Source organism: Streptomyces sp. NPDC004610 (assembly GCF_040609715.1).
GTDB lineage: Bacteria > Actinomycetota > Actinomycetes > Streptomycetales > Streptomycetaceae > Streptomyces.
In genome coordinates this window covers 173015-220925 of record NZ_JBEXLA010000013.1, presented here as the reverse complement: position 1 = coordinate 220925, position 47911 = coordinate 173015, and the positions used below count along the sequence as shown (strand labels likewise).

Annotated in this window: 39 protein-coding genes and 1 tRNA gene; 20 read left to right on the top strand and 20 right to left on the bottom strand. The window is 67.2% G+C overall.

Going from position 1 to position 47911, the window contains the following annotated elements:
• Positions 1-70 precede the first annotated feature (70 nt).
• Both ABZX40_RS17375 and ABZX40_RS17370 read right to left on the bottom strand, forming a co-directional pair.
• Positions 71-235 carry a hypothetical protein gene (locus ABZX40_RS17375; protein WP_356009025.1) on the bottom strand — a complete coding sequence of 55 codons (165 nt, stop codon included), beginning with the start codon at positions 233-235 and terminating at the stop codon, positions 71-73.
• 178 nt (positions 236-413) lie between these two features.
• Positions 414-671, bottom strand: a complete 258-nt coding sequence (locus ABZX40_RS17370; RefSeq protein WP_355751240.1) for a hypothetical protein — start codon at positions 669-671, stop codon at positions 414-416.
• Positions 672-991: 320 nt separating this feature from the next.
• Here ABZX40_RS17370 and ABZX40_RS17365 point away from each other — a divergent pair, with 320 nt between their 5' ends.
• The gene (locus ABZX40_RS17365; RefSeq protein ID WP_355751237.1) at positions 992-2338 is read left to right on the top strand and encodes a tetratricopeptide repeat protein; all 1347 of its coding nucleotides are present in this window, start codon (positions 992-994) and stop codon (positions 2336-2338) included.
• Between the two features lie 118 nt (positions 2339-2456).
• Here ABZX40_RS17365 and ABZX40_RS17360 read toward each other — a convergent pair whose 3' ends face one another.
• The 9 genes from ABZX40_RS17360 to ABZX40_RS17320 form a co-directional block, all read right to left on the bottom strand.
• Positions 2457-3203, bottom strand: a complete 747-nt coding sequence (locus ABZX40_RS17360) for a TrmH family RNA methyltransferase (protein WP_355751234.1) — start codon at positions 3201-3203, stop codon at positions 2457-2459.
• A complete protein-coding gene (locus tag ABZX40_RS17355; RefSeq protein ID WP_355751232.1) occupies positions 3200-4420 on the bottom strand; it encodes an HTTM domain-containing protein in 1221 nt (406 codons plus the stop codon). The genes ABZX40_RS17360 and ABZX40_RS17355 overlap by 4 nt, the downstream gene beginning before the upstream one ends.
• Positions 4417-5235 (bottom strand): DUF5819 family protein, encoded by an 819-nt coding sequence (locus tag ABZX40_RS17350; protein ID WP_355751229.1) that lies wholly within the window; start codon positions 5233-5235, stop codon positions 4417-4419. The genes ABZX40_RS17355 and ABZX40_RS17350 overlap by 4 nt, the downstream gene beginning before the upstream one ends.
• Positions 5236-5434: 199 nt before the next feature.
• Positions 5435-5764 (bottom strand): rhodanese-like domain-containing protein, encoded by a 330-nt coding sequence (locus tag ABZX40_RS17345; protein WP_355751242.1) that lies wholly within the window; start codon positions 5762-5764, stop codon positions 5435-5437.
• Positions 5765-5860: 96 nt separating this feature from the next.
• The gene (locus tag ABZX40_RS17340; RefSeq protein WP_355751226.1) at positions 5861-6664 is read right to left on the bottom strand and encodes a J domain-containing protein; all 804 of its coding nucleotides are present in this window, start codon (positions 6662-6664) and stop codon (positions 5861-5863) included.
• 80 nt (positions 6665-6744) lie between these two features.
• Positions 6745-8166 (bottom strand): DUF2252 domain-containing protein, encoded by a 1422-nt coding sequence (locus ABZX40_RS17335; RefSeq protein WP_355751223.1) that lies wholly within the window; start codon positions 8164-8166, stop codon positions 6745-6747.
• Between the two features lie 465 nt (positions 8167-8631).
• Positions 8632-11109, bottom strand: coding sequence for an ABC transporter permease (locus tag ABZX40_RS17330; RefSeq protein ID WP_355751220.1), 2478 nt, complete (start codon positions 11107-11109; stop codon positions 8632-8634).
• The gene (locus ABZX40_RS17325) at positions 11103-11840 is read right to left on the bottom strand and encodes an ABC transporter ATP-binding protein (RefSeq protein WP_355751217.1); all 738 of its coding nucleotides are present in this window, start codon (positions 11838-11840) and stop codon (positions 11103-11105) included. Before ABZX40_RS17325 ends, ABZX40_RS17330 begins: the two co-directional genes overlap by 7 nt.
• Complete coding sequence (locus ABZX40_RS17320) at positions 11837-12073, bottom strand: hypothetical protein (protein ID WP_355751214.1); 237 nt, start codon at positions 12071-12073, stop codon at positions 11837-11839. The genes ABZX40_RS17325 and ABZX40_RS17320 overlap by 4 nt, the downstream gene beginning before the upstream one ends.
• A gap of 175 nt (positions 12074-12248) precedes the next feature.
• Between ABZX40_RS17320 and ABZX40_RS17315 the strand changes: the two genes are divergently transcribed.
• Together ABZX40_RS17315 and ABZX40_RS17310 are read left to right on the top strand one after the other, a co-directional pair.
• Positions 12249-13550 carry a sensor histidine kinase gene (locus tag ABZX40_RS17315; protein ID WP_355751211.1) on the top strand — a complete coding sequence of 434 codons (1302 nt, stop codon included), beginning with the start codon at positions 12249-12251 and terminating at the stop codon, positions 13548-13550.
• The gene (locus ABZX40_RS17310; protein WP_355751208.1) at positions 13523-14182 is read left to right on the top strand and encodes a response regulator transcription factor; all 660 of its coding nucleotides are present in this window, start codon (positions 13523-13525) and stop codon (positions 14180-14182) included. Before ABZX40_RS17315 ends, ABZX40_RS17310 begins: the two co-directional genes overlap by 28 nt.
• A 1322-nt stretch (positions 14183-15504) precedes the next feature.
• Here the strand turns inward: ABZX40_RS17310 and ABZX40_RS17305 are convergent.
• On the bottom strand, positions 15505-16983 hold the full coding sequence (locus ABZX40_RS17305; RefSeq protein WP_355739267.1) for an NB-ARC domain-containing protein: 1479 nt from the start codon (positions 16981-16983) through the stop codon (positions 15505-15507).
• A gap of 339 nt (positions 16984-17322) precedes the next feature.
• On the opposite strand from ABZX40_RS17305, the gene ABZX40_RS17300 reads away from it, so the two are divergent.
• The gene (locus ABZX40_RS17300; RefSeq protein ID WP_355739264.1) at positions 17323-18759 is read left to right on the top strand and encodes a DNA phosphorothioation-associated putative methyltransferase; all 1437 of its coding nucleotides are present in this window, start codon (positions 17323-17325) and stop codon (positions 18757-18759) included.
• Between the two features lie 25 nt (positions 18760-18784).
• Here ABZX40_RS17300 and dndA read toward each other — a convergent pair whose 3' ends face one another.
• Entirely contained in the window at positions 18785-19927 is a 1143-nt protein-coding gene (dndA, locus tag ABZX40_RS17295; protein WP_355739262.1) for a cysteine desulfurase DndA, read from the bottom strand.
• A 273-nt stretch (positions 19928-20200) separates the two neighbouring features.
• Here dndA and dndB point away from each other — a divergent pair, with 273 nt between their 5' ends.
• The 6 genes from dndB to ABZX40_RS17265 all read left to right on the top strand — a co-directional run bounded on the left by dndB (position 20201) and on the right by ABZX40_RS17265 (position 28146).
• Positions 20201-21340, top strand: a complete 1140-nt coding sequence (gene dndB / locus ABZX40_RS17290) for a DNA sulfur modification protein DndB (protein ID WP_355739259.1) — start codon at positions 20201-20203, stop codon at positions 21338-21340.
• Positions 21337-22941, top strand: a complete 1605-nt coding sequence (dndC, locus tag ABZX40_RS17285) for a DNA phosphorothioation system sulfurtransferase DndC (protein WP_355739258.1) — start codon at positions 21337-21339, stop codon at positions 22939-22941. The genes dndB and dndC overlap by 4 nt, the downstream gene beginning before the upstream one ends.
• On the top strand, positions 22928-24955 hold the full coding sequence (dndD, locus tag ABZX40_RS17280; protein ID WP_355739255.1) for a DNA sulfur modification protein DndD: 2028 nt from the start codon (positions 22928-22930) through the stop codon (positions 24953-24955). Before dndC ends, dndD begins: the two co-directional genes overlap by 14 nt.
• Entirely contained in the window at positions 24945-25322 is a 378-nt protein-coding gene (dndE, locus tag ABZX40_RS17275; protein ID WP_355739252.1) for a DNA sulfur modification protein DndE, read from the top strand. Before dndD ends, dndE begins: the two co-directional genes overlap by 11 nt.
• Before the next feature lie 132 nt (positions 25323-25454).
• Positions 25455-27167 (top strand): hypothetical protein, encoded by a 1713-nt coding sequence (locus ABZX40_RS17270; protein WP_355739250.1) that lies wholly within the window; start codon positions 25455-25457, stop codon positions 27165-27167.
• A gap of 334 nt (positions 27168-27501) precedes the next feature.
• The gene (locus ABZX40_RS17265) at positions 27502-28146 is read left to right on the top strand and encodes an HNH endonuclease signature motif containing protein (protein ID WP_355739247.1); all 645 of its coding nucleotides are present in this window, start codon (positions 27502-27504) and stop codon (positions 28144-28146) included.
• Between the two features lie 53 nt (positions 28147-28199).
• On the opposite strand, the gene ABZX40_RS17260 is transcribed toward ABZX40_RS17265, so the two are convergent.
• The 5 genes from ABZX40_RS17260 to ABZX40_RS17240 are packed head-to-tail and all read right to left on the bottom strand — an operon-like array spanning position 28200 to position 34985.
• Positions 28200-28673, bottom strand: a complete 474-nt coding sequence (locus tag ABZX40_RS17260; protein ID WP_355739245.1) for a DNA phosphorothioation-associated protein 4 — start codon at positions 28671-28673, stop codon at positions 28200-28202.
• Positions 28673-30733 (bottom strand): AAA family ATPase, encoded by a 2061-nt coding sequence (locus ABZX40_RS17255; protein WP_355739242.1) that lies wholly within the window; start codon positions 30731-30733, stop codon positions 28673-28675. The genes ABZX40_RS17260 and ABZX40_RS17255 overlap by 1 nt, the downstream gene beginning before the upstream one ends.
• A complete protein-coding gene (locus ABZX40_RS17250) occupies positions 30730-30915 on the bottom strand; it encodes a hypothetical protein (protein ID WP_355739240.1) in 186 nt (61 codons plus the stop codon). Before ABZX40_RS17250 ends, ABZX40_RS17255 begins: the two co-directional genes overlap by 4 nt.
• Before the next feature lie 60 nt (positions 30916-30975).
• Complete coding sequence (locus tag ABZX40_RS17245) at positions 30976-33126, bottom strand: DNA phosphorothioation system restriction enzyme (RefSeq protein WP_355739237.1); 2151 nt, start codon at positions 33124-33126, stop codon at positions 30976-30978.
• Complete coding sequence (locus ABZX40_RS17240; RefSeq protein WP_355739234.1) at positions 33126-34985, bottom strand: hypothetical protein; 1860 nt, start codon at positions 34983-34985, stop codon at positions 33126-33128. Before ABZX40_RS17240 ends, ABZX40_RS17245 begins: the two co-directional genes overlap by 1 nt.
• A gap of 450 nt (positions 34986-35435) precedes the next feature.
• On the opposite strand from ABZX40_RS17240, the gene ABZX40_RS17235 reads away from it, so the two are divergent.
• The gene (locus ABZX40_RS17235) at positions 35436-35699 is read left to right on the top strand and encodes an AAA family ATPase (RefSeq protein WP_355739231.1); all 264 of its coding nucleotides are present in this window, start codon (positions 35436-35438) and stop codon (positions 35697-35699) included.
• Positions 35700-37431: 1732 nt separating this feature from the next.
• Positions 37432-37866 (top strand): hypothetical protein, encoded by a 435-nt coding sequence (locus tag ABZX40_RS17230; protein WP_355739228.1) that lies wholly within the window; start codon positions 37432-37434, stop codon positions 37864-37866.
• Between the two features lie 96 nt (positions 37867-37962).
• On the opposite strand, the gene ABZX40_RS17225 is transcribed toward ABZX40_RS17230, so the two are convergent.
• Positions 37963-38274: a helix-turn-helix transcriptional regulator gene (locus ABZX40_RS17225; protein WP_355739226.1), complete on the bottom strand. Its 312-nt coding sequence runs from the start codon at positions 38272-38274 to the stop codon at positions 37963-37965.
• A 646-nt stretch (positions 38275-38920) separates the two neighbouring features.
• Here ABZX40_RS17225 and ABZX40_RS17220 point away from each other — a divergent pair.
• Genes ABZX40_RS17220 through ABZX40_RS17210 form a run of 3 tightly spaced genes read left to right on the top strand, consistent with a single transcriptional unit; the run spans position 38921 to position 40981 of the window.
• Positions 38921-39265 (top strand): hypothetical protein, encoded by a 345-nt coding sequence (locus ABZX40_RS17220; protein ID WP_355739223.1) that lies wholly within the window; start codon positions 38921-38923, stop codon positions 39263-39265.
• A 4-nt stretch (positions 39266-39269) separates the two neighbouring features.
• Positions 39270-39764, top strand: coding sequence for a hypothetical protein (locus ABZX40_RS17215; protein ID WP_355739221.1), 495 nt, complete (start codon positions 39270-39272; stop codon positions 39762-39764).
• Positions 39752-40981, top strand: a complete 1230-nt coding sequence (locus ABZX40_RS17210) for a hypothetical protein (RefSeq protein ID WP_355739219.1) — start codon at positions 39752-39754, stop codon at positions 40979-40981. The genes ABZX40_RS17215 and ABZX40_RS17210 overlap by 13 nt, the downstream gene beginning before the upstream one ends.
• A 201-nt stretch (positions 40982-41182) precedes the next feature.
• Here ABZX40_RS17210 and ABZX40_RS17205 read toward each other — a convergent pair.
• Positions 41183-41269 (bottom strand) — tRNA-Leu (locus ABZX40_RS17205).
• A 506-nt stretch (positions 41270-41775) separates the two neighbouring features.
• Here ABZX40_RS17205 and ABZX40_RS17200 point away from each other — a divergent pair.
• The 5 genes from ABZX40_RS17200 to ABZX40_RS17180 all read left to right on the top strand — a co-directional run bounded on the left by ABZX40_RS17200 (position 41776) and on the right by ABZX40_RS17180 (position 47804).
• A complete protein-coding gene (locus ABZX40_RS17200; protein WP_355739216.1) occupies positions 41776-42651 on the top strand; it encodes a DUF3662 and FHA domain-containing protein in 876 nt (291 codons plus the stop codon).
• A 10-nt stretch (positions 42652-42661) separates the two neighbouring features.
• Entirely contained in the window at positions 42662-43171 is a 510-nt protein-coding gene (locus tag ABZX40_RS17195; protein ID WP_355739213.1) for an FHA domain-containing protein, read from the top strand.
• 140 nt (positions 43172-43311) lie between these two features.
• Positions 43312-44871 (top strand): Stp1/IreP family PP2C-type Ser/Thr phosphatase, encoded by a 1560-nt coding sequence (locus ABZX40_RS17190; protein ID WP_355739296.1) that lies wholly within the window; start codon positions 43312-43314, stop codon positions 44869-44871.
• 27 nt (positions 44872-44898) lie between these two features.
• Positions 44899-46338: an FtsW/RodA/SpoVE family cell cycle protein gene (locus ABZX40_RS17185; protein WP_355739210.1), complete on the top strand. Its 1440-nt coding sequence runs from the start codon at positions 44899-44901 to the stop codon at positions 46336-46338.
• The gene (locus tag ABZX40_RS17180; RefSeq protein WP_355739208.1) at positions 46335-47804 is read left to right on the top strand and encodes a penicillin-binding transpeptidase domain-containing protein; all 1470 of its coding nucleotides are present in this window, start codon (positions 46335-46337) and stop codon (positions 47802-47804) included. Before ABZX40_RS17185 ends, ABZX40_RS17180 begins: the two co-directional genes overlap by 4 nt.
• Positions 47805-47911 lie beyond the last annotated feature (107 nt).

The following is a 47911-nucleotide window of genomic DNA, read 5'->3' as shown; positions in this document are numbered from 1 at the left end:
CTCTCCTTGTCGGTCGGGTGCCTTGCTGGCCCGTCCGGCCACCGCCGTCGTCAAGTGGCCGGACGGGGGTCTACTGGGGGTTGTCGGGCTTGTGCTGCGCCAGCTCGGCCGCTGCCCTCTCGGCGGCCTGCCGCGCGAGCGCCTGCAACTGGGGGTCCAGAGCCGGATCCTTGGCGGCGTTGACCGCCGCTCCGAGATCCCCGATCAGGCCGAACAGGTCGTCGTCGTTGCTCATCTCGTGCACTTTCTGTTTGGGTCATGCCCAGCCGCGAAGGGGCAGTCGGGTGTTCGGGTGCCCGGCACGGGCGTGGTAGGTCATGGAGGCCAGTACGACGCGCACGCCCAGGGCGTTGCCGTCCCGTCCGACGGCGCGGAGCACTTGGTGGAGCAGCCGGCACGTCTTGCGGGGACGCTCACCGCTCGCCCTCGGTGAGCTGCTCGTACAGCGCGACCTGTTCGGCTGCTTCCTGACACAGCTTCGGCCAGGTGGCCGCGCACACCGTGTGAGCGAGCCTCCATGCCGAGTCGCTGGAATTGCGCGCCCCGTACTTCTCGTGCAGCACGGACACGTGCGCGCCGTACGGCGGGGTGGCGTACCAGTGCGCGGGTTCGCCCTGGGGGGAAGGCTGTGACTGGAAGTACGTCCAGCCTTTGGGGAGAGTGGCGCCCATGTGCGTTTCCTTGTCCGGGGGAGAGTGGGTGTGGGTCCCGACGCGCGTGGCAGGGGGTGCGCGCACGAGCCGGGACCCCTTCCCGCCGCTGGTGGCTCAAGCCACGGGCAACGGGGGACTCGCGGAGGTGAGGTGCGCCGTGTCGGTGGCCCGGCAGTGGGGGTGTTGCCGGATCACCTGTCGTGCCTGGTGACTCCCGCACGCCTTACGTATCGCTCTCATGACTCTAGGCAACTGGCTCGTGACGCAGAGCGGTACCGTTGAGCCAGTACCAGGGCTTAAGAAATTAAGATCCACACCAGCGCCGGGGGCGAGAGTCAGTGAAGACTCCCAATCTGAATTTGGACAGGCTGCATCGGGAGGCCGGGTGGACGCAACGGCAATTCGCGCTGTCGGTGAATCGGATCGGCGCAGAAAGAGGTATGCACCTAAAGTACAAAGAGCCGTCCGTAAATCAATGGCTCAAGGGACACTTACCTCGTGAGTCAGTTCGCCTCATTGTCCTTGAGGCGTTGGCCCGCCGACTGAATCGGGCGGTTTCGCATATCGAAGCCGGCTTCCCTGCACCCGCCGCACCCGCAACCTCAGAAATGGGGATAGTTCAGGAACTCGTCGAGCTTGGGAGGCTTGATATGGACGCGGCCCGTCGCAGCGTGCTTGGCGCCGGAATTTTCTCGACCGCAATGATGATTCCCAACTGGCATGATGCCGTAGAGAGAATCACCGCCGCCGAATCGGGCAGGGTGCGACGCATCGGGAACGGCGAGATCGCGATGGTTGTTGCCATGACGCAACAATTCTCCGATCTTGACTACCAATTTGGCGGTCGGGATACCCGCCCGACAGCGGCGGCGTTCATCGTGAACACGATTGCACCGTATCTGACCGCGGAAGGGTCGGACTCCGTGCGCGGCAAAATGCTCTCCGCCGCCTCCGACCTCTGCTATCTGACAGGATATATGGCCGTTGATGAGGGGCAGCAAAATCTGGGGCAGCGCTACTATCTGAAGGCGATGGAACTGGCGAGGGCGTCGGGCGACAGGAACGCATATTCCCTTGCGCTGCATGGCATGAGTTCCCAGGCCCTTCAGTTGGGACATAGCCGAACAGCGCTTCGGCTGACTTCTGCGGCAATGAATGAAGGAAAGTCGATCGAGTCCAACCTGCGGGCCTTTCTGGCCGGGCAGCGTGCATATGCCAGCGCCTTGACAGGCGACCAAAGGTCAGCGTTGGCCTTCCTTCGGGAAGCGGAAACAGAGATCGGCAGGACAAATGCTTCCAGCAGGGTAGTGATGGGACACTACCGGGACGCCGTTCTGGAGTACGACATCGCACAAGTGAAATACGGGCTAGGGGATACGGCCGGTTCTGTGCGGTCACTGAAGCGATATGCCTCTTTGCAGAACAAGCGTCATCGTCGCCGGGCAGTCCTGGATGGGGCAACACTCGCAGAACGGCAGATGAGCATGGGCCATCTGGAAGCTGCTTGCGCGACGTGGAGTCAGGTAATGGACGACTACCCGTTCGTACAGTCCGGCCGCGCTGATCAGAGAATCAACTCAATGAGAAGGTCACTCAAACCGTTCCTCACGAATCCTGCCGCACAGGCCCTTCATGAGCGAGCGCGCGAGATGTTGCAGCGAGGCGTACCGCGCAAGGACGTCTGATGAAGTGCCGTACACGCAGAAATCCCCGAGAAAGCCGATGCCCCGTCAAAGCCCGCTCACAGCAACGCCGCAGCCCTCCGCATCCGGCAAAAGCCCCGTAACCCCGCCCCCGCCCCCCTCAGGCGGGCCGCTTCCCCAAGCTCCAGTGATACAAGGCCATCGCCACGCTGGTCGCCAGGTTGTAGCTGCTGACCTGGGGGGTCATCGGGAGGGACAGGTGGTGGGCGGGGCGGGAGCGGAGTTCCGGGGACAGGCCCGTGCGTTCCGAGCCGAAGGCGAGGACCGCGTCGTCGGGGAGCTTCACGTCCCGGAGGTCCTCGCCCTCCGGGTCCAGGGCGAACAGGGGGCCCGGAGGCAGGTCGGCGACCGCCAGATGCTCGACCGCCGTCGCGAAGTGCAGGCCCGCCGCCGCCCTCACCACCGTCGGGTGCCAGGGGTCCAGCGTGCCCGTGGTGATCACGCCCGTCGCGCCGAAGCCCGCCGCCAGCCGGATCACCGCGCCCGCGTTGCCGAGGTTGCGCGGGTTGTCGAGGACGACCACCGGGGCCGGGCGGGGCAGCCGGGCCAGCCGCTCCCGCTGGGCCGCCCGCGGCGGGCGTACCGCGAGGGCGGCCACGCCGGTCGGGTGCGGGCGCGGCACCAGCGCGCGGTACGCCGGTTCCGGGACCTCGGTGAGCAGCGCGGCCAGGCGGTCGGTGAGGTCCGGTGCCAGGTCGGCCGTCAGCGCCAGGGTCGCCGTACGGTCCGTGGTGACCGCCACCGGGACGGCGGCGCCGAAGCGCAGGGCGTGCTTGAGGGCGTGGAAGCCGTCCAGCAGGACCGAGGAGTCGGCCGCCCGGTGCCAGGCGCTCAGCGGGTCGTTCATGCCGGGAAGCCTACGGGGGTGGTGGGGGGCGTCTCCTCCTTCCCCTCCTTCCCGTCCTTCCCCTCCTCGTCCTTGTGCGTTCGTCTTGCCCGGCCGGGCGTCAGGCGGGACGCGAGGCGGCCCAGGCGCCGCAGGAACGAGGTCGGGAGGAAGACCAGGTCCGCCGCGATCATCGCCAGGGAGAAGAACGGCAGGCCCAGCACCACCGCGATCACCGCGTGCTCGGTGATCATCGCGGCCAGCAGCACGTTCTTCGCCCGCCGGTTGAGCAGGGCGAACGGGAAGGCGATCTGGACGAAGACCGTCCCGTAGGTGATCACCATGACCAGGGTGCCGCTGGCGGTCAACAGGTCGCCGAGGGCGGCCCAGGGGGAGAAGTAGTCCAGGTTGAGCGGGTAGTAGACGGCGGTGCCGTCCTGCCAGCGGGAGCCCTGGATCTTGTACCAGCCGGCCGTGGCGTAGATCAGACACGCCTCCGCCATCATCACCAGCAGTCCGGCGTTGTGCAGGATGTTGGCCAGGATGTCCAGGAGCGTGCGCGGCTGGGCGCCGTCCGGCAGGCGCCCGGCGGCCCACCACAGGGCGGTCCCGGCCAGCACCCCCCACAGCAGCACCGGCACCGTCCACTCGCTGTCCAGCCGACCCGAGACGGTCACGGCCAGGAGGGCGAGGGCGAGGACCGTCCACAGGACCGGGCCCGTGCGGTCGGTGACCCGCTCCCCGCGCGCGCGGGCCGCCGCCGTCCGGCGCGCCCGGCGGGCGTCCAGCGACCAGACCCGGCCGCAGCGCACGAAGACCAGGTACAGGGCCATCAGATGCAGCACGTTGTCGCCGCCGTCGCCGACGAAGACACTGCGGTTCTGGAGCGACAGCACCCCCACCATGAACAGCGCCGACATGGTGCGGGTGCGCCAGCCCAGCAGCAGGAGCAGGGCGGAGAGGGCGGCGAGGGCGTAGACCGTCTCGAACCAGACGGTGCTGCCGGACCAGAGCAGCGCGGTGAACGCGCCGTTCATGCCGACGAGTTGCTCGGCCAGTTCCTGACTCCAGGGGCCGTCCGGGCCGTACAGCTCCGCGCGGTGCGGGTACTCGCGCAGCAGGAACAGCAGCCAGGTCGCCGCGAACCCGATCCGGACCACCGCGCTCTGGTACGGGCCGAGCGGGCGCTCGGTGACCTGGCAGATGGCGCGCGAGACGGCGAGCGAGAAACGGTTCATCCCATGTCCCCCGAGCCACCCGTGCCACCTGTGCCACCTGTGCTCCCCGAGCCTTCGGAGTCCCCCGTGCGCTCCCCGGCGGGCACCTGCCACCAGGGCAGCACCCGGTGCACCGGCTCCAGGGATATCTCCTCCTCGCTCCAGGACGGCGGCGCCACATTGGTCGTGCTGGAGCGCACCTGGACCCGTTCCACGGCCCCGCCCTCCCCCGCCGCGCCCTCGCGCACCAGCCGCAGCACCACCAGCCGCCGTACATAGGTCTCGGCGAGGGTGCCGCGCGGGCCGGTGGCGCGGTTGTCGCCGTCGTGGGTGGCGGCGTAGTAGTCCCAGGCGCGGCGGAGCGCGTTCTGCTGGGTGTGGCTGGGCAGCGGGTTGCCGTCGATGGCGCGGCCGTCGGCGGCGGACAGGTCGTACCAGCCGGTGGTGCGGACGGCGCCGTCCGGGGTGCGGATCTGGGCGCGGACCTGGACGGCGACGTTCTGCTGGAGGGGGTTGGGGGCGAACAGCTTCCAGTTCTGCTCGAACTCCGGGTAGACCCAGTCGTCGATCGTGGCGGCGTGCTGCTTGCTCACCGTGTTCGACGGGGCGACGTGCAGGAACACCATCCCGAGGTGGACACAGACGGCGACGGCGACGGCGGCGAGCGCGAGGGCGACTCCGACGCGGTAGGGGAGGGCGAGGGTCGCTATGCCGGATACGTCAGATATGGCGGGGGTGTCGGGTATGCCGGTGCCGGGGTCGTCCTCGGGGGGCCTGGACGGGGGTGCGTCCAGGGGTGTCCCCGGCTCCTGGGGTGCCGCCTCGTCCGCGTCCATGCCGCCCCGCCCCGTTCCCGTGTCCGTCCGGCCCGCACTCCGCGCCGACGGCGCTCGAACGCGAACGGTACTCAGCCGGGCGCCGCCCCGCACACCCCCGCAGGCCAGCCGGGCCAGGCCGCCTTGGGGGTGCCTGGCGCCTGCTTGGATCCGGCCTGGACCCAACCTGGAGCCTGCCTGGATCCGGCCCGGATCCGGTCTAGAGAACGAAGCCCGGTTCGCCGCCGTCCGTCACGACGGGGCGGCCCTCGGCCTCCCAGATCTGCATCCCGCCGTCCACATTGACGGCGTCGATGCCCTGCTGGGCGAGGTACTGGGTGACCTGGGCGGAGCGGGCGCCGGAGCGGCAGATCACATGCACCCGCGCGTCCTGCGGCGCGGCCTCGGTCAGCTCGCCGTACCGTGCGACGAACTCACCGATCGGGATGTGCAGCGCCCCGGCGGCGTGACCGGCCCGCCATTCGTCGTCCTCCCGTACGTCCACCAGGAAGTCGCCGTCCTTGAGGTCCCCGACCCGCACGGTGGGCACACCAGCTCCGAAAGTCATGGGGCCGACGCTACCGGACCCGGCCCGGGTGGTGCGGGGCGGCCGGCGGGGCGCCGACGGGGTCGGTGGCGAGGGCCTCTACGGAGCCGCCGCCTCCGCCGCGAGGTCGGCCTCGCGGCGGGCCACCTCGGCGATGAGCTGGTCGGCGATCTCGTCCAGCAGTCGGTCCGGGTCGTCCGGGGCGAGCCTGAGCATCGAGCCGATGGCGCTCTCCTCTAGCTCCTTGGCGACCACGGTGAGCAGTTCCTTGCGCCGGGCGAGCCATTCGAGGCGGGCGTACAGCTCCTCGCTGCCGATGGGGGCGAGATCCTTGGGGCGGGGTCCGGCGGCCCACTCCTCGGCCAGTTCGCTCAGCTCGGTCTCGTCGCCGCGCGCGTACGCGGCGTTGACCCGGGTGATGAACTCCTCGCGCCGGGCGCGCTCGTCCTCGTCCTGGGCGAGATCGGGGTGCGCCTTGCGGACCAGTTCGCGGTAGCGGCGGCGGGCCTCGTCGCTGGGGCGGACCCGCTGCGGGGGCCGTACCGGCTGGTCCGTGAGCATCGCGACGGCCTCGGGGAAGAGCCCCTCGCCGTCCATCCAGCCGTGGAACAGCTCCTCGACGTCCGGCATGGGCATGACCCGCGCCCGCAGCTCCTGGGCCGTGGCCAGATCCTCGGCGGCACCGCTGCGGGCGGCACGGGCCTCGGCGATCTGCGCGTCCAGCTCTTCCAGGCGGGCGTACATCGGGCCGAGCTTCTGGTGGTGCAGCCGGGAGAAGTTCTCCACCTCGACCCGGAAGGTCTCCACCGCGATCTCGTACTCGATCAGCGCCTGCTCGGCCGCCCGTACGGCCTTCTCCAGCCGCGCCTCGGGCCGCGTGTCCTCTGCTTCCGGGGTCATCATCCGCCCCAGCGTAGGCCACGGGACCCCGGCCGGGGCGGGGAGGGAGGACAAGGCCCCGGCGTACCCTCGCCGACCTCCGCTCACACCCCCCTCTCCGCGGCCACCCGCCCCGTCCTCACCGCCTTCACCAGGTCCGCGTGGTCCGCTTCGGTGCGGTCGGCGTAGGTGACGGCGAACGCGGCAAGCGCCTCGTCGAGTTCCTCGTTCTTGCCGCAGTAGCCGGAGAGCAGCCGGGGGTCGGCGCTGTGGCTGTGGGCGCGGGCCAGGAGCGCGCCGGTCATCCGGGCGTAGTCGTCGAGCTGGTCGGCGGAGAGGGCGTGCGGGTCCACGCTGCCCTTGCGGTTGCGGAACTGGCGGACCTGGAAGGGCCGTCCGTCCACCGTGGTCCAGCCGAGCAGGATGTCGCTGACGACCTGCATCCGCTTCTGCCCGCTCACCACCCGGCGCCCCTCGTGCGCCACCTCGGGCACCTCGAACCCGGCGGTCAGCAGCTGCGGCACCAGCGCGGACGGCCGCGCCTCCTTCACCTGGAGTATCAGCGCCTCCCCGCGATGGTCGAGCAGCAGCACGACGTACGAGCGCGTCCCCACGCTGCCCGTGCCGACCACCCGGAACGCCACATCGTGCACCGCGTGCCGGGCCAGCAGGGGATGGCGGTCCTCGGGGAGGGAGGCGAGATACCCCGCCAGCGACGCCACCACCGCCGCCGCCTCCGCGTCCGGCACCCGGCTCAGCACCGGCGGCGCCGCCACGAACCGGCGTCCGCCGTCCTCCGTCGGCTCCGTGGACTTCGCCGCGAACCGTCCGCTGGTGTTCGCCCGCGCCTTCTGCGAGACCCGCTCCAGGGTGCCCAGCAGATCGTGGGCGTCGGTGTGCGAGACGAGTTCCTCGTCGGCGATGGCGTGCCACGCGTCCAGCACCGGGAGCCGGGCCAGCAGCCGCATGGTGCGCCGGTACGCGCCGACCGCGTCCCGCGCCGCCGCCCGGCAGACGTCCTCGCCCGCGCCCGCCTCCCGCGCGGCCAGCACCAGCGACGCCGCGAGCCGCTTGAGGTCCCACTCCCAGGGGCCGTGCGCCGTCTCGTCGAAGTCGTTGAGGTCGATGACCAGCCGGCCGCGGGCGTCCCCGTACAGACCGAAGTTCGCGGCGTGCGCGTCGCCGCAGATCTGGGCGCCGATCCGGGTCATGGGGGTGCGGGCGAGGTCGTACGCCATCAGCCCGGCGGAGCCGCGCAGGAACGCGAACGGCGTGGCCGCCATCCGGCCGACCCGCAGCGGGGCCAGCTCCGGGATCCGGCCCCGGCTGGACTCCTCGACCGCCGCCACCGCGCCGGGGCGCCCGGCGTCGATGTCCAGCAGGGCGTGCGAGCGCCGCGGCACCCGCTCGCGCAGCGCCCGGCCCTCCTCCTTGGGTGAGCCCTGCCCCTGAGCGGGCCGCCCGGCAAAACCGGCCACCCACGGAATCCGCGCCTCGGCCTCACCCACGGCCATCGCCTCCCCCATACACGTGCCGCACACGTGCTCACTCGAACATCGACTCGTCGGGGAACCGTACAACCGCCGACCGTTTCTCGTCAGATCCGGCGCCCGTCCCGGTGATCGACGCGGCCCGCCACAGGGGCCAACCGCTGAACCCCGCGGATGCTCCACGAGTACGACACGCTGCCCGCCCCCCCTCGCGACGGCCGCCGACTCGACTCGCTCATGACGACGGAAGAACAACGCACGACCACCGGCACCCGCCCCCGCCCCCGACTCCCCGACCCCCCTGCCCGCCTCCTTCACCACCGGCCCGGCCCGCCGGATGGCCGCCCACCGCGTCCCCGGCGTGACCGTCCGACGCCGCCCGTGCTCCGCCAGGTAGGCGAGGTGCTCCTAGATCCGGACGCCGACATCAACCACTGTCCGACTTCGGGACACTGACGCGCGCCACCTGACCCTGGCCCCCCTCGACCAGGACCACCCCACTCACCCCACCCACTCCCTCACTCCCGCACCCCCGCCAACCCCACCGCCCGCCGCCCGCCGCCGCAGCGACAGCCCCGCCGGGGCCACCGCCGAGACGACCGCGAGGACCGCGCACGCCCCGACCGCCGCGCCGAGCGTCCCCCAGGGGATCTCGATCGGCGTCCACACCGAGAGCAGCCCCAGCGCGCCCCACATCCCGAGCAGATTCAGCCCGGCGACCAGCGCGCCCAGCACCCCGCCGACGGTGACGACCATCAGCGCCTCCGCGCCCACCAGCCGCAGCAGCTGCCACTTGGTGGCCCCGGCCAGCCGCAGCACCGCCAGATCGCGGACCCGGTCGGAGGTGGCCATGACCATGGTGTTGGCCAGCGAGATCCCGGTGTAGAGCAGGGCGATCCCGAGGACCAGGAAAAAGCCCATCGTGGTGGTGCGGTTGGTCTCGCGGTAGGTGGCCGCGACCCAGGCGTCCCGGTCGAGCACCCGGGCCCCGGACGCCCCCGCCGCCGTCCGCAGCGCCTCGCCCACGGCCGCCGCGACGGCCCCGTCCGCCACCCGTACGTCGACCCGGTCGACCGGCGCGGAGGGGGCGTTGCGCGGGGTGACGTAGACGCCGTTGTCGCCGGTGCCGGTGGTCATGACGGCGGCGACGGTCAGCGACTTCCTCGTGCCGTCGCCGAGCCAGATGTCGACCCGGTCGCCGACGGTGTGCCGCTCCCACTCCTCGTTGACGATGATCGAGTCGTCGTCGAGGGCGTCCACCCGCCCGGCGGCCAGCGGCAGCGAGGCGGTCGCGGCGAGCGCGTCCGGCTCCACGGCCCGCGCGTCGGACCGGATCAGCGCCACGCCCTCCTCCAGCACGTACACCGCGCTGGACGCCCCGGCGGCGGTCTCGGCGCCCGGCACCGCCGCGAGCCGCCGGACGGTGGCGGCGTCGAGGCCGGTGTCCGTACCCGGGGTGACGACGTAGTCGGCGGTGGTCCGGTCGCGGACCTCGGTGGCCTTGGCCTCGTCGAGGGTGGCGGTGGCGCCGAGCAGCGAACCGGCCAGCGCGACGGTGACCAGCACGGGCGCGGCGACGGCGGCGGTGCGGCGCACCCCGGCGGCGGCGTTCTCCCGGACCAGCATGCCGCCCGCGCCGGGCAGTTGGGCGGGCAGCCAGGCGACCAGCCGGGTCAGCGGGCGCACCACGACCGGCGCGAGCAGCGCGACCGCGGTGATCAGCAGCATGGGCCGGCTGACGTACGTCTTGCGCTGGAGCAGTTCCCCGGGGTTGGTCGCCAGGGCCAGGACCAGGGTCGCGGCGGCGGCCAGCAGCAGTGCCCCGCCGGTCAGCCGGCGGCCCCGGGTCATCGCGCGGGTGTCCACGGACGCCTCGCGCAGCGCGTCGGTGGGCCCGGTGCGCCCGGCCCGCCAGGACGCGGCGACGACTCCGCACAGGGCGACCAGCAGGCCCGTCCAGAAGGCCAGATGGTACGGCCAGGTGTAGTCGCCGATGGTGAACCAGCGGGGGGCGAGTTCCTCGTCCACGGCCCACGCGGCGAGTTTCGGCGCCCCGTAGGAGCCGAGCACGCAGCCGGCGGCGAAGGCGAGCACCCCGACGAACAGCGCCTCGGCGACGACCATCCGGCGGATCTGGCCCGGGGTGGCCCCGGCGGTCCGCAGCAGCCCGAACTCGCGGCGCCGCTGGGCGACGGCGAAGGCGAAGGTGGAGGCGACGACGAACACCGACACGAACCCGGTGACCCCGCCCGCCGTCCCGAACATGGCGTTCATCGCGGTGAGCGCCTCGCTGTCCCGGTCGGGATCGGCGTCGGCGAACCGCCGGTCGCCCCCGGTGAGCACCCGCGCCCCCGTCCCACCGACCACGTCCCGCACGGCCGCCGCACCGGCGTCCACGACGAGCTGAAGACTGACGGGAGCGATCGCGGCGGCCCGCTCATCCTCGTAGAACAGGGCATCCTCGAACCCGAGCCCCCGCACGGCCCCGACGACGGTCACCGCACCCCGGTCGGTCCGGACCCGCTCCCCGACCCGCGCCCATTCCCCGGCGACGACGACCTCCCCGGCCCCTTCCGGCGCCCGCCCGGAGACGATCTCGTACGGGGCGAAAGCGGCCACCCCCCACGGATGACCGACCAACTCCTCCGGCCCGCCCTCCGCCCGTACGGCGAACGACCGGTCCTCGACCACGGCCCCCAGCTCCCGCAGCCCGGCGACGACCTCCCCGGGCACGGGCCGGGGCGCGGCCAGATCCTGGCTGCGCTCGCCGATCGGGGTGGGCACGGTGAGCGTGTTCTGCCCCTGGACGACGACCGGCGCGGCGGCGAACCGCTCCGGCCCCCGGTCCGGGGCGTCCAGCGAGGAGGCGAGGGCCAGCCCCATCACGGCGATCAGCCCGACGCCGAGCGAGAGGGCGACGAAGCTGCCGACGAAGGTGACCCAGCGGGTGCGCAGGGTGCGCAGGGCGGTGCTCAGCACGGCGTGGCCTCCAGCTTGGTCATCCGGGAGGCGATCTCGTCGGCACCGGCCCCGACCAGTTCGCCGTTGACCCGGCCGTCGACCAGGAAGACCACCCGGTCGGCGAAGGCGGCGGCGACCGGGTCGTGGGTGACCACGATGACGGTCTGCCCCTCCTGGTCGACCATGCCCCGCAGCAGGGTGAGCACCTCACGGCTGGTCTGGGAGTCCAGCGCGCCGGTCGGCTCGTCGCCGAACAGCACCTCGGGCCGGGTGATCAGGGCGCGGGCCAGCGCGACCCGCTGCTGCTGCCCGCCGGACAGCTCGCTCGGCCGGTGCCGGGCCCGGTCGCCCAGCCCGACCTGCGCCAGCACCTCCCGCAGCCGCGCCTTCGGCACCCGCTTCCCGGCCAGCCGCAGCGGCAGCGCCACATTCTGCTCGGCGGTCAGCGAGGGCAGCAGATTGAACGCCTGGAACACGAACCCGATCCGCTCCCGCCGCAGCAGTGTCAGCCTGGTCTCGCTGAGCTTGGTCAGCTCGGTGCCCCCCACACTCACCGACCCGGCCGTGGGCCGGTCCAGCCCCGCCGCGCACTGCAACAGCGTCGACTTCCCCGACCCCGAGGGCCCCATCACCGCGGTGAAGGTCGCCCGGGGAAACCCCAGGGAGACCTGATCCAGCGCGGCGACCGCGCTGTCCCCGGCCCCGTACAGCCTGCTGACGCCCCGCAACCGAACAGCGTCGTCACTCATCCCTCTGTCCCCCACAGGTCTCGGCATCCTCTCGAAAATCCGTCCACCGCCCAGCCGCCCCGCCGTTCGATCAGCGGGAGGGCCCGTTCGATGTGCCCGGCGAAGCGCCCGCCCCGGCGCATCGAGGCCGGCACCAGCCCGTGCCGACGCCGCCCGACGACGTATCCGGCGAGGTTCCCGAGCAGCGCGGCGAGCGGCAGCGCGGCGAGCGGAATCCCCGAACTCCCCCACATCCCGGCGCACTCCACCACCCACCCCCCCTCGTCATCTCCGGCTCCCCCACTCAACCGCGAGCCCCCGCCCGGCACATTGCGGCAGAACAGACACTCCGGGTAGTGCCGGCCCTACCCCCGCCCCACCCCCTGGCCCGATGGTGCGGGCCCGCCGCCTGGCCCTACCGTGACCGGCATGACCGCCGGAACGCACCCCCGTACCGTCTGGCAGGCGATATCCGGCCCCGGGTTCGTGAGGTCGCTGTGGCCGTGGCGGTCGGTGGCCTATCTGCTGACCGGGGCGCTGGCCGGACTGGTCACGCTGGTCGGGATCGTGGTCGCGGTGGCGGTCGGCGGGGTGCTGGCGATCATGCTGGTGGGGCTGCCGCTGCTGGTGCTCACCGCGCTGGTGGGGCTGCCGGTGGCCTGGCTGGAGCGGCGCAGGCTGGGCCTGGTCGATCTGGACCCGGCCCCCGACCCGCACCGCCCGGTGCCCGGCCGCGGGGCCTGGCGCCGGCTGCGCTCCCGGCTGCGCGAGCCGTCCACCTGGCGGGAACTGGGGTACGCACTGCTGTTCGCGGTGCTGCTGTGGCCGGTGGACGCCCTGGTGCTGACCATCGCCCTGCTCTCCCCCCTCTCCCTGGTCACCACCCCGCTCCAGATGGCGTTCATCGGCGGCGGCGAGGAGGCCAAGATCCTCAAGGCGTGGACGGTGACCGGCTGGCCGGCCGCGTGCGGGGTCGCCGTCCTCGGGGTGGTCCTGCTGGCCCTGTGCGCCTATGTCCTGGGGCTCGCCGCCGGGGCCCGCGCCGAGCTGACCCGGCTGCTGATCGCCCCGCGCGACGCCGATCTGGGCGCCCGGGTGGTCGAACTCTCCCGCTCCCGCGTCCGGTTGGTGGACGCCTTCGAGGCCGAGCGCCGCCGCATCGAACGCGATCTGCACGACGGGGCGCAGCAGCGCCTGGTGGCCCTGACCATGACGCTGGGCCTGGCCCGGCTGGACGTCCCGCCCGGCCCGCTCGCCGACCAGCTCGCCACCGCGCACGAGGAGGCCGGCAAGGCCCTGGCCGAGCTGCGCGAGCTGATCCACGGCATCCACCCCAAGGTGCTGGCCGATTACGGCCTGGTGGCCGCGGTCACCGACGCCGCCGACCGCTCGGCGGTCCCCGTGGACGTCGCTCTGGACCTGACCGGCCGGCTCCCCCGGTCCGTGGAGTCCGCGGCGTACTTCGTGGTGTGCGAGGCGCTCGCCAATGTGGCCCGGCACAGCGGCGCCGACCGGGCCGAGATCAGCGGCGGCCACCGGGACGGCCGGCTGCTGCTGCGGGTCCGGGACAACGGCCGCGGCGGCGCCTCGCCCGCCTCCGGCACCGGTCTGACCGGCCTTGCCGACCGGGTGTCGGTCCTCGATGGCAAACTCTCGCTGTCCAGCCCGCCGGGCGGACCGACCCTGCTGTCCGTGGAGATCCCTTGCGAGTGGACCGAGCCCTGCGCGTAGTACTGGCCGAGGACAGCGTGCTGCTGCGCGACGGGCTGATCGCCCTGCTGGAGCGCTGCGGCCACCAGGTCGTGGCGGCGGTCGGCGACGCCGAGGCCCTGATCGCCGCGGTCGGCGAGCACGATCCGGACATCGTCCTCACCGATGTTCGGATGCCCCCCGACTTCCAGGACGAGGGCCTGCACGCGGCGGTCCGGCTGCGCGAGGCCCGCCCCACCCTCCCGGTCCTGGTCCTCAGCCAGTACGTCCAGCGCACCTACGCCTCCGACCTGCTGGACTCCGGCGACGGCACCGGCGTCGGCTATCTCCTGAAGGACCGGGTCGGGCAGGTCGAGGAGTTCACCGAGGCCCTCGGCGAGGTCGCCGCGGGCGGCACGGTCGTCGACCCCGAGGTCGTCCGCCAGTTGCTGCGCCGCCGCCGCGACCCCCTGGAGCGGCTCACGCCCCGCGAGCGCGAGGTGCTGGGCCTGATCGCGCAGGGCAGGTCCAACAGCGCCATCGCCCGTGAACTGGTCGTCTCCGAGGCCGCCGTCGGCAAGCACATCAGCGGCATCCTCACCAAGCTCGACCTCCCCCCGGCCGAGGAGACCCACCGCCGCGTTCTCGCCGTCCTCGCCTACCTCCGCGCATGACACAGATCACACCGGACCCCTGAGAGCTTCCTCACAGCCGGGGAGGTACGGAAACGACGAAGTGGGCGGCATCGCTGCTGCGATGCCGCCCACTTCATGTGGTTGGTGGTGCACCGACGGAACTCGCTGGTCAGGGTCGATATCGGGGCCGTGAAGATCGTTTCCCGCGCTGCACTCCCGATTTTCCCACATCCCTGGCCATCAGGGCGCGGGCAAGGCTCACGACAGGAGCCCGCTGCCCTCACCACGCTCCCCGTGGACCATGCGCTGCCACATCAGTGTGGGAATGTCCACCATCAGCGCGGTGTACAGGGCCTCCACACCACTCCCCAGAACGAGGACTGGCAACGCTGCGCGACGACCAGCAGCCGCGCATGATCAGCGGTGGTCTGGGACCGTACGAGCCTGGTGAGTACTCCGACGACACCCAGATGTAGGTCTGGGTGTCGTCAGCAATGAGGATGCCAGTTCAGGTCCGGCGGGCGGGCGCTGTACGACCCGCGCCCGGGCGACCCTGCCCCGCTGGGACTGGGGCCAGGCACTCCCTGATCAGCCCACCGTGGCCCCACAGTGGAAGTCGCTGGCAATCGCGTCAAGGGCCTCCGGGGTGCGCAGATCTGCACCGTCGGCCGCGACCTTGGCGATGCAGAATTCCATGGCCCGCGCCACAGCAGTCGTGGCAGCCCGAGGGCATTGACGAGTTACCGGGCTATTCGCGAGTGCGCCTGAGGCAGCGCGTAATGAGCGTGGCCACCACATGGAGAGCGAAGGCGGCGGTGGTGCCAAGCGTGGCTGGCCCCTCAGGGACGTATCCAGCGACCATCGCCAATAGCAGGCCGGACGTCACAGGCCCGGTGATCTCCAAAGGCTGAGGCCAGCGCCACTGCCACGAGATCGTTCGCCATCTAGCGTCGCGTCCTTCGATGGGGGTGCCCTGGGTGCTGCTCATTCTTGCCCTCCCGGTCTGAGGTGCCGGCGTTCCGGCACGACGACCACTTTGGAGGAGCCACGAGCGCACGCCAAAGAGCATTTCCGCAGGTCAGGCGGTATGTCGCCTTAACGGCAGGGGATAACACTGCGGCGGGGGTGCCTTTTCCGCCGCTGCAATCCTATCCGGTGGCGTCAAGGTGTCAGACCGCCTGATACCGATTTGGGATGGTAATACGTAGGCGAAATACGTCAGTTGCTGCGGATCGCAGTAGTTGGCTGGCGCGCCGCGGACGTCCTGGCGTGCGGGCGGGGCATTCTCGCAATGCGACGCGCAGACTCGCGCAGTACCAGTCGCCCGGGACGGCCGCCAGCACACGGTGCCGGTCGGTGTATCAGGGGCAACTGGCAGCCGCGCCGCTGGCCTTGCTGTGAACCCGCCCCACCTCGTGGCCCTCGTCCGCGCCGGAGCCCGTTTTAACGCGGGCAACTGGTTGAGCGCGACGAGCGGGCAGCCTGATGGACACACCTAATCCCCTGACCGACGAGCAGCTCTCCGAGATCGAGGAACTTGCCAGTGCTGCGACTCCCGGACCTGGTACGTGCGTCAACTCGACGACGACTTCGCCATGAGCCTTGTCTCCATCGGCCACTGTCCCCCGACACCGGGGGCCGGTGAACGCTGGCCAGACTTCGACCACCGCCAACTCGTGGCCCACACCCTGGTCCAGCAGCCACGATACGTCGACGTCGCGGACGAACGCTGTCGGTACCCGGGTACAACCAAGCCGACGAAAGAACCGCTGCCGCTCCTCCGGAAGATCGCGATACGAGAGATCGAAGGTCGCGGCCACCGCTCGCTCCCCGGCCCGTATTTCCCGAAGCCGATCCCGCGCGACCAGCAGCCGCCCCCGCAGATCCTCGGCACTCCAGGCGGGATGGTGCCGCAACCGCGCGGCGAGCAGAGACACCCCGAGCGGCAGACACCCGCACAGCCGCACCAACTCCTCCAACACGGCCCGGTCGAAACTCTCCGCAGGCCGTCCGCTGAGCTGCGTGAACAACGCGATCGCATGCTCCGGTGGCAACGCCTCAACGGCCATCACGACCTCCTCGTACGCAGCCAGCCGCCGACGACTGGTCACGAGCACGAGGCATCCGTTCCCTCCCGGCAGCAGCGGCTCCAGCTGCCGATAACTGGCGGCGTTGTCGAGGATGAGCAACGCCTTTCGATCGGCCAGCCGACTCCGCCACATGACTGCTCGTGCCTCGGTGACGGCGCCGATGTCGTCCCCAACTGGTGTCTGCTGGGTCGGCACCCCAGTGGCCGCGAGCAACGAAGCGAGCGCCTCCGTCGCCTGCACCGGATTCCGCCCCGGCGTATGCCCGTTCAGGTTCACGAACAACTGCCCGTTGGGAAATCGCTCAGAGAGCACGTGGCCGGCGTGCACCGCGAAGGTCGTCTTTCCGACCCCGGGCATCCCGTCGATCACATGGACCGGCAGCGACTGCCCGTTCTCCTGCGACGCCGCCACAGACCGCCTCAACAGGTCGAGCTCCGCAGCCCGGTCGGTGGAGGCGGCAGTGTCGCGCGGCAGCGAACGCAGCACGAGCGCGCCCCGGCGTCCCGGAACCGTCATAGGCCCGCACGAGTGGTTCCGCGTTGCTGTCGCTCGCCCCGATGTCGGCAACATGGCGAGCAGCGCAGTGAACCCGGCCAGGACCACTCCGAGCATGACGAACGACAACCACGCGTGTTCCTGCATCCACCCGAGCCAGGCCGGCCAGTGCGACGTCTCGGACACGGCGTTCGTGACCAGACCCACGAGCATCGTCGTGGCGACACTACCGCCGGCTACGACGGCGGTCGCCATGCCGCGTCTCAATCTCATACGGGCACCGTGCCGTTGCCATCGGGTCGGACGAGCTCACGCGGAACCAGTCTGGACACCAAGAGAGCCCCGAGATCGACTCCCCGACTGTCCAAGGGCATCAAGCACTCGCCGCCTGGTCAAGGACACCTCACGCCAACATCGGCGCCACCAGTCTCTGCTTCCGATCGGTTGGGCCTTGAAGTGTTTGCCCTGAGCCCTCCGAACGGCCAAGACCGCGTCCGCGCCTTCTCTCACCCCGCCCGAAGTTCCTGAAACTGCGCTGAAGCGCCGACCCACCTGGCTATCCTGCCAAGGTCACGTGAAACACGGTGAGGCGCGATGCAGGAGTCATGGAATAGCGACCGTCGACGCACCGCCATCGGCCGCGCCGCACTCTCCGTGCCCGCGCGCCAAGCGCTCGCCGACCGACAGCTCGCGCCGGACCGCACAGTCCTCGACTACGGCTGCGGACGCGGTGGAGACGTTCGCTCTCTGGAAAGACTTGTCTGCCAGATCGCCGGGTGGGATCCGTACTACCGCCCTGAGACGAGACTCGCGCCCACCGACGTCGTGCTGCTCACGTATGTCCTCAACGTCATCGAGGACCCCTCCGAACGCCGTCAGACCCTCAAGCAAGCCTGGGAGCTTGCCCAGACGGTGCTCATCGTGTCCGCCCGGCTCACGTGGGAAAAGTCCAAGGTTCGAGGCGAAGAGTTCGGCGACGGACTACTCACCAGCAGGCAGACCTTCCAGCACCTCTTCGGTGCAAGCGAACTCCGGAACTACGTCGAACAGGTCACCGGTACCCGGTGCGTATCCGCTGCTCCAGGCATCGTCTACGCCTTCAAGGACGATGCCGCGCGCCTCGGCTACCTCGCGCACCGGATCGTCCCGGATGCCGAGTGGCTTGCCTCTGAAGACACCGCCTCAGCGATCACCGCCCTCATTGACCACGTCGAGCGCCGGGGGCGCCCGCCAAGGGTGGAAGAGATGCCGCGCAACGTGGCAGAGCTCCTGGCGCATCTGAAGCCCGGCGAGCTGAAGCGGCTGGTCCGCGACTCCGCCGATCCCGGGAAGGTCGTCGAGGGAGGCAAGCGCACTACCCTCAACACGCTGCTATTCCTCGCCGTTGAACTCTTCAACGGCCGCGGCCCGTTCAGCAGCCTCCCGTTCAGCGTCCAACTAGACGTCCGGGCCTTCTTCTCCTCGTACAAGGAAGCCTGCCTGCGCTCCGACCGGCTACTCCTCAAGCTCCGGGACGACACGTACGTGCGCGGCGCGATGAATGCTTCAGCCATCGGAAAGCTGACCCCGACCGCCCTCTACGTGCACCGTCGGGCTATCGACCACATGCCGACCATCCTCCGCCTGTACGAGCACTGCGCGTCGATCGCGGCAGGCCGTCCCCAGGAATGGACCATCGCCAAGCTGAAGCACCAGGGACGCGCAGTGAGCTGGCTCGACTACCCAGAGTTCGACACCGACCCCCACCCACGGATCTCGTCCTCGTACCTCGTAGACCTGACGACCTTGGAGACCTCACACATCTCCTACGCCAACTCCGCCAACCGCCCGCTGCTCCACCGGAAGCACGAGTTTCTGACGCCGGACGACCCGTACGCCCCGAAATACGAGCGCCTGACGCAGGCAGAGCTTAGAGCCGGCCTGTACGAACGCCCACACCTCATCGGTACCGAGAACGGGTGGGAAGCCGAGCTGATCCGCTGCGGACGCGAGTTGCGCGGCCACCGTCTGGTGCACCGCGCAGCTGACTGATTCCTTACCTCGGGCCCGGTCCCCCTCAGGAAGCGTCGGGCTGCATCCGTACGACTGTCGCCGCGAACTCCTCCGGGTCGAAGTCCGCGACCTGGCTCGGGAACCAGGAGAAACGAAGCCCGTTAGTGGCCACCTCTTCTGGCAGTCCCATGGCAGTCAGGACGTGGCTCGGCGTGTAGGAGGCGCTGGTGCACGCGGACCCAGTAGCGACCGCGATCTGATCCTTGACCCGGACGATCAGCGCCTCTGCGTTCAAGCCGTCGAAGGTCACATTCAAGATGTGCGGTACAGAGTGATCCGCGTCGCCATTGATATGGAAGCGCGTCTTGCCGAACGCAGCGAGCATGCGCTCCCGCATCGCGAGAGCCTCGCGCTCCCAGCGCACCTGCCCCTCCTCGAAGATCTTGGCCGCCTCGTAGAACCCCATGATCAGTGGCACGGGGAGCGTCCCTGGCCGGAGCTTCCTCTCCTGCCCCCCGCCGAACATGATCGGCTCCAGCGGAGCCCTGTCCCATCCCCGGCGGCGAGTGACAAGCGCACCCACGCCCTTCGGGGCCCCCACCTTGTGGCCGCTGATGCTGATCATGTCGATGGGCGCTTTGAGGTCCTCTGGGACCTTCCCATACCCCTGCGCGGCATCGACATGGAAGTAGGTCGGCGTCTTCCGCAGCTTCTCGGCAAGCTCTGCGACAGGCTGGATAACACCGGTCTCGTTGTTCACATGCATGAGAGAGACCAGCAGGGTGTCCGGACGCAGTTTCTCGAGCACGGCCTCCGCGGTGATCCGTCCTGATGGCCCCGGCTCGAGGAAGTCCACCTCGAAGCCCTTGCTCTGCAGATGCACGAGGGGCTCGATGACCGCCTTGTGCTCGATGGCGGAGGTGATGATGTGCCGCCGCTGGTGCTTCTCGCCGTACGGCGCCATCCCGAGGAGGGCGATGTTGTTGGACTCGGTCGCTCCGCTGGTGAAGATGACCTCTTCCGTCTTGGCTCCGACCGTTCCCGCCAGGAATGTCCGCGCTTCCTGGACCGCCTTCTTGGCGCGGGTCCCGTACTCGTGGGTACGACTGCCGGCGTTCCCGAAATCTTCGGTCATCCAGTGAAGGACCACGCCAGCTACCCGGGGGTCGACCCGCGTCGTCGCCGCCACATCCAGATACGCCACCACAACAGCCACCCATTTCTGAGACGTTTTCCTATCACCACGTACGTCAATCAGTTAACGTACACGCCTAAGGAGTTAACGCGCAGCAGGACGTCTCACGTGCGTCAACACCAGACGTGCCACCCGTCATCCTCACGGATGGCAATAGGTGAAGACGAGCACGCGCGCTTCGTCGGTCACGTGCACTACCTCCACTGTGACCTGCACACATCGGAGGACACCTTGGTACGTCAACCGAGGGACAGCAATGAGCGTCAGTACGTTAAAGTTGCCGAAGTGGAGAACGAAGCTGCGGCACCTGCGACCCGAGTCGTCGCCCCACGTACATCCACAGGGTTCGAGTACACCTTCCCCGCGATCCGCGGGATTCAGGCAGGTCGAGAGTTCTACGTCTCAATGTGCCCCCTGCGCCTGATCCCCAAGATCTTCATCTTCGACGAGGACGAACTTCCCCCTGAGCTGCGGGCGCAGCGCGTCCTCAACAAGGGACGTCTCCCCGCCCTGTCCAAGTACATCCTGGACAATCCGGGCGATTACGTCTTCAGCGCTCTCACCGCCTCCGTCGACGGCGACATGGACTTCGAGAGCCACAGCACCGATGGCGCCGGCTTCCGCACCGGCCAGCTCCACATTCCCATGGACTCCCGATTCTTGATCAACGACGGGCAGCACCGCCGCGCCGCTATCGAGCTCGCGCTCAAGGAGAACCCCGATCTCGGCGAGGAGACGATCGCCGTCGTCTTCTTCCATGACGATGGTCTGGCTCGGTCGCAGCAGATGTTCGCTGACCTCAATCGGCATGCGGTCCGCCCGGCACGCTCCATCGGTGTCCTCTACGACCACCGGGACCTCGCCTCCCAGGTGGTCCGTGTCATGGCCGGACGATCAAGCGTCTTCAAGGGCTACGTCGAGATGGAGAAGAGCAACCTCTCGGCCCGCTCCCGGATGATGTTCACCCTGAGCGCCCTCTACTACGGCACCCAAGCCCTCCTTCAGGGCTTGGATCTCAAGCCGGAGGCTGCTACAGATCTCGCCCAGTCATACTGGGAGGCGATCGATGAAACCATCCCGGAATGGGCCATGGTCCGCAGCAGGGACCTCTCCGCCAAGGAGATGCGCCGCGATTTCATCCACAGCCACGGCATCGCCCTCCACGCCCTCGGACGCATCGGAAACTCCCTGTTCCGGGATTCCACCGCACCTTCCAAGTGGAAGAAGCAGCTCACCCCACTCAAGAAGGTGGATTGGACCCGGTCGAACACCGACTGGGAAGGACGTGCCATCGTCGGTGGCCGCGTATCAAAGAGCCACCAGAACGTGACCCTGACCGTGACCTACCTGCGTAACCACCTTGGCCTCGAGCTCAGCTCTGAGGAACAGCGGGTGGAAGACGCTTACCTGCGAGGCGCAGCATGACCACCCCTCTGCCTCTTGGCATCCCCTCTGTCCGGCGGTTGGCGTTCGACGGCCGCTCGCTCAACGAGGTCGAAACCGAGCTGACTGATGAGATCCGCGAGCTGTACACCGCGGACGATGTCCCCTGGGTCATCGGCTACAGCGGCGGCAAGGACTCCACTGCCGTCCTCCAGCTGGTCTGGACAGCGCTCAAAGACATGCCGGCCGAGAAGCTCACCAAGACGGTTCACGTCATCAGCACAGACACCCTGGTCGAGAACCCTGTGGTGGCCGCCTGGGTCACCACGTCCCTAGAGGCGATGGAGAAGGCAGCTACCGCACAGGGTCTGCCCGTCGAGCCGCACCGTCTGACCCCCGAGGTCAAGGACACCTTCTGGGTCAATCTCATCGGCCGCGGCTACCCGGCCCCCCGCCCGAAGTTCCGCTGGTGCACCGAGCGCCTGAAGATCAAGCCGTCGAACTCGTTCATCCGGAACGTCGTCGCCGCCCACGGCGAGGCCATCATGGTGCTCGGCATCCGTAAGACCGAGAGCCAGGCTCGTGCCCGCGCGATGGAGAAGCACGAGAAGCGGCGTGTACGCGACCGTCTCTCCCCCAACGCGAATCTCCCCAACTCGCTCGTCTACAGCCCAGTCGAAGACTGGACCAACGATGATGTGTGGGAATTCCTGATGCAGAAGCCCAACCCTTGGGGCTACAACAACCACGACCTGCTCAGCATGTACCAGGGTGCCTCCGAGGATGGAGAGTGCCCGCTCGTCGTCGACTCGACCACCCCGTCCTGCGGTTCCAGCCGCTTCGGCTGCTGGACATGCACTCTGGTCGAGCAAGACAAGTCCATGACAGCGATGATCCGGAACGACGAAGAGAAGGAGTGGATGACTCCACTCCTGGAGCTGCGGGACAAGCTCGACTCTCCCTTCGGGTTCGTCGAGGACAAGAAAGACCCTGACTATCAGCCGGGGAAGAAGCTCCCTCACCCTCGGCCCGACAAGCCAGCCCGTGACTTCCGCCGTATGAACGGCCAAGTGAATATCTTTGAGCGTCGCAGCGACGGTGAGGACGTTATCGTCCATGGCCCTTACCTCCAGAGGTACCGGGAGGAATGGCTCACGGAGCTACTGACCGCACAGACCTGGATCCGTGCCAACGCCCCGGAACACGTCAGCAACATCGAGCTGATTACCCTCGATGAGCTTCACGAGATCCGGCGCATCTGGGTCTTCGACAAGCATGAGGTTGAGGACTCCGTACCGAAGATCTACCAGCAGACCACCGGCGAGAACTTCCCTGGCGGCCCGCTCGATGAGCAGCTCGTCATGGGCGCCGACGAGATGGACCTCCTGAAGGAGATCTGCGACGGCGACGAGCTGCACTACGACATGGTCCGCGAGTTGCTCTCCGTAGAGCGCAAGTACCGCACCATGGCCAGGCGTTCCGGCCTCTTCCAGGCACTCGAAGGAGCCGTGCAGAAGGGCTTCTACGAGGATCGCGATGACGCATTCGCCTTCGCCCAGCGCAAGAAGAAGTGGCGCGAGGACGTAGACGTAGCAACCAACCCGACTCTCGACGAAGAGACCGACATCAATGCTTCTGCGTAAGATCACCCTCGAAGAGTTCGGGGCCTATCGGGGTAAGCAGTCGCTTGACCTCACCGTGAAGAATAACAAGCCGATCATCCTGATCGGCGGTCTCAACGGTTGCGGCAAGACGACCCTGCTCGATTCCATCCAGTTGGCTCTGTACGGCCCTCGCGCCAGATGTAGCGGCCGGGGCAACAAGTCGTACGACACTTTTCTCCGCGAGAGCATCAACCGCCAGCACGACCCCACCCGCGGCTCGTCGGTCACCTTGGAATTCACTGTCACAGTGGATGGCAAGGAGCACTACTACAAGGTCATCCGCAGCTGGCACACCAGCGGGAAGTCCCTGAAAGAGTTCCTCAACGTCTTCGTAGACGAGGACTACGAAGACCAGGCCAGCCCCGGCCACCGAGCCGAGCCCGACGCCAAGTTCAACCGGCTGCTCAGCGAGGGCTGGGCAGATCACGTTGAGGACCTCCTCCCCCTCGAGGTTGCCTCGCTGTCTTTCTTCGACGGCGAGAAGATCGAGTCCCTCGCGGACCCGGAGCGTGCCGCCTCGGTCATCGAATCTGCTGTTCACTCCCTGCTCGGTGTGAGTACCGTGCAGCAGCTCCGTACCGACCTCCTTGCACTGCAACGTCGCCAGAAGCTGTCCGACGAGGAACAGCACCTGATGGACAGCATCCAAGCGCAGGAGAAGGAACAGAAGTCCGTCCAGACGCAACTGGACATGGCCTCTCAAGACTTGGCGCAGCGTGAGTCTGAACTGGGCAAGGCTAGGCGCGAACTTGACTCCCTGGAGCAAGAGTTCAAGAACGCAGGAGGTAGCCTCTTCGAGCGTCGCGTAGAGCTTGAGCAGGAGCACAAGCGGGCTACCAAGCGACTGACCGAGCTCCGTTCGACTCTGGTCCAGATCGCCGCCGGGCCACTACCCCTGCTGATGATGGGCTCGCAGCTGAAGGATGTGCGTAAGCAGGCGAAACACGAGATGGCGGCCGCGGAGGCTGGTCAAATCCTCGATGTCCTGGTGGAGCGCGACGAGTGGCTGCTCGCCCTCCTGCCAGAAGACACGAAGGCCGAGGTCGTAGGGAAACTTGAGGAAGACCGGGCGAAACGCTCGAAGTCGACCACCCTGAAGGTGGATCTCAATCTCCCCCACGACGCCTTGGCCCAGCTCTCCGTGTTGGATGAAGTTCTCGTGCGCGACAAGGACCGAGCTACCGAGCTCCTCACCCTGACCGCGTCTGCCGCTGAGGAAGTAGACCAGCTCGACCGGCAGTTGGCGGGTGTCCCAGAGCAGAGCACCCTGAAAGCCCTCCAGGCGGCGCGCGAGGAGCAGCTCCGGGAGTTCTCTCGCGTCCAGGCAGAGGTCACCAGAGACGAGCAGCGGGTCACCGAGCTGAAGCGGCGCCGCGAGTACGTCACCGCTGCTCTCGAGCGGGCCCACAACAACTTCGTACGGACCAAGGTCAAGGCCGAAGAAGTCGAACGCATCATCCGGTACTCGGAGAAAGCCCGCGGCACGCTGGAGCGCTTCGGAGAAGTCCTGCTCCAGCGCCACATCAGCCGCCTCGAGGTCGCCGTGCTGCAGAGCTTCAAGGAGCTCATGCGGAAGCAGGGCCTGGTCCAGGACCTGCATATCGACACCGACAAGTTCACACTCGCCCTGTCCGACTCCAATGGCAAACCGATCGACCCAGGCCGCCTCAGTGCTGGCGAGCGACAGATCCTCGCGGTTTCCCTTCTCTGGGGGTTGATGAAGGTCGCAGGCAACCGCCTGCCCAGCGTCATCGACACCCCTCTCGGCCGCCTTGACAGCCGCCACCGCGAGCACCTTGTCGACCGCTACTTCCCGTACGCCAGCGACCAGGTTCTGCTGCTCTCCACCGACGAGGAGATCGACGAGTACCTGCTTGGCCGCCTCAAGAAGTCTGTGGCCCGCACCTACACCCTGGTTCACGACGACTCGAACTTCACCACCAGTGTCGTCGAGGGCTACTGGTGGAATGCAGGAGCACAGAATGTCGCTTGAGAGCATCCGTCTCGCCATCCCGAGCAAGGACCGCCTGGTGCGCCTCAAGCGCACCACCGGCATCTCCCAGTGGAACGTCCTGTGCCGCTGGGCCCTGGCCCTCTCCCTGGCAGACGCTTCCACCCCCCTGGTCAAGGACGTCGTTACCGACTCCAACGTCGAGATGTCCTGGAAGACCTTCGCCGGCCAGCACGGCGATCTCTACCTGGCCCTCCTCAAGCAGCGCTGCGTCACCGATGGCCTGGAGCCGACGGACGAGAACGTCTCCAAGACGCTCACCATCCACCTGGCGCGGGGGATCGGCTACCTCGGAGCGCACAAGGAGATGACGACGATCGAGGGGTTGATCGGATCCGTCGCAAGCTAGCAAAGTACTTACGAGATAGCTGACTTCACGCCATTTCGGGACTCCCCCGTAGGACTCGGACGCTGACGCGAGTGACGTACCACACGTGTAGGATCGCGCAAGTTGAGCCGACGTACCGCAGGGGGAGCTGGCATGACCGACGAGACTTTCGAGTACCCGGTATATGTCTCAAGGGAGTCAGGCGACAGCAAGCCCCTCTTGCTCTTCTCTGCCAAAGCCACCGAGATCGACCGCTGGGTCGGCGTCCCCCAACGCCGACGCCTCAGTGACAGCGAAACCGTAGGATGGCAACGCGAAGAAAGTCGCACACGCCTCAATGAGCTCGCTCAGTTCTTCAGCGATGAGCGCAACGTGGTTCAGAATCCGCTACTCGGCGCTCTCCAGGACCCTCTCGCGGTTGTTTTCACAGAAGATCCGACTCACCCCAACTTCGGTCATCTGACCATCCGAACTAAGCCCGTTGAGAGCATTACACTTCTCGACGCCTTGATGCACGTCTGCCAGCGGCTAGAGGAACGTGTTCCTACACTTCGGGAGCACCCTCTCGATCCGGAGCGTAGACGCGCCATCTTGGACAAGGCGCGGGAACAAAATGAGGAATGGCACACGCATTTCCCGGATGAGGAAGATGCAGATCAGGAAGAGTCGACATCCGAAAGCTTTTCGTCGGATCCTGAAGTAGACGAACAGTCGGTCGACCTCGCTTCAGCTCTCCTGATTGAAGAGACTCAGATCTTGGACTTCTATCAGGAGTTGAAGGTCCGGGCTTCGATCCTTCAAGAGATGGCCCCCGAGCAGCGCCCAGACACTCTAATCGGATTCGACATCGATGCAATGCTGAGCTATTTGCGCCCCGTCGTCCTAGTGGACGGACAGCATCGCCTACACGGAGCTGTTCGCGCTGCTCAGGATTTTGCACGAACTCAGGAGGGCATGAATCTCGCCGCCGACGAGATCAACCGCGGGGTCGATTCCGACCTTGCCAACAGGAAAGTCCTGGAGTCGAAAGCCCGATCCCTCCCCATTTCACTCCTACTGGACTCCAGCCCTTCGGAACACGTCTTCCAGTTCGTGGTGGTTAACCAGAAGGCAACCCCGATGCAGCCGGCACTCCTCGGCACAATCGTCTCCACTTCCCTCTCCAAGGAAGAAACAGAGCCCGTGGCAGATCGTCTGCGACGCGCGGGAATTCCGTTTGACGATTCTCATGCAGTCGCATACATGACCAGGTCCTCTGATAGCCCCTTCAAGGGTCTGGTGCAGACAGGAATCGGTGGCGATGCAAGTGGACTTCTCAAGTGGACGGTCCTGAAGTCTCTGACCGCTATATTCCGGGAGCTCAAGGGCGGCAAACTCTTCGGCCAGAACGTAGACTTTGCGGATCTTTGGCGCAGGAAGCTTCTTGAAAACTCGTCACTGGTTTCCGCTGGCCAAACGACCGAGGAGAAGCAGAAGATCTGGCAAGCAGCTGACGGTCCCTGGCGAGACGTAGCCATTCGATTCTTCTGGGAGATTCGGACTCGCTTCGGCGACGACGATCCAAACTCTCACAATGCGTGGGGTAACACCGACTCTAACCTATACAATAAAATCCACCTCACCATCTTGAGTGCGGATTATTTCCAATTTCTCACCGACCGCGACATCACCCTGAACTCTATCGAGGACGTGACTGAAACCATGAACTCTTGGCTTCAGGGTGTAAACCTCCAGTATTTCAATCGGAGTTGGAACGTAGGGCTCAAGAAGGATCAGAAGGCAGTTCGGGAAAGGTGGGCCAAAGTGTGGGTTGAGTATCGGAAAGATCCCGAACGCCTTCCGCGCGTAGAAAACTACAAGCCCTGACCGAGGCGCCATCGTGGACACTAGAAGTCTGAATTCTTGGATACAGACGGCCCGAGAAACGTTCAGCTCCCCATGGGATACTGATCCGAGTCACTCGCTTGCCGGAGAAGTAGTTCCACCCTTCATCCACGGCCCGTTGGGCTGGCTACTCAAGTCCGACATCAATTCAACCTGGGCCGCCTGGTATATAAGCGGAATCGTAGACACCGCCTCCTTCGAGAAAGACGCAACACTAAGCTTCGCGCACTTCTATAAAGAAGTCCTAGACGCTCTACGCAGAGACCATGCGACAGCCCCAGTAGACGAGGTAGCCCGACTGGCTAGGACTATCTCCATGACAGCCTGGCGGGAGATCGAGTTCCGTCAAATCATCGCCCGGCAACGCATTTCTCGACGCGTACGGGAGGAAATTTGGTTTAGCGAATCGAGGCCAAGGTGCTACCTTTGCGGATATCCCTTCTCGCGAACAGCCCGGGACAGGTTTCTTAGCATTCCCAATGCTCCCGATATACGGCCTGCACTGGCAGTCGATTTCGTTCGGCCTCGTGGACTGAAAGCAGTAGACCTCCTCCCGCAGGTGGACCATGTTCGACCTGTAGCCATCGGAGGAGAAACTTCACTCGAGAACCTGCGCTTGGCTTGCGGTTGGTGCAATCGCAAGAAGTCGTCACATATCGAGATCTACGCAGCACCTTCGGCTTACGCCGGAACATTCACCCATTCAACTTTGGGAACTGTCAGCGTTCCCCGTCCACTCTGGGTGGTCAGACTCACTAAAATGCGCGGACGGTGTGAAGATCCGTCTGGTTGCACGGCACGGATCGAAAATGCGGAGCTTTTTGTAGCGCCCCGCCGCCTATCCGGAGCAATCAACCCGACAAATTGTGCGGTCTATTGCTCTGAGCACGACCCGTGGAGGAATGAGCGCTTCGTAGGGTCTGCCGCATACCAGCAGAAATTCCAGAAGAGCAACTTGTGATCCGATAGAGCGCTTCCCCATTTGGCAGGAAGGGAAGCGCCCTACTTCTCTGACTACCAGTTTAGATCAGCGCTCGCTAGAATTTCGCCAACGTCGTCTTTCTTTTCCTCCGGCTGGTTCTGAAGGCCCTCAAGGACAAGGTTCGAAATGATGGTATCGAGGTCCTGGCTCGACTGACGACTTATCACCGTCTGTAGATACGCGAGGCCACCGTTTGCGTACTCTTCGAAGATGAGGACTCGGTCGGCCTGGCGCTCATCACTGAGGATCTTCGGGTCGTCCTCGTGCTCGACTGCTGCGAGCATGTCGAGGAGGACGTCGCCGTAGAGCCGCCCCTCCATGAGGGCAAGGCGAATCGGTTCATCAGACTGCTCGAAGGACTTGCGTTCGCCCTTGCGGCGCCCGAGCACCGCGGCGAACATCATCGCCTCAACCAGGGTCGTAAACGGCCCGGTTTTCTTGTCAGTGAGCATGGCCAGCAGCTGCTCGTAGGAGTGAGGGCGGCGGAAGCGGTCCGTAGAGGCCATCAGACGGTCACCTTCTCCAGGACGGTGTGCTCGAAGTCGCCGTAGGAGACGTACGGCACGGCACGGTTGTTGATTTCGATGGTCTCTTCGTCAGCTGACCTGTTCGGTGTGTACGAGCGCAGCACGTACATGCGGTTGGCCGCTTGCTGCAGGTTCACCATGACGTTGCCGCGGGCCTGCGACTGCGAGAGCAGGGTGATGATCTGCGACGTCAGTGCTGGCAGTGCCTTGGAGATCTCTTCCTGGTAGGTGAGGTCGAGGCTGCCGAAGGGGGCATCCATGACAACCGGGTAGATGCCGCTGCCGCTGCTTTCGAGCGCCGTTTCGTCCGTGTGGTTCTTCCGGGCGTTGATGTTCCTGGCGACCTCGGAAACGGCGCCTACGAAGCTGAGCCCGAGAATCTGGTTCTCTCCGGTGGAGCGAATGGCCACACCGCTCGGCGTACGCAGGTCCAGCTCGAAGGAGTCGTTCAGCTCGGGAATGTAGCTCTTGATGAAGATGCGGGAGAAGACCTCCTTGACCTTCTTGTCGAGCTGGTCACGGACCTCTTCCGTCTTGATGGTGAGGATCTCGATCAGTGCGTCGCGCACCTCGTTGACCAAGTTGACTTGGTGCTGGATCCTACGGGACTCCTTGTTCTTCGCGTCCGCGTTCTTGTATTGGCGGGCGACGCTCTCCAGTTCCTGCTTGATCGAAGCGACCCGGTTCTCCGCTTCCTTGTGCGCGACGCGAGCCTCGGTCTCCTTGTTGGTCATCTCCTTGCGGCGCTCGACCAAACGCTGCACGTCCTGGACGTTCACGCCATCCAGTTTGCGGTCGACCTCGGAACGCTCCGCTTCCAGCTGGCTAATGTCATCGTCGGCCTTCTGGATGTCAGAGGCGTTCAAGGTGAGCTGGCCAAGGAGCTCCTGACGGTTGTCACCCATGCTCCGAACCTCACCGCTGACGTGCATCCAGCGGTGCTGAACATCCTCAAGACCGGCGTTGTACTTGCGCCTGTCCAACTCCTCGTACTCAGGTGTCCCCTCCTCGACGCTGCGTCCGCACATGCACAGACGCTCCTCGAGGATTTCCTCGATGAAGGTGCGCTGAATGCCTGCGGGCAGTTGCCGACGCTCACGCATTCGATCGGCGAGTTCGATCACCTTGCCATCGAGTCCAGCAGTGAGTGCCAGGAAGCCGCGCTTCGACAGCAGCTCTCGCTTGCGGCCCTTGTGGTCCGCGAGACGCTCCCGCGCCTGGTCGATGCGACGCGTCAGCCGCTCGCGGTCCTTCTGCAGCGGCTCCGCCTGCTCGTTCTGGCGCAGTGCCAGGCCGATGGCCTTAATCTCCCGCTGGTAGGCGCTGATGTCTTCCGACAGGCGCAGCATCCCTTCCACTTCGACTTTCTGGCGCGCCTCCAGGTCCTCCGTATGGTCCGTGAGCTGCTTCAGCCGGTTGTCACCCTTGGAGTCGATCTCCCGGGCAAGCTTCTTGGCTGCCTTCGGAAGGTCCTCGATGGCGCGCTCAATCGTCTCCAAGTCGAGGAGGGTCTTGATGGCCTTCTTGACTTCTTCGTTGTTGTCGTCGCCGGAGAACATTTTCTCCATGCGCTCGCCGTTGAAGAAGAAGAACTGGCGCAGGCCCTTCGGAAGGATCTTTTCGATCCGGTCCTGGCCGTTCGCAACAGACTTGGCTTCGCCGTCCGGACCGATCTCAGTGACAGTCAGGGCAGGTGCGACTTCCTGCTGCTCTTCCTTCTGCTTATTGACGGTGACGTCGCGAGTCGCGGAGAAGCGGATGCCCTCGTGCTCGAAGTCGAGCCGGACCGACGCCGTGACCGCCTCCCCGAAGGAGGTGTCTGCCCACTTCTTGTCATGGATCACGCGGTGCTGCTGCTCGACGTCGTCGGAGAAGGTTCCGTACAGAACCCACCCAAACGCGTTGAGTAGGGTGGTTTTGCCAGCACCGTTGTTACCGAAGATGAGCACTGCCGGCTTGCCGTCCTCGACAGACAGGTCGAGGGCCTGCTCGCCGTAGAAGGCGCGGAAGTTCTTCAGAGTCAGCTTGAGCAGCTTCACTTGGTCAGCTCCCTCACGGCGTCCACAATGCCCGGGACCACCTTCGTCGTTTCCCGGATGTGGATGTTCTCGTTCTCCAGGTCGATGACCTTCTGTACGAGGATCTTGGCAGCCGGCGACAGCTCGTTCAGCACATCGCGCACTGTCCGTGCGGAGGGCTGATCGACTGCTTCGTCGCTCACGAGTTACTCCTGATTTGAAGTGGAGGATGGGGATGACTGGGGGACTCTTGCTGTGGGGTCTCAGGTGTCGAAGAGGCCGTAGCGCTCGCGCACGGGGCGCAGCACGTCGAGCGTGACCGCTTCGTTTTCGGCGAGGTAGGCGAATTCTTCGACTCGCGCGAGTTCACGACGCAGCAGGCTGCGCTCGGTCTCGTACTGGAGTGCGTCGCCGCCCGCAGGCGGCACGACGACGAAGTCGACGATGTCTGCGCGCTCCTTGCCAGGGGCCTTGCGCAGGACGCGGCCGCGGCGCTGGATGAACTGGCGGGGGTTGGACGAGCTGGCCAGGAGGTAAGCGGTGCGCGCAGCAGGGACGTCCACGCCCTCGTCCAAGCAGCGCATAGACGAGATGACCTGCAACTCGTTGCGCTCGAAGCGGCGCAGGATGTCCTGCCGTGCGGGCCGCTGAGTCTCGGAGGTATAGCGGGCGGCTGTCATGTGGAGTTCGTTGCCGACCATATCCATCACCTGGTCGATCTGGCGCGGTCCGTCGGTGCCTTGCTCGTGCAGGATCGGGTGCTTGCCCTCCGCGCAGTAGATCAGCTGGTGGCTGGTCTCCCGCCGCTTCTCGATCTCCGTGCGCAGGCTCTCCATCTTCCCCCGGGCATGGCCGATGATGTCCGCGCGCTTCTTCAGCAGCCGGCCGAGCGGGCTGTCCCTGTCAGTGGTTTCCCTCAGGTCTGTGCCTGCCGAAATCAGCCGAGCGATCTTGGCGCTGGTCTCCGCGTAGAGTTCTGCCTCTTCGTCGTCCAACTCGACGAGGACGGGCGTGTAGGTGTACCGGCACAGGGCACCGCGGCGGATAGCCTCGCCGATGCCCATCTCGAAGACGATCTCGCCGAAGTAGTCGGTGAGCGCGTCCGTGCCCTCTTCGTCGAACCAGCGCTCTGGGGTCGCAGAGAGGCCGAGTCGATACTGGGCCTTCTCCGGCAGCTGGGTGCGGAGGTGCCGGGCGCCGAGGTTGTGGGCCTCGTCCGCGATGAGGAGAAGTTGTCCCCCGTATGCGTCAAGCAGGCTCTGGAAGGAGTCGCCGCCGAAGGTGGCGTTGGTAGTCACGATGACGCCGCCGCGCGTGCCTCCGAGGGCGAGATTCTGCAGCAGGTTGTGGGCGCGCGGAGACCACTTGCTCGCCGATTCGTACGCGCGGAGCGGCGTCACACCGAACCACTCGATGTCCTTGGCCCACTGGTCGACCAGGTGTTGATACGGAGCCACGACGATGGTCAGTAGAGGGGCGTTGTCGTCGTTCTTGCGCAGGAACGAACCGAGCTGGGCGGCCGCAGAGAGAGCGGTCAGGGTCTTCCCGGTGCCGGTGGCCATACGCAGGATCCCGCGGCCTTGGTTGCGGAACCAGTTCTGCACGGCCTCCTTCTGGTAGTCGCGCACCGCCAGGCTCTGCGGGATCGCGAGTGATCCGGCCGGTGGTTGAGGGGCGGTGGCGATGGGTGCTCCGCCGGTCGGGAGTTCATCCAGGTCGTACCGGCCTGCCGTCGCCAGTGCGCTTCGCTCGATGACCACCTTGGCAGCCTCGGTGAACGGTACGACGCGCAGCTTCGGCGTGCAGTTGTTCCACAGGTCCTCGAAGTCCTTGCTTATCCGCGCGGCACGATCGGTGTCGCGCGGATCCCAGCTGCGGTAGACCTCGATCGCCTCGAAATTGCCGACGAGCCCCGAACGGGTCTCGTTCGCGCTCCCCTTGAAGGCGACAATGTCCCGACCGCCCCGGAAGACGCCAATCTTCTCGTGGTACATGCCGACGCGGCCGCGCTCTTCGACGTATGCCAGTTTGAAATCGACCCGGCCCTCGGCGACCAGACGCCCGAGCTTACCGAGTCCACGTGCAGCACGCTGATCTTCCACAGCCTGCTCGAGATCTCGCAGCGCAGCACGCTGCAGGATTTCGCGCAGCTCGTAGCCGTCTTCCATGTCCTTGATGTCCGCTGGCTCGAGGTAGGGGGACGCGATGATGCGCATGGAGCCGCCGCGCGCGGCGAACTCATCAATGCCCTGTCCGAGTGTGGCGATCACGGACGCGGCGAAGTAGCCCACGGCCCGGTCGTAGTCGGTGGAGACGCCCAGGGCGGGCAGGTAGAAGTCCTCGACCAAGTTGCTGCGGTCGCTGCGGTAGTCGGACTCCACCCCACAGTCGCGCAGAGGAGGTACGTCTGCCATCAGATCAGTCCCATTCTGCCCATGAGGTCGTCCACGTCGGGAGTCTCGTCGTCCGGCTGTCCGGATTGCTCCGGTTCGGAGGTCCTGGCGGCCGGGTTGGCCGTCTCGTGTACAGCGGAGTGCTCCCTGAGGCGACGAACCGTGCCGCCGCGTGCGGTGAAGGGCGGCGAGGACATGGACTGCCTCAGGCTCGACTCCTTGATCTCGAAGTCACGGCAGAGGACACGCACAACCTCGTCGGCAGCAACGGCACCGCCGTGGGCATCGACCATGTCCGAGATCAATTCCTTGATCGGCTTGTACACCGGGATACCCCACTCGGCCAGGGCCCACTGGTACTTCTGGCTCCGGCTGAAGCGCGGGTCCGCCTCGATCTGCTGCTTCAGATAGTGGTAGCCAAGTGTGATCCCCGTTCGCTCCTTCAGCTCTTCGATGCTCAGCGACTGGTCTGCCTCGCGAAGCGCAGACTCGATCTTGTCGAGACGGTCGTACTCGCGCTGCGCGGCACCGCGCGAACCGGACCCGTCGACGGCGGCCTGCGTGTTGGCCATAGCTCCCCCGGCCAGGGGAGTGGCACCAGGAACGTCCCCGGTGATGACAAATAGGGGATGCTCTAGGGTACCGGCGGGCGAAGAAGCCACGTCGAAGTCGCCCTGTAAATACCAGGCACCTTGGTGCGTAATGGCGAACCGGTCGTCGCCGAAGAGCGCCTTATTCACCTGCTCCTGGGAGACTGCCGCCCCAAGGGCATGCTTGATGAGCGAGCTGCTCAAACCCTCGGGCTTGCCCTCGAGTAGCTTCGCAATGCGGTCTGCGGGAGTCGCGTACGCCCCAGACTCACTATGGATTGGTTCCTCTGCCGGAGTGCATGGGTCCACCTCTTCATGCTGATTGGAGACATGGGGGTCCGAAGAGAAGTCAAAACCATCACTCCCTGTTATGGGCTTGGCGGCCTCGCCTTCACCGACATCCACACAGTCAACACTCTCCGTAATGAGCTTCAGGTTCGGATCACCCTCCGCCCCAGCCACCCTCAGCCCACCACAAACAGCAGACCTACCAGGTACGACCCACGTTCCACCACCCACAAACATCGCATCCCGAAGCTGACGAGAGACCTCGCCCAGCTCGCCATCAAATCCATCCGCCGCCCGGATGACATCACCGAGAGTGATATTCACGATTGGATTTTCGTTTACTTGGAGGAGCACAGTAAGTCGCTGAATGAGCCGAGGGAGGTCGTCAGGAACCTCAAGAGCAGGAGCAGCTGGCTCTTCGGATTCAGGTGCGGACAGCGAGACTTGGTGGCCATCAGACTCGAAACCGCAGTGGACAAGCCATGCACGCAGGCTGTCGGGCTCCTCGGGTACCGGGACTTCGTGCACGTTGAGAAGGCAGAGGACGGCTGACAGGCTGATGACCTCGGCGAAGCCAAGATCGAGTGCTCGCACTGTGGCATCCACGCATTCGAGCAGGTCAGCTCCGTAGATCCACTGACCAGTCGGGTCTGTAGTGGTGTCCTGCCAGCGCATGCCGGTAAACAGGCGCAGGACGCTAAGTCCATCCCCCACACTCTCGCCAAGCCAGGGGTGGCGGTGCAGAAGTGAGCTGATGACGCAGGGCTTCTGAAGATCGAGTTCTGCCTGGGCTATCTCGTTGCCCAGGATCGAACCGTCTTCGAGACTGCGGTTGAAGCTGTACGCGAGATGGCTCCGACGCTGCCTTATGATCTCCCGGTCGAGGGCATGCTTCTGGGCCAACTGCTCCAGCGGAACCGGAACATCGGCGCAGAAGTACCGCAGGACGATGTCCCGACTGACGCTGCTGAGCCCCTCGTACCAACGGTGGAATGCGTTCATAGCCCTCAGATGTCGGGGTGGGTGCGGTGATCTTCCGTGATGGAGGCAGTGGCTCACAGCATGCGGCGGGAAGGTGGCTACTGCCGCATGCAAAGGGACGTCATTGCATTTCCTCCGGCGCACCCCTGTGCTGCGTCCTCCCTCGTGAGACTTCAGCGACGGCGCGCCCGCATCAACGGTACAAGGGACGACATAGAGCCCCCCTCGGTTCCCCGATCTTCGATGGACGAGATCTGCCGCTCGATCGCCTTCACGTTCACCGTGGCGATCCCGTGGACGGTGACCGCCAGGGATGGGCGACGAGGGTCGTCTTGCGCTCTCGGAGGACTTCGATAGCCACGGCCGCTCGAGGCGGCGTCCTCCATCAGTCGGATCTACCCGACTCCGTCGCCGTCACCGGATTCCGCGACCGGGCCCAAGACCTGGCTGAGTCTCAGCCCCCGGTCGGGCTTGAACCTCGTCGTAGGCCGCAACGGCTCAGGCAAGTCCAGCATCGCCGAGGGCATTGAGACGGCCTTCACCGGCATCAACACGTGGTGGCACGGGCTGCACGCGTCGCGCAGCAGCAACTGGCGCAACCTTCACCAGGGCGGCAAGTCGGAGATCGAGGTCAGGCATGCCATCGAGGGCGATATCGGCCGCAGCACACTCACCCGCACGTGGGAAGGTCCGGTCAGGACACGGAAACCGCTTTTGAGATCTGGCCAGGCATAGCCCCCCAGACGGCTGGCCAGCAGTTACGAACTGAATTCAGCGGTACGTCCTGGACGAGTGCGGCGTATACGGCTGCAGGCAAACGGCGCGCCAGCTCGCGGGCCGCTCAGACCGGCGGTCCGATCCTCCGGGCGGGTGCAGCCGTGAGCTCCTCGGGAGTGAACGCGCAGCAGGCCATCGAGCGAGCGGTCCAAATGTGCACGGTGATCGGACCGCTCACGGGCGAGCGCTTGTGCGACGGCCTCACTCAGGAAGTCCTCCGGTTGCTTCCCGGCCGCGGCGGCCTGGTCACTGACTCGCTCCCACACTTCGTTGGCCATGGGAATGCTCATGAGGTACTTGCCGTCGCTCCCGGGGAACACGCTGCACAGCACATCGATGAGCAGACGTGCTGCAATCGGCGCCAGATCTTCTTCATGGCCCGGTATTCGGTCTTCGCGGAAACGAGCACGGCGAGGCGCTGCGGTCCCCGGAGGCCACCAGTGGTAGGCGGCCTTCCTGTCGCGCGGCCCTCAACTCGACGGCCCCGACCACACGGGTCAGGATGATCTCAACGGCGTACACGGTCACTTGAGCTCTCCTCTCATGGCGACTTGTTGCGATGAAGACCGACTGCGGTACGACGATGGGGCTCACTCGAGTGAGACCTCTCCGTCGGGCAGCCATCCCTCCCAGTAGCCGTCCAGGAGCAGGGGCAGCGTTGTGGGCTCCACCCGCACGCCTGCATCCCGCAGTTCGCCCGTGTTCCACCAGCGTGCGCCGGTTGCCCACAGGACACGCACGTCCCGCGGCCAGGCGCCGGCCGCCGGTCCCGCCAGGACCACGTACTCGACGTGTCGCCGCCCGCCGACGACCGGTGCGATCCGCAGACCGGGCAGGTTGTCCGCCGCAGGCAGCGCATCGCGGCCTTGCGGTAGGACTCGCCCGCATGCACTGGTACGGGCGGTACCAACCAGCCGTCCGCACCCTGAAGCTCGGCGGGCGACAGCAGGAAGCGGTGTGCTGCCGAGTCGATGACGACGGGACGGACGACTGCGGCAGGAGCATGGCGAGGGCGGGTCACATCTGTCACCTTGCATACATGCCATTGGAATAGCATTTTGAGGTGTTCCATTCGGGTGCCGCGGGGCAGGATCCGCCCTGTGTCATCCAATGGATTGGATGCGATATGCGTGCGGCAGCACCTCCGTATCCAGTTCACTGCATACGGAGACCCGGTCGGACCGAGCGGTGGCGGACCGGCCCATGCGGGGTGTGAACGCACAGGGCCGGTCCGCCACCGCTCGGCACGGCCATGTGCGGATATTGAGGGGCGGATGGATACGGTGTGGCCCGACCGGCTGAGCGTGGGTGACCACGTCCGGTTCGACGGGCAGGTGTGCACAGTGACTGGGGTGTCCGGCGGACGCGTCGCGCTGCTGGACAGCCTCGGCGCCACCGAGTATGTCGACGTGCTCGTGCTGCTGGCCTCGGGGGGTTTCGCGTTCTTGGGGCGGGAGGTGGAGCGCGCTGTGCAGCAAGCGCTGGCTGTGCCGGAGACGGCGCTGGAGCGGGCGCGCTGGTGGCAGCGGCACGTCACGGAGGTGCTGACCGGTGTGCTGTACGACGCGTCGCCCGGCACCAACCCGCTCCCCGCCTACGACCCGTCGCGCCGCACACTGGCCGAGCGGGAGGAGGCCAAAGCACGGGAGTTGGCCGGCCTGGGGGTGCGGGGGGGGCTTCCGCGCGGACAGTGTGGCGCAAACGGCAGCGGTATCAGGAGCGGGGGCTGGCAGGCCTCGCCGACGGCCGCGCCGGACGGCATCAAACCGACGAGACCCGGCTGGATCCCCGGGTGCGGGCGACGGTGCAGGAGGTGCTCGCCGTGCAGCTGCCAGGGCAGCCCCTGGCAGCCGGGCAGTTGCACGATCAGGTGCCGGCCCGGCTCACCGCACCCATCAGAGCGGGCGAGCTGCCCCGGCCTTCCCGGGCTGCCGTCCGGCGGCTCGCCGCCGAGCTGCTTATCAGCGCAGAGGAGAAGCGGGCCAGCCGGATGAGCGATGCGGCCGTGGGCGAGCGCGTTTATCTCGACACGATCGAACTGCCCCTGCCGGCCGACGAGACAGGCCCGGGGCAGGAGCGACCCAGGTTGCCCCCTGGGTCTGCGGCGACGGTCGTGACCAGCTAAGGCCGTTTCCAACACTATCCGGCCCCGGCCGGGTGCGTCCGGCATTCGGCCATATTCCCCTGCCTCTTTCCCGAGGAGCCGAATGCTCATGCGAATTCACTGCGGTGGATTACCCGGCTCGCGGCCGGGCCACAGGTCCACCTCCAGCGCCTTCTCCAGGTTCGCGATCGTCAGAAGGTCGCACCACACCAGGCCGTCCAGCACCTGCACGATCGTCATCCGGGACACCCCGCTGCGCCGGGACACCTCGGCGACCGACCAGCCGTTGGCGTCGATCACCCGGCGCAGCCGGGCTGCCACCTCCTGCGCCACCCAGGCCCCGTGGTGGTCATCGAGCACGGCGTGCGGCCAGATGCCCTCGACCACGTACGTGAAGGGCTTGAGTCGTCGCTTGTCTCCCTGAGGCACGTCGAAGAGTGTCGCCCATCCGGCCCTCCAGGCATGACAGTGTCCGCCACCTCCACGTCATGCTATTGGAATAGCACCCCTCCTGGGGTCTTTTCCTGGTGGAGAGTCACGATGGACGCGATCGAGCGCTACCGGCCTCAGCTTTCCGGCCCCGTCTGGGACCGCGTCGGCCCCGACTGCCGCCGCGCGGTGGCCAAGGCAAAGCCCGCCACGTCCAAGGAGGCCCGCGAGCGGCACACGCCGACGCCGGCGGACGCCCCACCAAGGCCGAGCGCCTCCTCACCCCGGAGGCGATCGAGTGGTACCTGGCCACCGGCTGCCTGCACCTGGAGGAGTCCTCCCGCTCCAACCGCCGAGGCCACCTCCACAAGCTCCGCCGCGCCCTGCTCGGCCCCGACCTGATCACCGGCAACCCTGCCGCCTACTCCGGCTCGGACTCCTCCCGCCCCTACACAAAACCGGAACAGGCCCAGCTCTACGCTGCCGCCCGCGCCCAGCCCACCGACGAGCTGCGTTACGGCTGCCTGCTCCTGCTTGCTCTCGGCTTCGGCTGCGCCCTGGACTCGCCCGAGATCATTCCGCTGCGCGCCCACGACGTCCGTGACGCGCCCAACGGCGCGGTCGGGGTCGCGGCCCGCGTGCCCGTGTGGTGCTGTGCCGCACCGCTTGGGCCCCGGTCCTCACCGAGGCCACCGCCGGGGCCACCCATCCCGGCCAGGCCCGCTACCTCTTCCGCCCCGGCAGCCACGCCCGCGGCACTAACACCGTCACCAACTTCCTCGCCCGCACCAAGAAACCGCCAGGAGCACCGCCGCTAGTCATGGGCCGGGCCCGCGCTACCTGGCTCGTCGACGCCGTCGAGGCCCGTATGCACCTGCCCACCCTGATGGCCGCCGCCGGCCTGACCACCCTGCGCTCCATCGACCGGATCCTGCCCCACGTCCGCAACCTCACACCCGAGCAAGCCGCCGCCGCACTCAAGGAGCTGTAAACCGGTGAACAGCCGTCTCGCACGCCACCCACGTATCGCCCGCCTGCGCTCCCAGCGCGCTCTTGTCCCCGACCACGAGGCCATGGATGTCCTCGACGAAGTGGCTGGTTCCGGCCTGGTCGAGGAGATCGAACGCCTCGTCGCCCGCGGAACAGGCAGTCCCTGCACTCTTCCGGTCGAGGCCCTCCTGGTCGGCATGTGTCTGACCGCCGCACGCAACGGCGGTGTCATCTTGTTCACCGCCGTAACGGACCTGCTGTACTTCACGCTCTCCGACGAGATGCGCCAGCAGCTCGGCCTGCGCCGCTACTCCGATCACGACCGCGGCTTCGAGGCCGCCTACGCCGTCGCATCCATAGCGTCCTCGGTGCGATCGACCCGTCCCCGCTGCCCAAGAACCACCGGCTGGCCCGCCGCCACGCCGAGAAGCTGCTGGCGCAGGCCGACCCAGCCGAGCTGGCTCGCAAGCGCACGCTCATGCTCCGCGTGGCCAACATGATCCTCGCCATGTCCCTGCGCGAGGCCCTGCCCCTCTTGGAAGGCCACTGGGACGGCTCGGCCTGCGTCGACGCCACCTACGCCAAGGGCCTCGCCTCCGACAGCCCCGTAACCTCCACCGACCCCGACGCCGCCTGGTACGTCCGCACCACCAAGCACAAGGACCCCCTCGCCCTCGACGACCTCGCCCCCGCCCAGCAGGACAAGAATGGCGCCAAACAGAAGAAGAAGGCAGACCGGATCAAGAAGCGTCTTTACGGCTACGACGCTTCTCTGGTCATCGCCCGCGACCCCGACCCCGACGTCGTCCCCGCACTGGTCATCGCCTTCTCCGTCGACAAGCCCAGCCACCGCCCTGGCCACGTCGCAGTTGAAGCCCTCCAGCAGATCGACGACAGCCTCCCGCGCGGATACCTGGCCGGCGACCGCGCCTACAACGACCAGAAACCGCAGAACTTCCAGCTTCCCATCCGCGCCATGGGCCACGAGCCCGTCTACGACTACGCCAAGGACCAGCTCGGCGTGCAGGCCGGCTTCGCCGGCGCCCAACTCGTCGAGGGCAACTGGTACTGCCCCTCCATGCCCGACGAGCTCAAGGACGCCACCAAGGACCTGATCGCCGAGAAGATCGACAAGCAGACCTGGATCAACCGCATTCGCGCCCGCGTCGCTTACCTCTTCATGCCCAAGCAGCGCCCCGACGCCGAGGGCCACCGCCGCGTGGTGTGTTCCGCCCAAGCGGGCCGCGCCCAGTGCCCCCTCAAGCACACCCTCGGCCGCGGCATCCACCTGCCCCTGATCGACCCCGCCCCCAGTCCCGCGGGCTCACCCCCGTGCTGCAGCCAGAAGACAGTCACAGTCCCGCCGGAATCCGGCGCCAACCTCTGGCAGCCCCTTCAGTACGGCTCCGAAGCGTGGCAGCGCGTGTACTTCCGGCTCCGCAACAGCGTCGAAGGGATCAACGGCTACGCCAAGGACCCCCTCTACGAACGCCTCGAAGACGCAGGCACCCGCCGCATCGCCGCCCAGACCCTCCTCCTGGCCTTCCAGCTCGCCCACGCCAACCACCGCAAACTCACCGCCTTGGCGAACTCCATCGCCCTCCACGGCGACCGACCCCACCGCCGGCCCACCCGCCGCCGCAAGACCAAGCCACTGGGCACCTGGACCCCCAAGGGCTACGTCACTGGGCCAGAAAAGACCGAGCCCGATGAGTGAGACTGCCCACACTTCAATAGCCCGCTAAAGATCAACAACCACAAGGGTCGACTGCCCGGCGGCTCGCCAGCCGCCGGGCAGTCATGCGTGCAAGCACCATCACACGGCGCCTGGCCTGCCCAGGCATACCGAAACGGGCTCATCGTGATCACGATGAGCCCGTTTCGTCGGTGCTACCAGGACACTTTCGTCGGTGTCCCGTGGTGCGCGAGGGGGGAGTTGAACCCCCACGCCCTTTCGGGCACTGGAACCTGAATCCAGCGCGTCTGCCTATTCCGCCACCCGCGCATTGGGTGTGTCTTCCGGCGCTGTGCTCTTGCGGGCTGGGGCCTTCCGACACGCAGAACATTAGCACGCTGGACCGGGTGGGTTCACATCCCTTACGGGGCCTCCCGCCCATGGCCACAGCCCCGTCCGCCCCGCGTATCAACCTCGTACCGGTACCCCCGCTCCCCCCAGGAGCCGGGAAGAGTCCACAGCCGGGTGCGGGACACTGGATCGCGTCCGCCTCTACGATCCTTGGGCAGAACCACGCTCCGAAACCGCAAAGAGTTCGAAGAGGCGCTCCAGCGGGAACGGTCGCAGGCGTCGAAACCCTTCGACCGGCCCGACAGGGGGAACCAGCCGATTGAGCGGCGCGTGGATACGATCAGTAAGCAGTACCAAGTAAGCAGTACCGGTAAGCGGAGCGGCACAGAGCGCGACAGCCGCCGCACCGGGCGCAGTGCCCGCACCATCCGCAGTACCCGCACTACCCGCAGTACCCACAGTGGCAACGACGGAGGAGGTGCCCCATGGGAGTCCTGAAGAAGTTCGAGCAGCGGCTCGAAGGCCTGGTCAACGGCACCTTCGCCAAAGTGTTCAAGTCCGAGGTCCAGCCCGTGGAGATCGCCGGTGCGCTCCAGCGCGAGTGCGACAACAACGCCACGATCTGGAACCGCGACCGGACCGTGGTGCCCAATGACTTCATCGTCGAGCTGAGCACGCCGGACTTCGAGCGGCTCAGCCCCTACTCCGGGCAGCTCGGCGACGAGCTGGCCGGAATGGTGCGCGACTACGCCAAGCAGCAGCGCTACGCCTTCCTGGGGCCGATCAAGGTCAACCTGGAGAAGGCGGAGGATCTCGACACCGGCCTGTACCGGGTGCGCAGCCGGACGCTCGCCTCCTCCACCAGCCAGCCCGGCCCCTCCGGTCCCATCACGCCGCCCGGCCCGCCCGCCGGACGGCCGCCGTCCTCCGGCGGTCCCGGCTATCCGCAGCAGCCCGCAGGCGCCCCTCCGATGCCCGCCGCGCCACCGCCCGCCGGTGGCCGTCCGGCCGCACCGGCACCGGGCGGCCAGGGCGGCGGGTACGGCTATCCGCAGCCCGCCTCCCCCGGCGGCGGCGCCCGCACCAGACACTGGATCGAGATCAACGGCACCCGCCATCAGATCTCCCGCCCGACGCTGGTGCTGGGCCGCAGCACCGAGGCCGACGTGCGGATCGACGACCCCGGCGTCTCCCGCCGGCACTGCGAGATCCGGACCGGAACGCCCTCGACGATCCAGGATCTCGGGTCCACCAACGGCATCGTGGTGGACGGGCAGCACACCACCCGCGCTACGCTCCGCGACGGCTCACGGATCGTCGTGGGCAGCACCACCGTTATCTATAGGCAAGCCGAAGGGTGATCCGGGGGCAATGTCAGAGCTGACCCTCACGGTCATGCGGCTGGGTTTTCTGGCCGTACTGTGGCTGTTCGTGATCGTGGCCGTGCAGGTCATCCGCAGCGATCTGTTCGGGACGCGCGTCACTCAGCGCGGATCCCGGCGGGAGTCGGGGCGGCCACAGCAGGCCGCCCGCCAGGCCCCACCGCCCCAGCGCGCGCAGCCGGCCGGTGGCCGGTCGCGCCGTAACGCGCCCACCAAGCTGGTGGTGACGGAGGGCACCCTCACCGGCACCACGGTCGCGCTCCAGGGCCAGACCATCACCCTGGGCCGCGCCCACGACAGCACGATCGTGCTGGACGACGACTACGCCTCCAGCCGCCATGCCAGGATCTACCCGGACCGGGACGGCCAGTGGATCGTGGAGGACCTCGGCTCCACCAACGGCACGTATCTCGACCGGAACCGGCTGACGACGCCCACCCCGGTTCCGCTGGGTGCGCCGATCCGCATCGGCAAGACGGTCATCGAGCTGCGGAAGTAGTGCCACGTCATGAATGAGCGCGAGCGGAGCGAGCACGCAGCGGCGGTCCCCACCCGGGACCCTTGCGCGCTCCCGACCGGAGGGTGGGCAGTGTGGCTCGACACGACCGGCTGTACCCGGAGCCGACGGGCGAGGTGGGCATGAGCCTCTCACTGCGCTTCGCCGCCGGATCGCACAAGGGCATGATCCGGGAGGGCAACGAGGACTCCGGTTACGCCGGGCCCCGGCTGCTCGCCATCGCCGACGGCATGGGCGGCGCCGCCGCCGGTGAGGTCGCCTCCTCCGAGGCGATCTCCACCATCGTCGCCCTCGACGAGGACATCCCCGGCTCGGACATCCTCACCTCGCTCGGTACGGCCGTGCAGCGCGCCAACGACCAACTGCGCGCCATGGTCGAGGTCGACCCCCAGCTGGAGGGCATGGGCACCACGCTCACCGCCCTGCTCTGGACCGGCCAGCGCCTCGGCCTGGTCCATGTCGGCGACTCCCGCGCCTATCTGCTGCGCGACGGTGTGCTCACCCAGATCACCCAGGACCACACCTGGGTGCAGCGGCTGGTGGACGAGGGCCGGATCACCGAGGAGGAGGCCACCACCCATCCGCAGCGCTCCCTGCTGATGCGCGCGCTGGGCAGCGGCGACCATGTGGAACCGGATCTGTCGATCCGTGAGGTCCGGGCCGGCGACCGGTACTTGATCTGCTCCGACGGGCTGTCCGGGGTGGTCTCGCACCAGACGCTGGAGGACACCCTCGCCAGCTACCAGGGCCCCCAGGAGACGGTGGCCGAGCTGATCCAGCTCGCGCTGCGCGGCGGCGGCCCCGACAACATCACCGTGATCGTCGCGGACGTCCTGGACCTGGACACCACCGACACCCTCGCCGGGCAGCTGTCCGACGCGCCGGTGGTGGTCGGCGCGGTGGCCGAGAACCAGAGCCAGCTCGCCGACAACGGCATCATGCAGACCCCGGCCGGCCGCGCCTCCGGGCTCGGCCGCCGTCAGGTGCCCGGCCAGGGCGGCGGCGAGTTCGGCCCGCCCGGCTCCGGCGACACCACCGGCTACATCCCCACGGACGGCTTCGGCTACGGCGACGACGACTTCGCCAAGCCCCGCAAAGGCCGCCGCTGGCTGAAGCGGTCGGTGTACGGGGTGCTGGCGCTGGCGGTGGTCGGCGGCGGACTGTACGGCGGCTGGCGCTGGACCCAGACGCAGTACTACGTCGGCACCAACGGCCAGCATGTGGCGCTGTACCGGGGCATCAGCCAGGACCTGGCCTGGGTCTCGCTCTCGGAGGTCGAGCGCGACCACCCCGAGATCGAACTCAAGTACCTGCCGCCCTACCAGCAGAAGATGGTGGAGGCCACGATCGCCGAGGGCGGGCTGGGCAACGCCCAGTCCAAGATCGACGAACTGGCCCTCCAGGCGTCCGCGTGCAAGAAGCAGTCGGAGCGGCAGGCGGCCGAGAGCGCCCAGAACTCCGCGTCCGGCGAGGGCGAGGCCGGCGGCACCACGGGAACCACCCGTTCCTCGTTCACGTCAAAGGCGACACCGACACCGACGCCGAATCCCTCGACCAATCCGGCGGAGTCCTCGTCTCCGAATCCCGACCAGTCCACGTCCCCGCCCGCGACCACTCCCAGCCCCGGCCCGAGCCTGTCGGAGGAAGAGCAGAAGGTCGTCTCCAATTGCGGTACGCAGTGAGCACGCCGTGAGAGGCCCTGTCACCTGATGAGCAGTCCTACCAACCCGTCGACGCAGCACACGTCCACGATCGGCGCCATCGGCGCGCCCAGCCGGCGCAACACCGAGCTGGCGCTGCTGGTCTTCGCCGTCGCCATCCCGGTGTTCGCCTACGCCAATGTGGGCCTGGCCATCAACGAGCAGGTACCTGCGGGCCTGCTCAGCTACGGCCTCGGGCTCGGTCTGCTGGCCGGGGCGGCCCATCTCGTCGTCCGCAAGTTCGCCCCGTACGCGGACCCGCTGCTGCTGCCGCTGGCGACGCTGCTGAACGGGCTGGGGCTGGTCGCCATCTGGCGGCTGGACCAGTCGCCGCTGCTCCAGGACATCGGGCAGGCGGGCAGCGCGGCACCGAACCAGCTCATGTACACGGCGATGGGCATCGCCCTCGCCATCGTGGTGCTGATCTTCCTCAAGGACCACCGGGTCCTCCAGCGCTACACCTACATCTCCATGGTGGGCGCGCTGTTCCTGCTGCTGCTGCCGCTGGTGCCGGGCCTCGGCGCCGACCGCTTCGGCGCGAAGATCTGGATCGAGGTCGCCGGGTTCTCCATCCAGCCCGGCGAGTTCGCCAAGATCGTGCTGGCGGTGTTCTTCGCCGGGTATCTGATGGTCAAGCGGGACGCGCTGGCGCTGGCCAGCCGCCGGGTGATGGGCCTGTATCTGCCGCGGGGGCGTGACCTCGGCCCGATCCTGGTGGTCTGGGCGATGTCGATCCTGATCCTGGTCTTCGAGACGGACCTCGGCACCTCGCTGCTGTTCTTCGGAATGTTCGTCATCATGCTGTATGTCGCCACCGAGCGGACCAGCTGGATCGTCTTCGGTCTGCTGATGTCGGCGATCGGCGCGGTCGGCGTGGCCACCTTCGAGCCGCACATCCAGCAGCGCGTGGACGCCTGGCTGGACCCGATGCGCGAGTACACCCTCAGCCGGCAGGGCGTGGAGGGCCACTCCGAGCAGGCCATGCAGGCGCTGTGGGCGTTCGGCTCCGGCGGCACGCTGGGCACCGGCTGGGGCCAGGGCCACTCGGATCTGATCCGGTTCGCCGCCAACTCCGACTTCATCCTCGCCACCTTCGGCGAGGAGCTGGGCCTCGCCGGTCTGATGGCGCTGCTGATGATCTACGCGCTGATCGTGGAGCGGGGGGTGCGCACCGCGCTCGCCGCCCGCGACCCGTTCGGCAAGCTGCTGGCGATCGGCCTGTCCGGCGCCTTCGCGCTCCAGGTCTTCGTGGTCGCCGGTGGTGTGATGGGCCTCATCCCGCTGACCGGTATGACGATGCCGTTCCTCGCGGCCGGTGGTTCTTCGGTGATCGCCAACTGGGCACTGATCGCCCTTCTCATCCGGATCAGCGACACCGCCCGCCGCCCGGCGCCCGCCCCCGCGCCCCACCCCGACGCCGAGATGACCCAGGTGGTCCGCCCGTCATGAACAAGCCCCTGCGCCGAATCGCGATCTTCTGCGGACTGCTGATCCTGACCCTGCTGCTGCGGGACAACTGGCTCCAGTACGTCCAGGCCGACGAACTGGCGAGCGACCCCAAGAACCGCCGGGTCGCCATCGAGCGGTACGCCACCCCGCGCGGCAACATCATCGTGGAGGGCAAGGCGATCACCGGCTACCGCGAGGCCAAGGGCGGCGACTTCAAGTATCTGCGCACCTACGCCGACGGCCCGATGTGGGCGCCGGTGACGGGGTACACCTCGCAGGCGTTCGGCGCCAACCAGCTGGAGAGCATCGAGGACGGCATCCTCACCGGCAACGACGACCGGCTGTTCTTCCGCAACACCCTGGACATGATCACCGGCGACCCCAAGGAGGGCGGCAACGTCGTCACCACCCTCAACGCCGCCGCGCAGAAGGCGGCCTACGAGGGGCTCGCCGACCGGGGCAAGGGCGCGGTCGCCGCGATCGAGCCGTCCACCGGCAAGATCCTGGCGCTGGCCTCGTACCCGTCGTACGACCCGGCCACGATCGCGGGGTACTCGGACTCGGACGCCGAGGCGTGGAACAAGCTCCAGAAGAAGGAGAACCCGGACGACCCGATGCTGAACCGGGCGCTGCGCGAGGTCTACCCGCCGGGATCGACGTTCAAGGTGGTCACCGCGGCGGCGGCGCTGGAGCACGGGCTGTACCCGGACGCGGACGAGAAGACCGACTCGCCGGACCCGTGGGTCATGGAGGGCACCACCACCGAGCTGCCCAACGACGGCAACATCCCGTGCAAGAACGCGACCCTCAGGGTGGCGCTCCAGTGGTCCTGCAACACGGTGTTCGGCAAGGCCGGCTCCGACCTCGGCAACGAGAAGATGCTGGAGACGGCGAAGGAGTTCGGGTTCACCACCGAGCAGTTCACCCCGGTGCGCTCCACCGCCTCGGTGTTCTCGGACGACATGAACCCCTCGCAGACCGCGCTGTCCTCGATCGGCCAGTTCAACACCGCGGCGAGCCCGCTCCAGATGGCGATGGTGGCCTCCGCCATCGCCAACGACGGCAAGCTGATGAAGCCGTACATGGTCGACCGGCTCCAGGCGCCCAGTCTGGACACCATCGAGCAGACCGACCCGGAGGAGCTGAGCCGGCCGCTGTCGTCGGAGAACGCGCAGATCCTCCAGTCGATGATGGAGACCGTCGTCAACGACGGCACCGGCAAGGCCGCGCGGATCGACGGGGTGACGGTCGGCGGCAAGACCGGTACCGCCCAGCACGGTGTGGACAACAGCGAGAAGCCCTACGCCTGGTTCATCTCGTACGCCAAGACCGACTCCGGTTCACCCGTGGCGGTGGCCGTGGTGGTCGAGGACGAGAACGCCAATCGCGGTGACATTTCCGGTGGTGGTCTGGCCGCGCCGATCGCCAAGAGCGTGATGGAGGCGGTCGTCAACGCCAAGCAGTGACCCAGGTCACGAACCCTTCACGTCGGTGCACGGTGCGATACCGGTCCGGTATCGGGTCACCGGCTTGGCCAGGTCACACAATCCCATCCGGGTACGGTAGGGCCCGG

What these genes read in the sequence shown, in the direction of transcription:
- ABZX40_RS17270 (WP_355739250.1), top strand. Translation starts at nt 25,455, where the DNA reads ATGACCGACGAGACTTTCGAGTACCCGGTATATGTCTCAAGGGAGTCA.
- dndD (WP_355739255.1), top strand. Translation starts at nt 22,928, where the DNA reads ATGCTTCTGCGTAAGATCACCCTCGAAGAGTTCGGGGCCTATCGGGGT.
- ABZX40_RS17360 (WP_355751234.1), bottom strand. Translation starts at nt 3,203, where the DNA reads ATGAACGACCCGCTGAGCGCCTGGCACCGGGCGGCCGACTCCTCGGTC.
- ABZX40_RS17300 (WP_355739264.1), top strand. Translation starts at nt 17,323, where the DNA reads ATGCAGGAGTCATGGAATAGCGACCGTCGACGCACCGCCATCGGCCGC.
- ABZX40_RS17265 (WP_355739247.1), top strand. Translation starts at nt 27,502, where the DNA reads ATGACAGCCTGGCGGGAGATCGAGTTCCGTCAAATCATCGCCCGGCAA.
- ABZX40_RS17260 (WP_355739245.1), bottom strand. Translation starts at nt 28,673, where the DNA reads ATGGCCTCTACGGACCGCTTCCGCCGCCCTCACTCCTACGAGCAGCTG.
- dndC (WP_355739258.1), top strand. Translation starts at nt 21,337, where the DNA reads ATGACCACCCCTCTGCCTCTTGGCATCCCCTCTGTCCGGCGGTTGGCG.
- ABZX40_RS17350 (WP_355751229.1), bottom strand. Translation starts at nt 5,235, where the DNA reads ATGGACGCGGACGAGGCGGCACCCCAGGAGCCGGGGACACCCCTGGAC.
- ABZX40_RS17200 (WP_355739216.1), top strand. Translation starts at nt 41,776, where the DNA reads ATGGGAGTCCTGAAGAAGTTCGAGCAGCGGCTCGAAGGCCTGGTCAAC.
- ABZX40_RS17335 (WP_355751223.1), bottom strand. Translation starts at nt 8,166, where the DNA reads ATGGGGGAGGCGATGGCCGTGGGTGAGGCCGAGGCGCGGATTCCGTGG.
- ABZX40_RS17340 (WP_355751226.1), bottom strand. Translation starts at nt 6,664, where the DNA reads ATGATGACCCCGGAAGCAGAGGACACGCGGCCCGAGGCGCGGCTGGAG.
- ABZX40_RS17185 (WP_355739210.1), top strand. Translation starts at nt 44,899, where the DNA reads ATGAGCAGTCCTACCAACCCGTCGACGCAGCACACGTCCACGATCGGC.
- ABZX40_RS17180 (WP_355739208.1), top strand. Translation starts at nt 46,335, where the DNA reads ATGAACAAGCCCCTGCGCCGAATCGCGATCTTCTGCGGACTGCTGATC.
- ABZX40_RS17315 (WP_355751211.1), top strand. Translation starts at nt 12,249, where the DNA reads ATGACCGCCGGAACGCACCCCCGTACCGTCTGGCAGGCGATATCCGGC.
- ABZX40_RS17375 (WP_356009025.1), bottom strand. Translation starts at nt 235, where the DNA reads ATGAGCAACGACGACGACCTGTTCGGCCTGATCGGGGATCTCGGAGCG.
- ABZX40_RS17320 (WP_355751214.1), bottom strand. Translation starts at nt 12,073, where the DNA reads ATGTGGGGGAGTTCGGGGATTCCGCTCGCCGCGCTGCCGCTCGCCGCG.
- ABZX40_RS17305 (WP_355739267.1), bottom strand. Translation starts at nt 16,983, where the DNA reads ATGGCGACCGCCGTCGTAGCCGGCGGTAGTGTCGCCACGACGATGCTC.
- ABZX40_RS17240 (WP_355739234.1), bottom strand. Translation starts at nt 34,985, where the DNA reads ATGAACGCATTCCACCGTTGGTACGAGGGGCTCAGCAGCGTCAGTCGG.
- ABZX40_RS17355 (WP_355751232.1), bottom strand. Translation starts at nt 4,420, where the DNA reads ATGAACCGTTTCTCGCTCGCCGTCTCGCGCGCCATCTGCCAGGTCACC.
- ABZX40_RS17325 (WP_355751217.1), bottom strand. Translation starts at nt 11,840, where the DNA reads ATGAGTGACGACGCTGTTCGGTTGCGGGGCGTCAGCAGGCTGTACGGG.
- ABZX40_RS17190 (WP_355739296.1), top strand. Translation starts at nt 43,312, where the DNA reads ATGAGCCTCTCACTGCGCTTCGCCGCCGGATCGCACAAGGGCATGATC.
- ABZX40_RS17195 (WP_355739213.1), top strand. Translation starts at nt 42,662, where the DNA reads ATGTCAGAGCTGACCCTCACGGTCATGCGGCTGGGTTTTCTGGCCGTA.
- ABZX40_RS17245 (WP_355739237.1), bottom strand. Translation starts at nt 33,126, where the DNA reads ATGGCAGACGTACCTCCTCTGCGCGACTGTGGGGTGGAGTCCGACTAC.
- dndE (WP_355739252.1), top strand. Translation starts at nt 24,945, where the DNA reads ATGTCGCTTGAGAGCATCCGTCTCGCCATCCCGAGCAAGGACCGCCTG.
- ABZX40_RS17370 (WP_355751240.1), bottom strand. Translation starts at nt 671, where the DNA reads ATGGGCGCCACTCTCCCCAAAGGCTGGACGTACTTCCAGTCACAGCCT.